Annotated in this window: 36 protein-coding genes and 1 riboswitch; of the genes, 17 read left to right on the forward strand and 19 right to left on the reverse strand. The window is 71.1% G+C overall.

Features of this window, described 5'->3' with window-relative positions:
• Positions 1-56 precede the first annotated feature (56 nt).
• Both ABZ319_RS24115 and ABZ319_RS24120 read left to right on the forward strand, forming a co-directional pair.
• On the forward strand, positions 57-1,196 hold the full coding sequence (locus ABZ319_RS24115) for a Dyp-type peroxidase (protein WP_354988764.1): 1,140 nt from the start codon (positions 57-59) through the stop codon (positions 1,194-1,196).
• A 295-nt stretch (positions 1,197-1,491) separates the two neighbouring features.
• Complete coding sequence (locus ABZ319_RS24120) at positions 1,492-1,827, forward strand: YnfA family protein (protein ID WP_354988732.1); 336 nt, start codon at positions 1,492-1,494, stop codon at positions 1,825-1,827.
• Positions 1,828-1,984: 157 nt separating this feature from the next.
• Here ABZ319_RS24120 and ABZ319_RS24125 read toward each other — a convergent pair whose 3' ends face one another.
• Positions 1,985-2,629, reverse strand: coding sequence for a TetR/AcrR family transcriptional regulator (locus ABZ319_RS24125; RefSeq protein WP_354988733.1), 645 nt, complete (start codon positions 2,627-2,629; stop codon positions 1,985-1,987).
• A gap of 212 nt (positions 2,630-2,841) precedes the next feature.
• Here ABZ319_RS24125 and ABZ319_RS24130 point away from each other — a divergent pair, with 212 nt between their 5' ends.
• Positions 2,842-3,597, forward strand: coding sequence for an SGNH/GDSL hydrolase family protein (locus ABZ319_RS24130; protein WP_354988734.1), 756 nt, complete (start codon positions 2,842-2,844; stop codon positions 3,595-3,597).
• A gap of 14 nt (positions 3,598-3,611) precedes the next feature.
• Here the strand turns inward: ABZ319_RS24130 and ABZ319_RS24135 are convergent, their stop codons facing one another.
• Positions 3,612-3,962, reverse strand: coding sequence for a hypothetical protein (locus ABZ319_RS24135; RefSeq protein WP_354988735.1), 351 nt, complete (start codon positions 3,960-3,962; stop codon positions 3,612-3,614).
• 242 nt (positions 3,963-4,204) lie between these two features.
• Here ABZ319_RS24135 and ABZ319_RS24140 point away from each other — a divergent pair, with 242 nt between their 5' ends.
• Positions 4,205-5,194, forward strand: coding sequence for a glycosyltransferase family 9 protein (locus tag ABZ319_RS24140; protein ID WP_354988736.1), 990 nt, complete (start codon positions 4,205-4,207; stop codon positions 5,192-5,194).
• A gap of 39 nt (positions 5,195-5,233) precedes the next feature.
• Here ABZ319_RS24140 and ABZ319_RS24145 read toward each other — a convergent pair whose 3' ends face one another.
• Entirely contained in the window at positions 5,234-5,536 is a 303-nt protein-coding gene (locus ABZ319_RS24145; RefSeq protein WP_354988737.1) for a metalloregulator ArsR/SmtB family transcription factor, read from the reverse strand.
• 207 nt (positions 5,537-5,743) lie between these two features.
• On the opposite strand from ABZ319_RS24145, the gene ABZ319_RS24150 reads away from it, so the two are divergent.
• Positions 5,744-6,490: a M23 family metallopeptidase gene (locus ABZ319_RS24150; protein ID WP_354988738.1), complete on the forward strand. Its 747-nt coding sequence runs from the start codon at positions 5,744-5,746 to the stop codon at positions 6,488-6,490.
• A gap of 193 nt (positions 6,491-6,683) precedes the next feature.
• Here ABZ319_RS24150 and ABZ319_RS24155 read toward each other — a convergent pair whose 3' ends face one another.
• Positions 6,684-7,529, reverse strand: coding sequence for a MerR family transcriptional regulator (locus ABZ319_RS24155; RefSeq protein WP_354988739.1), 846 nt, complete (start codon positions 7,527-7,529; stop codon positions 6,684-6,686).
• Positions 7,465-7,971, reverse strand: a complete 507-nt coding sequence (locus ABZ319_RS24160; protein WP_354988740.1) for a VOC family protein — start codon at positions 7,969-7,971, stop codon at positions 7,465-7,467. Before ABZ319_RS24160 ends, ABZ319_RS24155 begins: the two co-directional genes overlap by 65 nt.
• A 274-nt stretch (positions 7,972-8,245) precedes the next feature.
• Here ABZ319_RS24160 and ABZ319_RS24165 point away from each other — a divergent pair, with 274 nt between their 5' ends.
• Positions 8,246-9,277 carry a hypothetical protein gene (locus ABZ319_RS24165; RefSeq protein ID WP_354988741.1) on the forward strand — a complete coding sequence of 344 codons (1,032 nt, stop codon included), beginning with the start codon at positions 8,246-8,248 and terminating at the stop codon, positions 9,275-9,277.
• Here the strand turns inward: ABZ319_RS24165 and ABZ319_RS24170 are convergent.
• On the reverse strand, positions 9,228-9,551 hold the full coding sequence (locus ABZ319_RS24170; protein WP_354988742.1) for a hypothetical protein: 324 nt from the start codon (positions 9,549-9,551) through the stop codon (positions 9,228-9,230). The two genes, ABZ319_RS24165 and ABZ319_RS24170, sit on opposite strands and share 50 nt — an antisense overlap.
• Positions 9,552-9,733: 182 nt before the next feature.
• Here ABZ319_RS24170 and ABZ319_RS24175 point away from each other — a divergent pair, with 182 nt between their 5' ends.
• A complete protein-coding gene (locus ABZ319_RS24175) occupies positions 9,734-10,069 on the forward strand; it encodes an RNA polymerase-binding protein RbpA (protein ID WP_354988743.1) in 336 nt (111 codons plus the stop codon).
• A 171-nt stretch (positions 10,070-10,240) separates the two neighbouring features.
• Here ABZ319_RS24175 and ABZ319_RS24180 read toward each other — a convergent pair whose 3' ends face one another.
• The 6 genes from ABZ319_RS24180 to ABZ319_RS24205 form a co-directional block, all read right to left on the reverse strand.
• Positions 10,241-11,038: an ABC transporter permease gene (locus tag ABZ319_RS24180; RefSeq protein ID WP_354988765.1), complete on the reverse strand. Its 798-nt coding sequence runs from the start codon at positions 11,036-11,038 to the stop codon at positions 10,241-10,243.
• Between the two features lie 80 nt (positions 11,039-11,118).
• Positions 11,119-12,105, reverse strand: coding sequence for an ATP-binding cassette domain-containing protein (locus ABZ319_RS24185; RefSeq protein ID WP_354988744.1), 987 nt, complete (start codon positions 12,103-12,105; stop codon positions 11,119-11,121).
• On the reverse strand, positions 12,102-25,751 hold the full coding sequence (locus tag ABZ319_RS24190; RefSeq protein WP_354988745.1) for an amino acid adenylation domain-containing protein: 13,650 nt from the start codon (positions 25,749-25,751) through the stop codon (positions 12,102-12,104). Before ABZ319_RS24190 ends, ABZ319_RS24185 begins: the two co-directional genes overlap by 4 nt.
• 341 nt (positions 25,752-26,092) lie before the next feature.
• Positions 26,093-27,751 carry an apolipoprotein N-acyltransferase gene (gene lnt / locus ABZ319_RS24195; protein WP_354988766.1) on the reverse strand — a complete coding sequence of 553 codons (1,659 nt, stop codon included), beginning with the start codon at positions 27,749-27,751 and terminating at the stop codon, positions 26,093-26,095.
• A 370-nt stretch (positions 27,752-28,121) separates the two neighbouring features.
• On the reverse strand, positions 28,122-29,717 hold the full coding sequence (locus tag ABZ319_RS24200; protein WP_354988746.1) for an amidohydrolase family protein: 1,596 nt from the start codon (positions 29,715-29,717) through the stop codon (positions 28,122-28,124).
• A 318-nt stretch (positions 29,718-30,035) separates the two neighbouring features.
• Complete coding sequence (locus ABZ319_RS24205; RefSeq protein WP_354988747.1) at positions 30,036-30,557, reverse strand: FxsA family protein; 522 nt, start codon at positions 30,555-30,557, stop codon at positions 30,036-30,038.
• Between the two features lie 155 nt (positions 30,558-30,712).
• Between ABZ319_RS24205 and ABZ319_RS24210 the strand changes: the two genes are divergently transcribed.
• Positions 30,713-31,570: an ion channel gene (locus ABZ319_RS24210; protein WP_354988748.1), complete on the forward strand. Its 858-nt coding sequence runs from the start codon at positions 30,713-30,715 to the stop codon at positions 31,568-31,570.
• Here the strand turns inward: ABZ319_RS24210 and ABZ319_RS24215 are convergent.
• Together ABZ319_RS24215 and ABZ319_RS24220 are read right to left on the reverse strand one after the other, a co-directional pair.
• A complete protein-coding gene (locus ABZ319_RS24215; protein WP_354988749.1) occupies positions 31,534-32,196 on the reverse strand; it encodes a response regulator transcription factor in 663 nt (220 codons plus the stop codon). The two genes, ABZ319_RS24210 and ABZ319_RS24215, sit on opposite strands and share 37 nt — an antisense overlap.
• Before the next feature lie 9 nt (positions 32,197-32,205).
• A complete protein-coding gene (locus tag ABZ319_RS24220) occupies positions 32,206-33,396 on the reverse strand; it encodes a histidine kinase (RefSeq protein WP_354988750.1) in 1,191 nt (396 codons plus the stop codon).
• 330 nt (positions 33,397-33,726) lie between these two features.
• Between ABZ319_RS24220 and ABZ319_RS24225 the strand changes: the two genes are divergently transcribed.
• Positions 33,727-34,494 (forward strand): TSUP family transporter, encoded by a 768-nt coding sequence (locus ABZ319_RS24225; protein WP_354988751.1) that lies wholly within the window; start codon positions 33,727-33,729, stop codon positions 34,492-34,494.
• A gap of 119 nt (positions 34,495-34,613) precedes the next feature.
• Here ABZ319_RS24225 and ABZ319_RS24230 read toward each other — a convergent pair whose 3' ends face one another.
• Positions 34,614-37,340: a TetR family transcriptional regulator gene (locus tag ABZ319_RS24230; RefSeq protein WP_354988752.1), complete on the reverse strand. Its 2,727-nt coding sequence runs from the start codon at positions 37,338-37,340 to the stop codon at positions 34,614-34,616.
• Between the two features lie 178 nt (positions 37,341-37,518).
• Here ABZ319_RS24230 and ABZ319_RS24235 point away from each other — a divergent pair, with 178 nt between their 5' ends.
• The 4 genes from ABZ319_RS24235 (at position 37,519) to ABZ319_RS24250 (ending at position 42,247) form a co-directional block, all read left to right on the forward strand.
• The gene (locus tag ABZ319_RS24235) at positions 37,519-39,054 is read left to right on the forward strand and encodes a TldD/PmbA family protein (RefSeq protein WP_354988753.1); all 1,536 of its coding nucleotides are present in this window, start codon (positions 37,519-37,521) and stop codon (positions 39,052-39,054) included.
• A 34-nt stretch (positions 39,055-39,088) separates the two neighbouring features.
• Positions 39,089-40,483 carry a metallopeptidase TldD-related protein gene (locus ABZ319_RS24240; protein ID WP_354988767.1) on the forward strand — a complete coding sequence of 465 codons (1,395 nt, stop codon included), beginning with the start codon at positions 39,089-39,091 and terminating at the stop codon, positions 40,481-40,483.
• 53 nt (positions 40,484-40,536) lie between these two features.
• Positions 40,537-41,052 carry a hypothetical protein gene (locus ABZ319_RS24245; protein WP_354988754.1) on the forward strand — a complete coding sequence of 172 codons (516 nt, stop codon included), beginning with the start codon at positions 40,537-40,539 and terminating at the stop codon, positions 41,050-41,052.
• A 181-nt stretch (positions 41,053-41,233) separates the two neighbouring features.
• A complete protein-coding gene (locus tag ABZ319_RS24250; protein WP_354988755.1) occupies positions 41,234-42,247 on the forward strand; it encodes a trypsin-like peptidase domain-containing protein in 1,014 nt (337 codons plus the stop codon).
• A gap of 126 nt (positions 42,248-42,373) precedes the next feature.
• Here the strand turns inward: ABZ319_RS24250 and ABZ319_RS24255 are convergent, their stop codons facing one another.
• Entirely contained in the window at positions 42,374-42,643 is a 270-nt protein-coding gene (locus ABZ319_RS24255) for a helix-turn-helix transcriptional regulator (RefSeq protein WP_354988756.1), read from the reverse strand.
• Positions 42,644-42,767: 124 nt separating this feature from the next.
• On the opposite strand from ABZ319_RS24255, the gene map reads away from it, so the two are divergent.
• Together map and ABZ319_RS24265 are read left to right on the forward strand one after the other, a co-directional pair.
• A complete protein-coding gene (map, locus tag ABZ319_RS24260) occupies positions 42,768-43,535 on the forward strand; it encodes a type I methionyl aminopeptidase (RefSeq protein WP_354988757.1) in 768 nt (255 codons plus the stop codon).
• A gap of 121 nt (positions 43,536-43,656) precedes the next feature.
• Complete coding sequence (locus ABZ319_RS24265; RefSeq protein WP_354988758.1) at positions 43,657-44,436, forward strand: TetR/AcrR family transcriptional regulator; 780 nt, start codon at positions 43,657-43,659, stop codon at positions 44,434-44,436.
• 110 nt (positions 44,437-44,546) lie between these two features.
• Here ABZ319_RS24265 and ABZ319_RS24270 read toward each other — a convergent pair whose 3' ends face one another.
• Complete coding sequence (locus ABZ319_RS24270; RefSeq protein WP_354988759.1) at positions 44,547-45,263, reverse strand: glyoxalase; 717 nt, start codon at positions 45,261-45,263, stop codon at positions 44,547-44,549.
• 124 nt (positions 45,264-45,387) lie between these two features.
• Between ABZ319_RS24270 and ABZ319_RS24275 the strand changes: the two genes are divergently transcribed.
• Positions 45,388-45,771 carry a PPOX class F420-dependent oxidoreductase gene (locus ABZ319_RS24275; RefSeq protein ID WP_354988760.1) on the forward strand — a complete coding sequence of 128 codons (384 nt, stop codon included), beginning with the start codon at positions 45,388-45,390 and terminating at the stop codon, positions 45,769-45,771.
• A 126-nt stretch (positions 45,772-45,897) separates the two neighbouring features.
• On the opposite strand, the gene ABZ319_RS24280 is transcribed toward ABZ319_RS24275, so the two are convergent.
• Together ABZ319_RS24280 and cobN are read right to left on the reverse strand one after the other, a co-directional pair.
• On the reverse strand, positions 45,898-46,437 hold the full coding sequence (locus tag ABZ319_RS24280; RefSeq protein ID WP_354988761.1) for a hypothetical protein: 540 nt from the start codon (positions 46,435-46,437) through the stop codon (positions 45,898-45,900).
• Positions 46,438-46,758: 321 nt separating this feature from the next.
• Positions 46,759-50,394: a cobaltochelatase subunit CobN gene (cobN, locus tag ABZ319_RS24285; protein WP_354988762.1), complete on the reverse strand. Its 3,636-nt coding sequence runs from the start codon at positions 50,392-50,394 to the stop codon at positions 46,759-46,761.
• 32 nt (positions 50,395-50,426) lie between these two features.
• Positions 50,427-50,536, reverse strand: a riboswitch (cobalamin riboswitch).
• Between the two features lie 216 nt (positions 50,537-50,752).
• Here cobN and ABZ319_RS24290 point away from each other — a divergent pair.
• Positions 50,753-51,073, forward strand: a complete 321-nt coding sequence (locus ABZ319_RS24290; protein WP_354988763.1) for a hypothetical protein — start codon at positions 50,753-50,755, stop codon at positions 51,071-51,073.
• Positions 51,074-51,111 lie beyond the last annotated feature (38 nt).

Here is a 51,111-nt window from a genome sequence, read left to right on the forward strand (position 1 = left end):
CGGGCGCCGCCGGGGCCGCCGGCGCTGCCGTGGCGGGCGCCGCCGGGGCCGCCGGAATCGGCTGGGGCGCGGCCACTCTCACCCATCGCGACCACGATCGGGATCCGGCGCTGGACACGATCCCGTTCTACGGCCCGCATCAGGCCGGGATCGCCACCGATCCGCAGGATCACGTGGCGTTCCTCGGGTTCGACATGGCCGCGGGCACCGATCGCGAGGACGTGATCGGGGTCCTGAAGATCTGGACCGACGACGCGGCCCGCCTCACCCAGGGGCGGCCCGCGCTCGCGGACACCGAACCCGAGCTCGCCGCCCGGCCCGCCGCGCTCACGGTGACGGTCGGGTTCGGGCCGGGGTTGTTCGCGCTCACCGGGCAGCAGGGCGATCGCCCGGCGTGGCTCGAGCAGCTGCCCGCGTACTCGATCGACAGGCTCGATCCGGCGTACACCGGCGCGCAGCTGCTGGTGCAGGTGTGCTCGAACGAGGCCACGACGGTCTCGCACGCGGTGCGGGTGCTGTCCAAGCATGTGAAATCGCTGGTCACGGTGAAATGGGTGCAGCGCGGGTTCCGCAACGCGTCCAAGGGCCAGACCATGCGCAATCTGCTCGGGCAGGTCGACGGCACGGTCAACATCGCGCCGGGCACCCTCGATTTCGACACCCTGGTCTGGGACGACGGGGCGCGCACGCCGTGGCTGTCGGGCGGCACGTCGATGGTGTTGCGCCGCATCGCCATGAACCTGGACAGCTGGGACGAGATGGACGCCGAAGCGCGAGGCATCACCCTGGGCCGGCGCGACTCCGACGGTGCGCCCCTGGGCGGGACCAAGGAAAGCGACGAACCCGATTTCGCGGCCGTCGACGAATTCGGCATCACGCTGATTCCGCCGTCCTCGCATATCGCTCGCGCGCACCACACGACCGAGCGCGAGCGTTTCCTGCGGCGCGGGTTCAACTACGACGACACCCCCGCGCCCGGGCAGCTGTCGAATTCGGGGCTGCTGTTCACCGCGTTCCAGCGCGATATCGGCGCCCAGTATCTGCCGGTGCAGCAGCGCCTGGCCGATTTCGACGCCCTGAACCGGTGGACCACGCCGGTCGGGTCGGCGGTGTTCGCGATTCCCCCGGGCGTGCTCACGCCCGGCGGATATCTCGGTCAGCAATTGTTCGAGCCCAACCGCCTGGTCGGGCGCTGACACCCGCCCGGTCCCGGGGGACTCGCCGGGACCGGGCACGGCACGATTCCGGTCCGGGTCGCACGAGGGGCGGCCCGGACCGCGTCCGGCTACCCGCGCACCGGAGCTACCGCGACACCGAGCCCTCCCGCGGGCCCGCAGCTCCCGCGGGCTCACCTCCCAGCCGCCTGACGCCGGAGCCGGACCCGCCCCGCGCACCGCTCGGGCTCCAGGACAAGACAACCGCGACGGCCGCACAGGTCTGCGTGATCCGCCTGCCGGGCTTCGGAGAGCGCTCGGCACCTAAGGTTGCCCGATGACCGTTCTGCGTTCCGTGGTGTTGTTCGCGCTGGCCGCCGTCGCCGAAATCGGTGGCGCGTGGCTGATCTGGCAGGGTGTGCGCGAGCACCGGGGGTGGGCGTGGATGGGGGCCGGGGTGGTCGCGCTGGGGGTGTACGGGTTCGTCGCCACGCTGCAGCCCGATGCGAACTTCGGGCGGATCCTGGCGGCCTACGGCGGGGTGTTCGTGGCCGGATCACTGCTGTGGGCGATGGCCCTGGACGGGTTCCGGCCCGACCGGTGGGACGTGATGGGCGCGCTGGTGTGCCTGGTGGGGGTCGCGATCATCATGTACGCGCCGCGCGGGGCATGACAGTAGGCGGCCGCGCCCGGCGATCGGCCGCTGCCCGATCACGAGGCGGTCGATGAAAACAACTGCGGCGGAACACTTTTCACCGCAGTGACCTGGGCGCGCTGCAGTCACGACGCCGACGATGTCGCACTGAATCGACTCACCGGCGCGGGCCGGGCTACTCGGCGCGGCGGTCCAGCAGGGCGGTGACGATCTCGCGGGCGGTCGCGATGGCGTTCTCCTCGCCCATGCGCGCGGCGGTGTTGGCCGAGCTGATCAGCGCGTCGAGTTGGAAGGCGACCGCGTGCGGGGTGCCGGCCGCGGCGAAGCCCGCTTCCTGGGCGCGCCCGATCTCGCGTTCGAGGACGGTGAACCATTCGGCGCGGCTGGCGGCCAGGGCGTCGTGCACCGGGCCGGGGCGACTGTCGAACTCGGCCATGCCCGCGACCTGAAAGCAGCCGCCGGGCAGGACCGGGGTGTCGATGTAGTCGAACCAGTGCCGCATGTACGCGCGCAGGCGTTCGATGCCGCGCGGTGCGGTGCTCGCGGGGGCGACCACGTACTCGATGAAGATCTCGCGGGCGGCGTCGACCGCGGCCAGTTGCAGTTTCTCCTTGGTGCCGAACAGGGTCGCCACCCCGCTCTTGCTGATCCCGAGATCGCTCGCGAGCCGGCCCAGGCTCAATCCGGTGAGCCCTTCGACCGAGGCGACGTCCGCGGCGTGGCGCGCGATGCTCGCGCGGGCCCGGGCGCCCTTGACCAAACGCTGGTCCGAGATCGGGGCGGGGATGTGCTGTTCAGCGGTCTGCACGGGGTCGGCCATCCCTTCATGGTGTCACTTCCACTTGCCAAAGCACACGATCGGTCGTACTTTTCAACAATACGAACGATCGTACGTACAGTTTACGAGTCCGGAGAGGGTTCGCACCACCCCCGGGAGACCGCGGCCATAACGACACGCCCATCCCCCGGCACCCGCCGAGGAACGTCACAGTGACACTCCACCGATCCCCGCCACACAGGAGCACAGCGCGCATGACCACCAACGACATTCACATCCCGCGCGACATCCACGCCGACGCCATCGACCTCGCCGCACTGCACCCGCACCCGGCCACCGAGGCCGAGGACCCCCTGCTCATCACCGACGCCGAAGCCCGAAACCTGTTCGCGGACATACCGTGGCGACGCCTGGCGGTCGTGGGTGACTCCATCGCCGAGGGCATCGGCGATCCCCGCCCCGGCTACGCGAGCGTGCCCTGGGCCGATCGCCTCGCCCGCTGGCTGCTGGCCGCACACCCGGAATCGGACTACCTCAACACCGGCCGCATGGGCGCCACCCTGGCCGAGATCCGCGCGGAACAGCTTGCGCGCGTTGCCGATTTCCGCCCGGACCTGATCCAGGTCACCGGCGGCGGCAACGACCTGTTCCGGCGGGGAACGCGCATGGAGACCGTCGAACGCGAACTCGACGAACTGTGCACCGAACTCGCGGCCACCGGCGCGCGCCTGTCACTGTTCACCCTCGCCGACGCCTTCACCGGCAAACTCCGCCCGCTGCGCACCGTGTTCGCCGAATACGCGGACGTGGTGCGCCGCGTCGCGGACCGGCACGACGCCATCCTCACCGAATTCTGGGAGCACCCCGCGCGCCTGCGCTCGGACTGGCTCAGCGCCGACCACATCCACCTGACCATGGCGGGCCAGGCCGTCGTCGCCACCGAACTGGCGCGCGCCTTCGCGACCGCATCACGGGCGGCGCAGCGCCGTTCGACCGCGGCCGGGGCCTGACACCCCCGCGCCCGTCAGTGCCAGAGCGCGGCGACGAAGACGTTCACGATGGCCAGCGCACCGGCCGCGTGGGTCATCCACACCACCGCCTTGCCGCGCTTGGCATCGGCCCGGCCCATCTCGGCGAACGCCGTGACCAGAACGGCCACAACGAGTTTCACCCCGATCTTGGCCATATCGGGGTCCTTGCCGAGGGAATCGACCGACTCGGCCAGCCCGACCAGCGCGATGCCGGTGATCAACTGGGCGCGCGCACCCCAGACCATGAGCTCGGAGACTCGGGGCCGGCCGGCGGCGTAACCGCCGACCACGGCCGCCATTCCGAGCAAATGGGACACGACCACCAGGTTGTAGACGAGGTCCATGACCACACGGTAGTTGATCTCGCGCGCCTCCGACGGGCGGTAGTAATAAATAGTGGCGCGCGCGGTGCGCCATGGTGTTTCGCGCCGCGGCCCGCCGGGTAGTCCTCTCCTAATGGCCCTCGGTGTTCCCGCATTGGAGGGCTCTCCCCTTGTGGGGCCGCGCTGCCGCGACCGGCGGCGCGAGCGAGCGAAGACGTTGCAGGCAAGGACATTGCGGGCAGTGAACGGCTAGGAGAGATCAGGTGGCGGTTGTACTCGTGCTGCGGGCTCGCGGACTGGGTGATCTGCTCACCGCGGTCCCGGCGCTGCGCGCGCTGCGCCGGGCCAGGCCCCAGGACCACATCGCCCTCGCCGCCCCGCACCGCCTCAAACCGATCATCGATCTCATCGCCGCCGTCGACGAACTGCTGCCCGTCGCGGGACCCTCGGCGATGCGCTGGGACGGGGAAGCGCCCGCGCTCGCGGTGAACCTGCACGGCTGCGGCACCGAGGGCTTGGCCGAACTGCTGCGCACCAAACCCGACCGCGTCCTCACCTATCGCAATCCCTACTTCCCCGAACTCACCGGACCCGACTGGGACCCCGACATGCACGACGTCGACCGCTGGTGTCACCTGCTCGAATCCGAGGGCATCGCCGCGGACCGCCGCAATCTGGGCCTGGTCCCGCCCGTGGCCACCACCAGCCATCGCGACTGCGTCGTGGTGCACGTCGGCGCGGGCGCACCCGCGCGGCGCTGGCCACCGGACCGTTTCGCCGCGGTCGTGCGCCATCTGCTCGTACAGGGCCGGGACGTGGTGCTCACCGGCGACGAGACCGAACGCGACATCGCCCTCGGGGTCGCCGCGCGCGCCGGACTACCCGTGTCCAAGGTGCTGGCCGGAGAACAGAACCTCATCGAACTGGCCGCCACCGTCGCCGAATCCGCGCTGGTGGTCGCCGGGGACACCGGGATCGCGCATCTGGCGACCGCGTTCGGCACCCGCACGGTACTGCTGTTCGGGCCCACCCCGCCCAGCCGCAGCGGGCCACCCCCGCATCTGCTGGGCAGGCACGCGGTGCTGTGGGCCGGACAGGTCGGCGACCCGGCCGCCCAGACACCCGACCCGGGATTGCTGAAGATCGAGGTCCCCGAAGTGATCAACGCCGTGGACAAGCAGCTGCGCAAGCGTCCGTGGCCGGGCACCGGGCTGGATCGGCGCGGGCAGCAGGCGTACCGCCGGGTCGGCTGAGCCGGACCTATCCCGCTGTTACCCGTGGGAGCGGGGACTTCACATGTCGGCCAGATCGGCCCGCGCGGAGGACAGCGCGGCCGAGTAGGCGGCGATGGCACTGGGCCAGAACTGTTCGAGATAGTCACGGCAGTCCGCCAGCCCCCGCGGGTCCAGCGAGTACAGCCTGCGGTTGCCCGCGGGTTGCGACATCACCAGGCGAGCTTCCCGCAACACCTTCAAATGCTGCGAAACCGCGGAACTGCTGACGCCGACGGCCGCCGCGAGCTCCCCCACCGACCGAGCTCCGGACGGCAAAGCCTCGAAGATCGCACGGCGTGTGGGGTCCGCGAGAGCGGTCATGACTCGGACTCCGTTAGCAGGCACTTACACAGGTTGCCCGCAGGGCAGGGTCGAGGTCAATACACCCGAAATACCCTTTCACCAATGTCATAACGAAATTACCTCCATGTCGTTATGTAGTCGTGACATTCGAACTGGGATTTTGTACCGATGTGACGGTAGGCACAGCATTTCTGGGCCGGTCATAACCTCGGTTACGTTCGATGCATGCCCGTAACCGTTCCGTTATCCAAAGCCCTCAAGGCCGGCAAGTACCGGACGGCCGCAACTCGTGCAGTGGCCGTTACCGCAGTCGTCGGCTCCGCACTCGGAGTTGTCGCCGCCGCCGACCAGGACACCGCCGTCGCTTCCGCGGGCCAACTCTCCGCTAACGCTTCCACCGTACTGTCCGACTCCGCGCCCGGCCTCGTCTCGGCCGAAATCCCCGGCGTGCAGAAGGCCGACTTCACCGCGTTCACCCCGTGGGAAGCCCAGATGCCGCAGAACGTGCCGCCGGAGGTCACCGACTTCCTGCACAACCTCGGCATCCAGCAGCAGCAGGAGCAGAACCGCCCGCGCACCGTGCGCCCGGTCGCCGGTCCGCTCACCTCCGGCTTCGGCCAGCGCTGGGGCGCCGCGCACAACGGCATCGACTTCGGTGACGGCTTCGGCGCGCCGATCAAGGCCGTCACCGACGGCACCGTGATCGAAGCCGGCCCGGCCTCGGGCTTCGGCCTGTGGGTCCGCATCCAGCAGGACGACGGCACCATCGGCGTCTACGGCCACATGCAGGACATCCTGGTCGCCCCCGGCCAGCAGGTCCGCGCCGGTGACGACATCGCCACCGTCGGCAGCCGCGGCTACTCCACCGGCCCCCACCTGCACTACGAGGTGCACACCTCCCCGGGCGCCCCGATCGACCCCATGCCCTGGCTCGCCGCCCGCGGCATCGACGTCGGCGTGCCCGTCGACTGAGACCCGCACGGCCACACCTGAACAGCACGACCGCCGACACCGGCCCGGGAATCGATGAGGGGTTCCCGCGCCGGTGTCGTCGTATTTCCCAGGCGCCGAACACAATTCGGCCGGCATATCCGGACTCGATGACACCGCCCACCTTCGCGGGTATCGGTCCGGAACAGCACCGCCGAACTCGACCCCGGGCGAGTCAGTCCCAGGTCGCGGTGTCGGGATCGACGCCGTGCGCGCCGGCGTTGGCGTCGATGATCGCGCGCAACCAGCCCGCCAGCCCCGGGGCCAGGCCGTCGTAGAAGGCCCGGTAGCCGGGTTCCTCGGCGTACGTGCGGCCCAGACACACCTGCATCGCATGCGAGCAGTCGAAATAGACCGCCATCGAGGCGCGGTGGCGTTCGGCCAGCGCGTCGGCCTCGGGGCTACCCGGGGTCGCGCCCGCGCGGCAGGCCGCCGCCAGCGCGGCGTGCAGCTCGTCCAGGGCCGCCGCGACGGCCCGCCACTGGTCCGGTGTGCGATCGGCCGCGCGTTCGGCATACTGCGCCCACTGGGCCGTCTCACCCCAGCGCTGCCCGGCTCGGGCGACATGGTCCGGCTCCCACTCGGGGCCGAAGATCTCTCGTTGCTCGGCGGCCGAGAGCAGCGGGCCCGATTCCCGCGCCCGGATCAAGCGATCCAAGGCCGCACCCGTGGACTCGAGTTCGGCCACTCGTTCCCGGATCTGATCGCGCTGACGACGCAGCACGCCCAGAGCGTCGGAGCCCGGGGTATCCAGCATCGGCCCGATATCGGTGAGCGGCACGCCCAGCTCCCGGTAGATCAGCACCCGGTGCGCGCGGGCCACGTCGGCTGCCGTGTAGAGCCGGTAGCCCGCCTCCGAGCGCTCGGAAGGGCACACCAGGCCTATGGCGTCCCAGTGGTGCAGCGCCCGCACGGTGACGCCCAGACGGGCCGCCACCGCGCCGACGGTCAGCTCGTCATCGGGCAGCGGATGCATCGGGCCCGTCGATTCCCATCGCTCGCAGGTGTTCGGCTTCGGCACTGTCCGGATCGTACGGCCGCGCCCCGGTCACGATGACGCGAGCGCCCTCGGGTGTGCGGACCTCGAGCTCGACCGAATTCCACGGCATGGCCCGCGGTCCGGTCGTGCACCCGGGCGCCAGCCCTTCGCACGCGGCCGCGATCTCCTCGAGCTGGCTCAGCACGCACGAGAAGCTCACCGTCATCGCCGAAGGACCCGCCGCGCCGGGCACCAGCAGCACATCCTGGAACGCCCACCGCCGCAGATGCGTGAGCTGCCCGGGCACGGTGAACAGATCGAAGAACCCGAGCCCGCGCACCCAGAAATCGACCGAGACGGACAGGTCGGCGACCGGGATCGTGACGAACATGGGCATGCCGTACAGCCCGCGGAACAGCGCGGGCGGCGCCGCGTCCGGGCCGGGGACGGGACTGATATCGAAGGCGGGGAAGGTGTCGCTCATACGGCCAGCCTGCGGCCTCACGCCGCGTGAGGGTCAAGCCCGGCACCCGCCGATCCGGTCACCGATGGGCCACGCGGACTCGCGCGTCCAACCACACCCGGCGCGGCGTCATCACCGGTCGGCCCCGAGGGCCGGGGCTCGGGTCGCGCCGATCGCGGTGTCCCCGCGTGGTTTTCACGACCGTGCCTGGGCGCGGACCCCTACCGCGGTACTACGTGCCGACCCCACCGCCGGGTGAGGTGGCGGGCGGCCCCGCGCCCCTACCGTCGGCGACATGACCACCGCGCCCGCTTCCACCGCACGCCGGTTCCATCGGCCCCTGCTGTTCACCACCGCCGCCATGACCGTGCTGGCCCTGTTCTGCCTGTGCGCCATGGCAATCGACGACCGGCAGCTGCTCGGGGAATCGGTGTGGCTCAAACCGCTCAAGTTCGCGTTCGCGTTCGCGCTCTACACCGGCACCCTGACCTGGCTGCTGGCATTCCCGCATCGCGGACAGCGCCTGACCTGGTGGATGGGCGCGATCTTCGCCGCGACCGCCGTCGTCGACGTCGGTTTCATCGTCACCCAGGCCGCCCGCGGCACCTTCAGCCACTTCAGCAACGAGGACGACGCCTGGAACAACATCGGGCAAATGGTGTTCGCCTCCGGCGTGCCGGGCCTGTTCGCCGCGAATCTGGTCATCGCACTGGCGCTTTCGTGGCAGCGCGTCACCGACCGGCCCACCTCGCGGGCGATCCACCTGGGCCTGGCCCTGGCCGTGGCGGGTATGGCGCTGGGCTATCTCATGGGCTTCACCGGCGAGCAGCAGGCCACCGACGCCTACGGCAACCCGATCCCCCTGGCCGCCGGGCACACCGTGATCAGCGGCTCCGATCAGCCGGTCCTGCGCGACGGGGTCGACACCATGCCGATCACGCACTGGAGCACCAACGGCGGCGATCTGCGCATCCCGCACTTCCTCGGATTGCACGGCATCCAACTGCTGATCGTGCTCGCGGTCGTGCTGGCGAAACTGGCCCCGCGGATCCCGTGGCTGCGCCGCGAACGCGCGCGCGCCGATCTCGTGTGGGTCCTGGCCCTGGGCTACGCCGGGCTACTGGGTGTATCGGCCTGGCAGGCGCTGCGCGGTCAGCCCCTGCTCGATCCCGATGCCGCGACCGCCACCGGTCTGGGTGTGGTCGCGGCGGTCACCGCGGCGGGTATCGGACTGGTTTATCGCGTACACGGCCGCACGGCGGCCGATCCGGTCGTACTCAGCGCAGGCGCTCGGCGTCCCGCGTCAACCGCACCAATGTCTCGGTGAGATCGGCCAGTTCGCGATGGTCGGCCCCCTCCTGCACCGCGGTGGCCACATCCTCCGCGGCACAGCGCGCCGCGAACCACCGATCGGACAGGTCCGCGACCTCCTGGGCCGAGAGCACCACCGAGTCCTCGGGAATGCCCGTGCCCTTCACGCTGTTTCGATGCTCGTAGGCACGCTGGCGACAGGATTGCCGGCAATAGCGCCGACGGCGGCCGATCTCCGAATCGGCGATCTCCCTGCCACACCATTGGCAGGGCATGCGGTGGCGCAACATGGTCCGGAACATTAATGGTTCCGCACCCCGACCGGGTGGTGGGCACGCCGAACGAAAGCGGTACCGCCGAACCGGTAGAATGGTCGGGTTCTCTCCACGGGAACCGAAGGTCACGTCCGAGCGTTGAGCAGAGACGGGACACTAAGTAGAACGTTGCCGCTAGGCGAGAAGGGACCGCACTCATGGCAGATCGCGTACTCCGGGGCAGTCGACTCGGAGCGGTGAGCTACGAGACCGACCGCGACCACGACCTCGCGCCGCGTCGGATGGCGAAGTACCGGACCGAGAACGGCGAGGAATTCGACGTGCCGTTCGCGGACGACGCCGAGATCCCCCCGACCTGGCTGTGCCGCAACGGCCAGGAAGGCATTCTGCTCGAGGGCACCACGGTCGAGCCCAAGAAGGTCAAGCCGCCGCGCACCCACTGGGACATGCTGCTGGAGCGCCGCAGCAAGGAAGAGCTCGAGGAGCTGCTGCAGGAGCGGATGGATCTGATCAAGAGCCGCCGCCGCGCGTAGTCCAGCGTCGTCGGGCACCTCGGTGCTCGATACGACAGCGTGACCGACGACAGCGTGAACAACAGAGCCCCGCACCCGAATTCGGGTGCGGGGCTCTTCGCTGCGTCCGGGCCGGGTGGGCGGCCCGGAGGCAGTGGCCGGGAACCGTTCTCGTGCGAACGGGAACCGTTCTCAGTGCGAGGCGACCTTGCGGTACTGCAGCAGCGACATCGGCACCGCGACCGCCAGAATGGCCAGCGAGCACAAGATGGCGTACTCGACGCAGTGATCGGCGGGCCAGCCGTCGGCGGGCACGAAGGTGGGCGGGGCGCCGTTGTCGAACAGCTTGCGCCCGGCCGCGGCGACCGCGGTGATGGGATTCCACTCCGCGATCACCCGCAGCGGCCCGGGCAGGCTCTCCCCGGAGATGAAGGCCGAGGAGATGAAGGTCAGCGGGAACAGCCAGATCAGGCCCGCGCTCTGGGCGACCTCGACGCTCGGTGACATGAGCCCGGTCAGCGCGCCCACCCACGACATGGCGAACGCGAACAGCAGGATCACACCGAACGCCAGTACCGCGTCCAGGATGCCGCCGTTGATGCGCCAGCCCACCGCGTACCCGCAGCCGACCATCACCGAGAGCGCGAGGATGTTGACCACCAGGTCCGAGAGCGTGCGGCCCATGAGCACCGCCAGCCGGGACATGGGCAGCGTGCGCATGCGGTCGATGATGCCCTTGTGCAGGTCGTTGGCCAGGCCGACCGTGGTGAAGGCGGCATTGAAGGCCACCGTCTGGGTGAAGATTCCGGCCAGCAGGAACTCGCGGTACTGCCCGCCGCCCAGGGACGCGCCGAAGACGTAGGCGAACAGGAACACGAACATCAGCGGCTGGATGGTCGCGGTCACCAGCAGGGTCGGCACGCGCAGGATGGTCAGCAGGTTGCGGTAGGCGACGATGGCGCTGTCGCGAAAGACGCGGGGCAGGGCCATGAATGACTCGGATGCGGTACCGGGGGCGCGGTCCCGCGCGGGCGCGTCCGCGGGGGGCGCGGGGGCGTCGTTCAGGGCGGTCACGACAGGATCTCCTCTTGCACGGTGTCGACGGAGCGGACGGGTGCTTTGCGTTCGGCGGATTTGCCGGTGAGAGAAAGGAATACGTCGTCCAGGCTGGGACGGTGCACGGCGGCGTCGACGACGCAGATGCCGGCGTCGTCGAGCCGGCGCAGCGCCTCGACCATGGTGCGGGTGCCGTCGCCGACCACGATGGTGACCGCGTCGGCGTCGTACCCGGGTTCGCCGATCCCGACCCCCGAGAGCACCTGCATGGCCGGTTTGGGGTCCTGGCCGGGCGCCAGGGTGACCGTGAGCCGGTCGCCGCCGATCGAGGTCTTGAGCTCGTCCGCCGAACCGCGGGCGATCACGCGCCCGCGGTCGATGACGGTGATGCGGTCGGCGAGCAGGTCGGCTTCTTCCAGGTACTGGGTGGTGAGCAGCACGGTGGTGCCGTCGTCGACGAGGTCGCCGATGACGCGCCACATGTCGAGCCGTCCACGCGGGTCGAGCCCGGTGGTGGGCTCGTCCAGGACCACCACCGGGGGCCGGCGCACCAGCGCGCCGGCCAGATCGAGCCGGCGGGCCATGCCGCCGGAGTAGGTGCCCGCCAGCCGTCCGGCCGCGTGGTCGAGGCCGAGCGCGGTGAGCAGTTCGGTGGCGCGGACCCCGGCCTGTTTCTGGCTCATGCCGTACAGCCGGGCGACCATGCGCAGGTTCTCGAAACCGGTGAGGTTGGCGTCCACGGCCGCGTACTGCCCGGACAGGCCGAGCCGGGTGCGGGCGCGGGCCGGATCGTCGAGGACGTCGATCCCGGTGACGCGGACCGAGCCCTTGCTGGGGCGCAGCAGCGTCGTGACGATGCGGACCGTGGTGGTCTTGCCCGCCCCGTTGGGGCCGAGCAGGCCCATCACGGTGCCGGACGGGATCTCGAGGTCGATCCCGTCCAGCACCCGCACCTTGCCGTAGTACTTGACCAGTCCGCTGACTTCGACTGCCAGGCTCATCGGGCTTCCTCCCGCTCGGTGCGAGAGTGACTCGCCGCCAGGTGTTCTCGCAGCACCGGTCCGATGGCGGCGAGTGATTCGGGCGTGGTCATGCCCGCGTGCCGGCAGCGCACGAGATGATCGTGCACGGTGCCGGTGGCGTACGGTTCCCAGCTCGCGGCGCTGCGGGCGGGGTCCGCACGGTTGATCTCGTCGTCGGCGGCGGTGAAGAAGAGCACGTCGCCGTCGAAGACGCCGGGCCGGAAGCCGTGGGCCAGTACCGCGCCGTTGGCGTATCCGGTGTAGAGCCGTTCCAGGTGATCGACGGTGAGCGCCGCGAACGGGCCCGGCCGATTGCGCAGCAGCTCGGCCGCTTCGGGCAGGGTCAGGCGCGGATCGATGTCGGTGTCGCCGAGCAGGTCGCTGCCGAATTCGCCGATGATGTCCGCGACGCTGGGCACCGCGTCCTCGAGCCACCGGTCCGAGAGCTGGTAGCTGTCCATCATGCCCAGCAGCGCGACCCGGTCGCCCAGCTCCTGCAACTGCACGCCGACCTCGTGGGCGAGCAGTCCGCCCAGCGACCAGCCCAGCACGTGGTACGGCCCGTAGGGCTGCACCGATTTGATCTGTGCCACATAGTATTTCGCGGCTTCTTCGATGCTGGAGTGCTGCAGGTTCGCGTGTTCGGGATCGCGGGACACGTGCGGGGCCTGCAGGCCGTAGACCGCCCGCTCCCCCGGGATGTGCGCGAGCAGCCCGGCGAAGCACCAGGCGAGGCCGATCGCCGGGTGCAGGCAGAACAGCGGCGGCAGGGCCGAATCGGTGAGCGGGCGCAACGGCAGCACCGGCTGCAGGGCCGCGGCCAGCGCCGCCCCGGTGTCGCCGTCGGCGTCGGCGAGCCGGCGCGCGATGGCCGCAGGGGTGGAGTCCCCGAACATGGCCTGCACCGGCAGGTCGATGCCGGCGGCCCGCAGCTGCGCGACCACCTTGGTCGCGAGCAGCGAGTTTCCGCCGAGTTCGAAGAAGCCGTCGTCCGCGCCGACGCGTTCGATCCCGAGCACCTCGGCGAAGGCCGCGCACAGCGCCGCCTCGGTCGGGGTGCCCGGCGCCCGGTACCCCTCGCCGGCGGTGAACACCGGCTCGGGCAGCGCCGCGCGGTCGAGCTTGCCCACCGGGGACAGCGGGACCCGGTCCAGCAGCATGATCGACTGCGGGACCATGTAGTTGGGCACCCGCTCGGCCACGTGGGCGAGCAGTTCGGCCACCGCGGGCGCACTGCCCGCGCGCGGCTTCACGTACGACACCAGCGCGGTGGCGCCGGCGGCGGTGCGATGCCCGATGGTGGTGGTGAACTCGACCGCGGGGTGGGTGGCCATGGCCGCGTCGATCTCGCCGAGTTCGATGCGGAAGCCGCGGATCTTGACCTGGTGGTCGGTGCGGCCCACGTATTCCAGATTCGCCGCCCGCCCGGCCTTCTCGGCCCAGCGGACCAGATCGCCGGTGCGGTACATGCGTTCGCCGGGCTTGCCGAAGGGGTTGGCGACGAAGCGCTGCGCGGTGAGTCCGGGCCGGTTCAGGTAGCCGCGCGCCAGCGCCGTGCCCGCCAGCTGGAGTTCACCGGTCACGCCGCCGGGCACCGGGTGCAGGCGCCCGTCCAGGACGGTGGCCTGCACGCCGCGGATGGGCCCGCCGATGGTGATGGGCCCGCCCGGTGTCATGGGCTGGGACATCAGGGTGACGATGGTGGTCTCGGTGGGCCCGTACACGTTGTAGAGGTTGCGGCCCGGGGCCCAGCGGGTGACCAGGTCCGGGGGCAGCGCCTCGCCGCCGACCAGCACGTGCCGCAGCGCGGTGATACCGGTCGGGTCGACGGTGCCCAGCGCCGAGGTGGTGATGAAGGCGTGGGTGATGCCCTCCTCGGCGAACACCGCGCCCAGCTCGTCGCCGCCGACGACCCCGGGCGGGGCGATGACCAAGGTCGCGGCGCCGCCGAGCGCGAACAGCAGATCGAGCATGGCGGCGTCGAAACTCGGTGTGGCGAAGTGCAGTACGCGGCAGCCGGGGCCGACCTCGAAGCGCTGGGCGGTCTCGGCGGCGAAGTTGGACAGGCCGCCGTGGGTGACGACCACGCCCTTGGGGACGCCGGTGGAGCCCGAGGTGTAGATGACGTAGGCCGGGTTCTCCATGCGCAGCGGGCGCAGGCGCTCGTCGTCGCGGATCGTGGTGTCCGCGGCGGCCAGCACCCGGCGGCGGAAGGACGGTGCGTCCAGCACGGTCCAGTTCGCGCCGTCGGGCATGCGCTCGCGATGCTTGGCGAGCGTGATGCCGATGGCCGCACCGGAATCGGTGAGCATGTGGCTGATGCGCTGGGCCGGGTAGGTGGGATCGACCGGCACGAACGCCGCGCCGGCCTTGGCGATGGCCAGCGTGACCGCCACCGACTCGGCCGAGCGCGGAATGCCCATGGCGACCAGGGTTTCCGGGCCGACGCCGTAGCCGATGAGCACCCGGGCGAGCCGGTTGGTCCAGCGGTCCAGGGCGTCGTAGGAGATCTGTGTGCCGCCCGCCCGCACCGCCACGGCCTGGCGGTTGCGGTCGGCGGCGGCCGTGAAGACCTCCGGGAAGGTCACGGGCACACCGGCTTCGACACCGCGGACCGGGGCGAGCGCGGTCCATTCGGCGGCGTCCAGGAGTTCGAGGTCGCCGACCGCGGTGCCGGGGGCGGCCGCGGCCGCGCCCAGCAGGCGGACGAAGCGATCGGCCAGGCGCTGGGCGGTGGCGTGCTCGAACAGGTCGGCGGCGTAGTCGACCGAGACGGTGATGCCGTCGGGTTCGCGGCCCGGGGTCCAGGATTCGGTGAGGGTGAACTGCAGATCGAATTTGGCGATGCCGGGATCGGCGTCGTCGGCCTCGATGCGCAGCCCGGGCAGTTCCAGGACCCGGACGGGCTGGTTCTGCACCGAGAGCATGACCTGGAACATCGGGTGGTGTGCCTGCGAGCGCACCGGATTCAGGACCTCGACCAGCCGCTCGAACGGGACGTCGGCGTGGGCGAAGGCTTCCAGGTCGGTGTCGCGGACCGCGCGCAGCAGGTCGCCGAACGCGGCGCCGGAGTCCAGGCGGGTGCGCAGCACCAGGGTGCCGACGAACATGCCGATCATGCGGTCCAGGGCCGGGTGCCCGCGCCCGGCGATGGGCGTGCCGACGGTGATGTCGTCATCGGCGGTGACCCGGTGCAGCAGGGCCACCAGGGCGGCGTGCAGCACCATGAACATGGTCACGCCGTGTTCGGCGGCCAGGGCCTGCAATTCGCGATGCGTGAACGCGTCGAGGGTGCAGGTGACGGTGCCGCCGCGGTAGCTGGGCACCGGCGGGCGCGGGCGGTCGGCCGGGACCGAGAGCAGTTCCGGGATGCCGGCCAGGGCGCCGCGCCAGTAGTCGAGCTGGCGGCTGATGACCGAGTCCGCCTCGGTCTCCGCGCCGAGCACGTCCTGTTGCCAGAGCGTGTAATCGGCGTACTGGATGGGCAATTCGGGCCAGTCGGGTTCGCGGCCGCCGGCGTAGGACCGGTAGGCCGCGGCCACGTCGGCGGCGAGCGGTTGCAGGGACCAGCCGTCCATGGCGATGTGGTGCACGACCAGGACCAGGACGTGTTCGGCGGTGGCGCTGTCGACGCCGGTCAGGCGCAGCAGGGCCGCGCGCACCGGAACGGTGGCGCCCAGGTCGAATCCGGCGGCGGCCACCCGGCGCACCTCGGCGGTCACCTCGGGCGCGGGGATGGTGCGCAGCGGCAGCGAGATCGCCGCCTCCGCCGCGTCCAGCACGTGCTGGCGGGGTTCGCCGTCGAGTTCGGGGAAGACCGTGCGCAGGGTTTCGTGCCTGCGCTGGACCGCGTGCAGCGCCGCGTGCAGGGCCTGCACGTTCAGCTCACCGCTCAGGCGCAGGGCGACCGGAATGTTGTACGCGCCCAGTGCTTCCCCTGTGGCGTTGAACTTCTCCAGGAACCAGAGCCTGCGCTGGGCGGCGGACAGCGGAATCCGTTCGGGCCGTACCCGCCGGTGCGGTTCGGGCCGCAGTTCGGTGGTGGCGGGTCCGCTGTCCAGCGCCTGGGCGAGTCCGGCGACGGTGGGTGCGGCGAACAGCGCGCGCACCTCGAGCCGGACGCCGGTGGCCGCGGCCAGCCGGGCCACCAATTGGGTTGCCAGCAGCGAGTTTCCGCCGATCTCGAAGAAGCTGTCGTCGGCGCCGAGCTGTTCGGCCCCGACCAGGTCGCCCATGATGCCCGCGACCAGGAGTTCGGTCTCGGTCTCGGGTGCGCGGGACACGACGGCGACCACGGCCTGCGGTTCGGGCAGCGCGTCGCGATCGAGTTTGCCGACCGGGGTCAGCGGAATGCGCTCGAGCACGGTGAGCGAGCCCGGCACCATGTGCGCGGGCAGGCGATCGGCGCAGTGCGCACGCAGCGCGTCCGGGTCGACCGCGCCGCCCGGCTGGGCGGGCAGCACGAACGAGACGATGCGCGCCGTGCCCGCCATCTCGCGAACCTCGGTGTGCGCGAAGTGGATCGCGGGATGCGCGGTGAGCACGGCGTCGATCTCGCCGAGTTCGATGCGGAAGCCGCGGACCTTGACCTGGTGGTCGCTGCGGCCGAGGTAGAACAGTTCGCCCGCGGCGGTCCAGCGCACGACGTCGCCGGTGCGATACATGCGCCCGCCCGCGGGACCGTGCGGGTCCGCGACGAACCGCGCCGCGGTGAGCCCGAGCCGGTCCAGGTAGCCGCGGGCGACGCCCTGGCCACCGACGTACAGCTCGCCGGGGACACCGACCGGAACCGGCCGCAGGCGCTCGTCCAGCACCAGTGCCCGGGCGCCGCGCACCAGGGTGCCGATGGTGACCGGCTCCCCGGGCTGCATCGGCCCGGCGATGCTGATGACCACGGTGGCCTCGGTGGGCCCGTAGCCGTTGAACATCAACCGGCCGGGCGCCCAGCGGGAAACCAGTTCCGGGCCGCACGCCTCGCCGCCGACCGCGATGGACCGCAGGCCGGGCAGTTCCCACGCGTCGCGGTCGATGGTGGCCAGGGCCGCGGGGGTCAGGAAGGTGTGGCTGATCTCCTCGCGTTCCATGAGCGCGGCGAGTTCGTCGCCGCCGTAGATGTCGGTCGGGACGATGACCATGGTCGCGCCGGCGCCGATGGTCAGCAGCAGGTCGAAGATGGCGGCGTCGAAGCTCGGCGAGGAGAAGTGCATGGTGCGCGATTCGCGCTCCACCCGCATGCGGTCGCGGATCTCGTCGCCGAAGTTGGACAGGCCGCCGTGGGTGACGGCCACGCCCTTGGGTTTTCCGGTGGAGCCCGAGGTGTAGATGACGTAGGCCAGGTCGGCGGTCCACAGGGTGTCGACCCGGTCGGCGTCGGTGATCGGGCCGTCGTCCAGGACCTCGAGCTCGTCCAGGAGTTCGGGATCGTCGAGCAGCAGCCATTCCATGGCGTGCTCGCCGGCCGCGGCGTAGAGCCGGTCGGCGTGCTCGCCCATGCTGATGCCGACCGCGCAGCCGGAGTCGGTGAGCATGTGCCGCACCCGGTCGGCCGGGTAGTTGGGGTCGACCGGGACGAAGGCCGCGCCGGACTTGGCGACGGCCAGCACCGACAGCACCGATTCCACCGAGCGGGTGAGCCCGAGCGCGACCCGGTCCCCCGGGCCGAGCCCGCGCCGGATGAGGGCGCGCGCCAGGCGGTTCGAGTACACGTCGGATTCGAGGTAGCTCAGCGCGGTGTCGCCGAACTGCACGAAGTCGCGATCGGGGTTCAGGTGCGCGGTGGCGGCGAAGTAGGCCGCCAGGCTGCACTGCGGTTCGGGCGCCGGGCCCCAGGCGGGGGTGAACAGTTCGCGTTCGGCGTCGGTGCGGGCGTCGATGTCGCGGATCCGCACGCGCGGGTCTGCCGCGACGGCGGCGAAGATCCGGTTCAGGCGCTCGGCGAGGGTCTGCACCGTGGCCTGGTCGAAAAGTTCGGCGGCGTACAGGAATTCGAACACGCGCTGTTCGGGCGCGGTCCCGGGCAGCACCCGCAGTTCGAGATCGAACTTCGCGAGCGCGATATCGAGTTCGTCGGCTTCCAGCGCCAGTCCGGGCAGGTGCAGGGTGGGGACCGGGGTGTCCTGCACGGTGAGTGCCACCTGCAGGACGGGCCGGACGCCGCCGGTGCCCAGTTCCTCCACGACCCGTTCGAACGGCACCTCGGCGTTGGCCATGGCGGCGAGTTCGGTGTCGCGGTCGGCCTGCAGCAGTTCGGCGAACCCGCGATCGGGGTCCACGTCCGAGCGCAGGATCAGGGTGTTGACGAACATGCCGACGAGCTCGTCCAGGCGGGTGTCCCCGCGCCCGGCGACCGGGGTGCCGATCACGACGTCGCGCCCGCCGGTGACGGTGCGCAGCAGCACCGCCAGGCTGGTGCGCAGCACCATGAACACGCTGACCCCGTGTGCGCGAGCCACTTCGGCGATGCGGCGCTGCAGTTCCTCGGCGACCTCGAAGCGCACCGCGCCGGCGCGCTGGGTGGGCGCGGCCGGGCGGGGCCGGTCGTAGGGCAGCGGCATTTCCTCGGGCAGATCCGCGAGCGCGGTGCGCCAGTACGCGAGCTGGGTCGCGGCGGCGCTCTCGGGATCGGACTCCTGGCCCAGGCAGGCGCGCTGCCAGAGGCTGAAGTCCGCGTACTGCACCGGCAGCGGCGGCCAGGCCGGGGCGGCCCCGCCGTGCCGGGCGGTGTAGGCGATGGCCAGGTCCCGGGTGAGCGGGCCCAGCGACCAGCCGTCGGCGGCGATGTGGTGCAGCGTGATGCCGAGCAGGTGCCGGCGATTGCCGGTGCGCAGCAACGTCATTCGCAGCGGGATCTCGCGGGTCAGGTCGAAGCCGCGGCGGGCCAGCGCGCGCAGGGCGTGCTGGGCGCCGGTCTCGTCGGTTTCGATGGGGTCCAGTGCGGGCAGGCAGTGCGCGGTCTCGAGCAGGCGCTGGAAGGCGCCCTGTTCGTCCTCGGGGAAGACCGTGCGCAGCACTTCGTGCCGATCCACCAGGTCGGTGAGAGCGGCGCGCAGTGCCTCGACGTTCGGATCGCCGTCGATTCGCAGCACGAACGCGATGTTGTACGCGCTGGATTCGGGGGAATATCTATTGAGGAACCACAGTCGCTGCTGCGGCAGGGACAGTGGTATGCGCTCCGGGCGCGGGGTGTGCACCGCCAGCGCCGCTTTCCGCGTCCGGGGCGCCTCCTGCAGCCGGACCGCGACCCCGGCCACGGTGGGGGCCTCGAAGATCGCGCGGACCGGCAGTTCCACCCCGAACTCGTGGTGCAGGGCGGCGGTGAGCCGGGTGGCGAGCAGGGAGTTGCCGCCGATGTCGAAGAAGTTGTCCTCGGCACCGTGGATCGGCGCGCCCAGGACGGCGCCGAAGACCTGCGCGACCTGCTGCTCCATCTCGGTGCCGGGGGCGCGCGATGGCGCGATGGCGCCGAAATCCGGTGCGGGCAGGGCTTTTCGGTCGAGCTTGCCGGACTGGGTCACCGGGACGGTGTCCAGGATGGTCAGCGCCGAGGGCACCATGTAGCCGGGCAGGCGCCCGCGCGCGGTGGCCAGCACGGCCGCGGAATCGAGTGCGGTGTCGGCGGTGAGGTAGGAGACCAGGCGCGGGACGCCGCGCTCGTCGTTGTGCACGACGGTGAGCGCGAAGGTGATGCCCGGGTGGGCGCGCAGCACGTGGTCGATCTCGCGCAGCTCGATGCGGAAGCCGCGGATCTTGATCTGGTCGTCGGCGCGGCCCAGGAAGCGCAGCTGCCCGGCGGTGTCGGAGACCACGAGATCGCCGGTGCGGTACATGCGTTCGCCGCGCCGGCCGTGCGGGTTGGCCGGGAAGGACTGCGCGGTGAGGCCGTGCCTGCCCAGGTAGCCGCGGGCGAGACCGGGACCGGACAGGTACAGCTCGCCCGCCACGCCCGGCGGGACCGGGTGCAGGCGGCCGTCGAGCACGAACAGGCGCATACCGCGCACCGGCAGGCCGATGGGCACGGGCTGCCCGGCCACCATGGGTCCGGTGGCGGTGGCGGCGACCGTGGCCTCGGAGGGGCCGTACATGTTGTGCATGCGCCGCTGCGGCGCCTCGGGCGGCCGCGACCGCGGGTCGGTCCAGACGCGGACCAGGTCTTCGGGGCAGGCTTCGCCGCCGACGACGACCGCCTCGAGTTCGGGCAGCGCGTCCGCGGGGACGGTGCCCAGGGCGGCCGGGGTGACGAAGGCGTGCGTGATGCGTTCGGCGCGCAGCAGATTCGCCAGTTCGACACCGCCGTAGATGCCCGCGGGGGCGACCACGATGGTGGCGCCCGCCGCGAAGCCCAGCAGCAGTTCCAGGACCGAGGCGTCGAAGCTCGGGGAGGAGAAGTGCAGGGTGCGGGCGGTGTCGGTGACCTTGAACAGGTGCATCTGCTCGTGCGCGAGCGAGGCCAGACCGGCGTTGGTGACGACCACGGCCTTGGGTTTGCCGGTGGTGCCGGAGGTGTAGATCAGGTAGGCCGGGCCGGCGGTGCGCAGCGGGTGGTGCCGGTCGGCGTCGGTGACGGGGGTGACGGGGAACCGGGCGCATTCGGCGCTGAGTTCGTCCGAGCCCAGCAGCAGCCAGTCGACGTAGGTCTTGCGGTGCCGGCCGCGGTTGGCGGGCCAGGTGGGCATGTCGGCATGGTGGTGCGCGTCGGTGAGGCCGAGCATGGCGCCGGAGTCCGAGAGCATGTGCGCGATGCGGTCGGCCGGGTAGTCCGGGTCGATCGGCACGTACGCGGCGCCGGTCTTGGCGACCGACCACACCGCGAGGATGCTGTCCAGGCTGCGGGGCAGCGCGATGGCCACCACGACCTCGGGTCCGGCGCCGTGCTCGATGAGCACCCGGGCCAGGCGGTTGGAGCGTTCGTCGAGATCGCGGTAGGTGGTGTCGCGGTGCTGGAATCGGACCGCGACGCTGTCGGGCACGCGTTCGGCGGTGTCGGTGAGCAGCCGGGCCAGGGTGGTGCCGGGTTCGCCGGGCGCGCCCATGATGGGCACGAGCTTGGCGGTTTCGCGGGCGTCCAGCAGCGGCAGATCGCCCACGGGCACGCTCGGGTCGGCGACGGCCGCGTCCAGGACCGAACCGAAGCGCCGGGCGATCGCCTCGACCGTGGCGTGGTCGAAAACGTCGGCGGCGTAACCGAATTCGGCGGTGAGTCCGGCGTCCTCGGCGCTCACGCCCAGCGGCTCGTGCACGGTGAGCTGCAGGTCGAACTTGGCGACGTCGACCTGCATGGGCAGCACGGTGGCGCTGAGCCCGGGCAGCTCGAAGCTCAGTTCGGGGGTGCTGTCGTAGGAGAGCATGACCTGGAACAGCGGGTGCCGGGCCGCGGAGCGTTCGGGGTTGACCACGTCCACGAGCCGTTCGAAGGGCACGTCGGCGTTGGCGAAGGCGTTGAGGTCGGTGTCGCGGACCTCGGCGAGCATGCGGTCGAATCCGGCGGCCGGGTCGACCCGGGTGCGGAGCACGAGGGTGTTGACGAACATGCCGACGAGTTCGTCCAGCGCCGGATCGCTGCGGCCCGCGATGGGTGTGCCGATGGCGATGTCGGTGGTGTTGCACAGGCGCGAGAGCACCGTGGCCAGCGCCGCGTGCAGGACCATGAAGGTGCTGACCCCGCGTTCGGCGGCGACCGCGGCCAGGGCCTTGCGGGTGGCGGCGGAAATGGTGAATTCGACGCTGCCGCCGTCGGTGGAGCGCCGGCGCGGGCGCGGGCGGTCCAGCGGCAGATCCAGCTGATCCGGCAGATCGGCCAGGGCGGCCCGCCAGTAGGCCAGCTGCTTGGACAGCGCGCTGGCGGGATCGGCCTCGTCGCCGAGCAGTTCGCGCTGCCACAGCGCGAAATCGGCGTACTGCACCGGCAGCGGCGTCCAGTCCGGGGCCGCGCCGGCGGTGCGGGCGGCAACCGCGCTCATGATGTCGCGGGTCAGCGGGGCGATGGACCAGCCGTCGCCGCTGATGTGGTGCAGCACCATGAGGAAGACGTGCTTGTCCGGCCCGATGTTGTACAGCGCCACCCGGACCGGGGCCTGGCTGCGCAGATCGAAGCCGTAACCGGCGAATTCCCCGGCGAGGCGCTGCACGTCGTCGTCGGTGGCGTCGACGGGTTCGAGGGTGAGCGGGATCTCCGCCGCCGGGTGCACGACCTGGCCGGGCCCGTCGGGGGTGTCGGGGAAGGTGGTGCGCAGGCTCTCGTGCCGTTCGAGCACGTCGAGCAGACCGGCGCGCAGGGCCGAGATGTCCAGGGGCCCGGTCAGTTCCACCGCGAGCGGCATGTTGTAGGCGGCGGCGTGCTCGGCGAAGCGGTTGAGGATCCACAGTCGCTGCTGTGCCAGGGACAGCGGAATGTGTTCGGGCCGTGCGCCGGCCACGAGTTTGAGCGTGGCGCTCTCGGGCTGCGGGGCGTCGAGCCGCGCGGCCAGGGCGCTGATGGTGGAGTATTCGAACAGATCGCGGATGGTCAGGGCCGCGCCGAGCGCGGCGTTGACGCGGGCGATGGCGCGCGCGGCGCTGAGCGAGTTGCCGCCCAGATCGAAGAAGTTGTCCTCGACGCCGATGTCCTCGGTGCCCAGGACTTCGGCGAAGATGGCCACGAGCCGGCGCTCGGCCTCGGTGCCCGGTTCGGTGGCCACGCGCGCGGGGCGGCGCAGCGCGATCTCCGGGTCGGGCAGAGCCTTGCGGTCGACCTTGCCGTTGGCGCTCAGTGGTAGTTCGTCGAGCACCATGAGCGCGGCGGGCACCATGTAGCCGGGCAGCAGCTTGCGCAGACCGGCACTGAGTTCGGCGGGATCGAGCGGGCCGGCGCCGGGGGCGGCGACGGCGTAGGCGGCGAGTTCGTCGCCACCGCGGCCGCGCCGGGCCACGCACACCGCGCGGGCCACGCGCGGATCGCTCAGCAGCGCGGTCTCGATCTCCCCCAGTTCGATGCGCAGACCGCGGATCTTGACCTGGAAGTCGCTGCGGCCCAGGTATTCCAGCACGCCGGTGCGCCCGGCCCGCCAGCGCACGAGGTCGCCGGTGCGGTACATGCGGGTGCCGGGGGTGAAGGGGTTGGCGACGAATCGATCCGCGGACAGGCCCGGGCGGCCCAGGTAACCGCGCGCCAACTGCACGCCCGCGAGATAGAGCTCACCCACGACGCCGGGGGCGACGGGCTGCAGCCGGGTGTCCAGGACGTAGGTGCGGGTGTTCCACACCGGGGAACCGATGGGCACGTCGGTGGCGCCGGGGGTGCAGTGCCAGGCGGTGACGTCGACGGCGGCTTCGGTGGGGCCGTACAGGTTGTGCAGTTGCGGTGCGTCGGGGCCGGCGCCCAGGGCGGTGTGGAACTCGGCGACGGTGGCGGCGGGCAGGGCTTCGCCGGAGCAGAAGACCCGGGCCAGGCCCGTGCAGCCGGCCACGTCGGTGTCGGTGAGGAAGACCGAGAGCATGGACGGCACGAAGTGCGCGGTGGTGACCCGCTTGTCGGCGATGACCCGGGCCAGGTAGCCGGGGTCGCGGTGCCCGTCGGGGGCGGCGATGACCAGGCGGGCGCCGATCTGCAAGGGCCAGAAGAATTCCCACACCGAGACGTCGAAGGTGGCGGGGGTCTTCTGCAGCACGACGTCGGTGGCGTCGAGGGGATAGGCGTGCTGCATCCAGCGCAGGCGGTTCACGATGGCGGCATGGCTCACGCCCACGCCCTTGGGCTTGCCGGTGGAGCCGGAGGTGAACAGCACGTACGCCAGGTGGTCCGGGCGCAGCGGGGTGGTGCGTTCGGCGTCGGTGACCGGGCGGCCGGACCGGTCGTCCAGGTCGGCGCTGTCGATGTCGAATCGGGGTGCGCCCGCGGGCAGTTCGAGGGCGTCGCGGCTGGCGGTGAGCACGCACAGCGGGCGCGCCTGGTCGAGCACCTGGGCGACGCGGTCGGCGGGATGGTCGGGGTCCAGCGGCAGGTAGGCCGCGCCCGCCTTGACGATGGCGTACATGCCGATGAGCAGTTCGTGGCTGCGGCGGATGGCCAGCGCGACCACGGTGTCGGGGCCGGCGCCGCGTGAGATGAGTTCGCGCGCCAGGCGATTGGCGCGGTCGTCGAAGGCGGCGTAGGTCAGGGTATCGCCCTCGAAGTCCAGCGCCATCCGGTTCGGGGACAGTGCGGCGCGCTCGGCGAAGAGCCCGGCCAGGGTGCCTTCCTGGCGGGCGACCTGGGTCGAATTCCATTCGTGCAGAACGCGTTCGCGCTCGAGTTCGGTGAGCGCGGGCAGATCGCCGACGACCTGCTCGGGTGCGGCGTGCAGGAAGCGCTCCATGAAGTCCAGGAAGCGGCCGTGGTGCATGGTGAGTTCGGCGTCGCCGTACAGGCGCGGGTTGGCCTCGAAGTCGATGTGGATGCGATTGCCGACGCCGTTGTAGAGGTTGATGGACAGGTCTTCGACCGGGCCGGTGGAGAGCACGTTGAGCGAGCCGACCAGACTGCCGAACTTCAACTCGCTGTGGAACAGCATGAGATTGACCATGGGCCCGAAGAAGCCGCGGGCGTCCCGGGAGTAGCCGCAGTCACGGCGGATGTCGTCGCTGCGGTAGCGCTGGTGGCGCAGGGCGCCGGTGATCTGGAGTTCGACCGCGCGCACGGCGTCGGCCACGGTGGCCGCGGCGTCGAAGCGCACGCGCACCGGCACCACGTTCGAGACCACGCCCGCGGAGCGGCGCAGCGCCACGGTGGTGCGCGCGGAGACCGGCAGCGAGAGCACCACGTCCTGGTTGCCGGTGACGGCGCGGACGTAGCAGGCCAGGGCGGCGACGAAGAGCGCGGAGGTGTTGGAGCCGAAGGCGCTCGCGGCGGCCTGCACGGCGTCGGCCACGTGCTGGCCGAGTACCGCGGTGGCGCAGCGGCGGCCCGCGTCGGATCCGGCTCCGACGACACTGGTGGCGGCCAGCGTGATGGGTTCGTTCACGCCGTCGAGCTGTTCGCGCCAGTAGTCGCCGTCGCTGCGGAAGCGGCTGGTCTCGCGGTAGCGGTTCTCGTCGCCGTAGATGGTGGACAGCGGGGTGGCGCGGGAGACGACCGGCTCGGTGTGGTCCTCGAGCGAGGTGTAGATCTCCGCGGTGCGAGTGAGCGCGTTCATGGCGCCGTAGCCGTCGATGACGATGTGATGGCCGCGCGAGTACCAGATGTAGTCCGAATCACCGGTCCGCAGCACCACATTGATGGTGAGCGGATCGTGTTCGATGTCGATGGGCGAGCTGGCGTGATCGTTCATCCAGGCCAGGGCCGCGGCGCGCGGATCGGGTTCCTCGCGCATGTCGATCCGCGCCCAGCCGGGCCGCCAGGTGGGATCGACCGCCTGATACGGCACCCCGTCGATCTCCCACATCCGCACATGCCCGACCTCGGTCTCCGCGCCGAACCGCTCGACGGCGTACAGCAGACGGCCGACATCCAGATCGCCGTGGATCTCCACGTACTGGGCGATGGTGAGCGGAATGTCGGGCCGAATGCGTTGCGCGTACCAGAGGGCCGATTGCGCGGGAGAGAGCGCGAATGGTTGAGCCGAGAATTCACCCGAAGAACATTGGTCGACACGATCGGTGGCCAATGAACTCATCAATCACTCCTTCTGCCGCTGTTGACGCAACTCCCCGAACCCCCGTGCCCCGAACCGTTCGGCTTTCGCGCACGCGCGAGCCTTAGGACGTGATCCACGCCCTATGATTCGGAGCATCACGCCGACTGGATCGGTGGTGATCTCGAGTTGCCCGGCAACGAACGGCGTCGGCGGAGCGATATTGTGATCAGCTACTTCAAAGCAAACCTCGCGATTTTCACGTAACTCGCATAGGGAACCGGATTGAATTCGGACATATCAACCGAAGTAACTGGGCTTGGCTAAATTTCGGCGAATTGGACTCCGCCGAGCGGGACGGCCCTCGTCATACGTGCCCGCGACTAGCGCGCCGGGTGGGTACCGGCGTCCGGATCGGACGGACCCGCGTGGGTGTGCGCGCGCCGTCGCCATGCCGCCGCCAGGGCGGCAACCGCGGCCAGAATACACAGGATCCGTTCCGGCGCGGGCCCTATCCGCGTCGCGAGTGTCGTATCCGTGCGCAGCGGTACCGAGGCCACCAGCGCGGCCGGCACGAACTGCTCGGTGCGCTGCTGGATGACACCGTCCGCGGTGATGATCGCGCTGACCCCCGTCGTCACCGAAACCACCACGGCGCGACCGTGCTCCACCGCACGCACCCGCGACATGGCCAGTTGCTGATAGGTCATCTCGCTGTCGCCGAAGGTGGCGTTGTTGGAGGGCACGGTCAGCAGTTGCGCACCCGCGCGCATGGCGTCCTGGAAGGCGCGATCGAAGGCGACCTCGTAACAGGTCGCCACCCCGATGGCGACCGGGTCACCGCCGCCCGCCGGATCCACGTGCACCACGCCGTCGCCGTGGCCGGGCACGAAATATCCGGCGCGATCGGCATATTCGGAGAAGAGCCGGAAGAACGAGCGCATCGGGAGGTACTCACCGAAGGGCTGGATGATCTTCTTGTCGTGCCGCTCCGCGGGACCCGCCTCGGTCCACACCATGACCGAATTCGTGGTCGTGCGATCATCGTTCACGAGCACCGCGCCAACCAGGATGGGCGCCTTGATGTCTCGTGCGGCCTGCCGGATGAGCGCGGCGGCATCGGCATTGCGCAGCGGATCGATGTCCGAGGAATTCTCCGGCCACACAACCACATCCGGTTGCGGGGCCTGCCCGGCGGCAACCGCCCCGGCGAGTTCTTCGGTACGCTTGACGTGATTGTCGAGAACGGCGCGGCGCTGAGCGTTGAAGTCCAGGCCCAGCCGCGGCACGCTGCCCTGGATCGCGGCGACCGTGATCGGCCGGTTGCCGTCCTCCGGGCCGGGCAGCGCGGTCCGGAGGATCACTCCGGTGATCGGAACTATAGCCACAAGCATTGCCGCAGCAACAATCCGGTTCCACGATATGGGACGCGAACGCCCCGATCTGGGAGGATTCGGACCTACCGGATCACCGGATGTGTTACGCGCCTCCAGCAACCACACGGCGCACGCGGCCAGCCCGGTGCCGGTCAGCGCCACCGCGAAGCTCACGACCGGCGCGCCGCCGATCATGGCGTAGGGCAGGTACCACCCGTCGGCCTGACCGAAAGCGAGCCTGCCCCAAGGAAACCCGCCGAACGGGAAGCTCGAGCGCCCCCATTCGGTGAACGACCACATGAGCGCCGCCCACAGCGGCCACCCCGGCAGCCGCCCCACCAGGCGCACCAGCAGCCCGAACAGCCCGACGTACACCGACAACGCGGTCGATAATCCGATCCACGGCAGCGGCCCGACGTAAATTCCGGTCCACGGCAGCAAAGGCAGAAAGAACGCCAGACCCGCCAGCATTCCGTATCCGAATCCCCCACGCAGCCGCCCGTTTCCGCGCACGGTGAGTGTGAGAATCGCAATACCGACCGGTGCGAGAAACCACAAAGTCCGCGGCGGAAAACTCGCGAACAACAACAAACCCGCCAGCACGGAGCACAGCATTCGCGTGAGCACCGGATGCGCGGCAACCACCCCGGCCGTGCGGGCGATCATCCCGCTCCGCCCCGCCGCCGGCGCCGCACCGGCCGAGGCCGGCGTCGCAAGCACGCCGTTCGTCGCGGCACCGGCCGCGCCACGGTCATCGGCGTTCGCACCGTTCTCCCCTGCCACGCCGCTGCCCGGCGTCTCATCGGGGCCGGATGGATCCGCCCCCGGGTGTGGCGCGGCGGCCGAAACACGTTCGGTGTCCTCGGACGTGGCCCGCGGCGGGATCTTCTCGGCGGCGAGGTCCGCTGCCACGGGTCGTGACTCCGCCGGGCCGCTCGAACCCGCGGACGCGGACCCGGAGCTCGCACCGGAGGTGGATCGGTTCGAGGGCGTGGGGTCCGAAGAGGTTGGGGGCGGGGTGGTCTCGGGGGTGGAGTCAGTTGCCATGGATCGTGACCCCGCGGTGCACGGTGCGCAGGCAGCGGGGCAGTTCGGCGTCCGGGTCCAGCGGCGGCAGGCCCGGGACTCGGGAGCGCGGGTCGGTCGACCAGCGCTGGACCTTGTCCGAGGCGGCGGCGACCACCAGGTCCGCGGCGTCCCAGACCGCGTAGGAGGCGGGGGCGCCGGGGACCAGGGTGCCCGCCAGGCCGTCGCGGACCCCGCCCGCGCGCCAGGCGCCGCGGGTGGCTGCGGCAAAGGCCGCGCGCGGGGAGATCTGGTGGCCCGGGGTGCGGTGGTGGGCGGCGGCCCGGATCGCGGCCCACGGGTTCAGGGCGGTGACCGGGGAATCGGAGCCGATGGCCAGGGAGATGCCCGCGGCGGCCATGGCGGCGAAGGGGTTCAAGGTGGCGGCGCGCTCGGCGCCGAGGCGGGCCGCGTACATGCCGTCGGGTCCGCCCCAGGCGGCGTCGAAAGCCGGTTGCACGCTGGCGATCACGCCCCAGGCGGCGAGCTTCTCGATCTGCCCGGGGTCGATCATCTCCGCGTGTTCCACCCGATGCCCGCGGGTGGCGAACGCCGGACCGCCCACCTGCGCCACGACCTGGTCGAAGCCTTCGACGACCGCGTCCATGGCGGCGTCGCCGATCACGTGGAATCCGGCTTGGATGCCGGCTTCGGTGCAGGCCAGGACATGGGCGGCAATGGTTTCCGGGTCCAGGTAGGCGGTGCCGCGAGTGTCCAGACCGGCGTAGGGGGCGCGCAGCAGCGCGGTGTGCGAGCCGATCGAACCGTCCACGAACAGGTCGCCGCCCAGGGCGTGCACGCCGAGTTCCTTGCTCAGGGTGCGGGCCTCGTCGGCGGTGCGCACGGCCTGGCCCCAGTAGGCGCGGACCTCGACCCCGTGCGAGAAGTCCAGCAGCTCACGCACATCGGTCTCGCCGGAGATGTCGGGTCCCGCGCATTCGTGCACGGCGGCGATGCCCTGCGCGGCGGCGGCGTCGAGCGCGGCGCGGCGAGCGAGCTCGCGCCGGGCCGGATCGAGCGCGCCCAGGGCGGCGCGGCGGACGCGATGGTGGGCGTCGGCGCGCAGCGGCTCGCCGCGGGTGAAGCCGGTGGCCGCGGTGATTCCGGGGACCGTGTCCAGCAGCGGGGTGGAGACCACGGCCGAATGCGCGTCCACCCGAGCCAGATACACCAGGCGACCGGGTGCGGCGGCGTCGATCTCGGCCGGGGTGGGTGCGCGGCCGCCGGGCCAGGCGGTCTCGTCCCAGCCGTCGCCCAGGATCGGCCCGTCCGGATGCGCGGCGGCGTACGCGCGCAACAGGTCCAGGCAGTGATCGAGCGAACTCGCCTGTGCCAGATCGAGTCCGGTGAGTTTGAGCCCCAGGGCGGTGACATGCACGTGCGGGTCCACGAAGGCGGGCGCGACGAACGCGCCGTCCATCTCGACGATCTCCGCGTCCGGGTGCAGCGCGCGCCCGGCGCGGTCCGCGCCGACCCACACCACGGTGCCATCGGTGACCGCCATGGCCGTGGCATCCGGGTTACTCGAACTGTAGATTCGGCCGCCGACAAGCAACTGGGTACTCACGGGTTTCCAGTCTGCCGCACGCGGCTCGCCCGCCCGCAACCGCACTACCGCACAGCGGAACGAGCGGCCTGTCTGCACGGGTCCACCCGCGACCGGCCGTCGCTACATCCTGTCGTGCGCGCACCGGGGATCGAGTCGATCCACGCGCACCATTGAGCGAATCCCGACCGCTCGTCACAGCTGGTGCGCCTGACAGCTCTCCCCGCGAACGAACGCGGCGCAGGTACGCATCCTCCGGGTGGGCCCGCCCTATCTACAGCGCGAGGGCCGAGCGCGGTGTGCGCTCGGCCCTCGTGGAAGCGGGGGTCGTGCCCGCGATCAGTGTGTGGGCTTGGTGAAGTCGGTCGAGCCGTCGATGATCATGCGCCGGGCCGGGCCCTGGCCGTCGTCGTAGTACTCCCCGACGACGGTCGCGTCGATGACCTCGCCGTCGGGATCGATCACCACGTTGCGGTACCCGTACGGGCCGACCGCGGTCGCCACCCGCGAGAGCCTGCGGGCCGCGAACGCCGCGACCAGCGGGCGCAGCAGGAACCGGGTCACCGGGGTCAGGGCCAGCAGGCCCAGCAGCGAGGTGAGCAGGCCCGGCACGAACATCAGGACCGCGCCGACGGTGACCAGTGCGCCGTCGGCGACCGCGGTGCCTGGGTCCAGCTCACCGCGCGACGCGCGCCGGAAGCCCTCGAACACGCGCCGGCCCTGCGAGCGGACCAGGATCAGACCGGCCGCCGAACCCAGCACGAGCAGCAGGATCGTGGGGAAGACGCCGATGAGGTGACCGAAGAGCACCAGGGTGGCGATCTCGGCTGCGAAGTAGGCCAGGAACAGCAGTGCGGGCATGGGGGGCGCTCCTTTCGAGCGATCTACTCCGTCAACGACCGATGGCGCGATTTTTCTCCCGATGCGGTGGTTCTCACATCCGGCGCGAACTGTAGCGTCGCCTTTCCAGCTCGCGATGCATCAGGCAGCGCACCCGCATCGACACAGGTAGATCCATGGTCCAGCTCGATTCGGCGTCCCCGGACGCACCTCGCCCGCGCACGCGCAGGCAGGCGTGGGAGCGCGCCACCAATGTCCCGATGCTGACCCTGGCCGTGCTGTTCGTGGGCGTGTACGCCTGGCAGGTCCTGGACACCGGCGCTTCCCCGCGCCTGGACACCTGGCTCACGGTCACCGACATCGCCATCTGGGCGGTGTTCGCGGCCGATTTCGGTATCCGGGTGTGGCTCTCGACCGACCGGTGGCGGTTCGTGCGCCGCCGCCCGATCGAGGTGCTGATCGTGCTGCTGCCGCCGTTCCGCCCGCTGCGGCTGATGCGCGCGGCCCTGCTCATGCTGGACAGTCTCAATCGCAGCCGGGTCACCCGCGCCCGGCTGGCGATCTTCGTGGGCACGAGTTCGCTGCTCATCATGTTCCTGTGTTCGCTGGCGTTCTTCGACGCCGAATACGGCGCGCCCGAGAGCAAGATCCTGAATTTCGGTGACGCCCTGTGGTGGTCGATGGTGTCGGTGACCACGGTCGGTTACGGCGACGTGTATCCGGTGACCACCGAGGGCCGGTTCATCGCGCTGATCCTGATGACGCTGGGCATCGGCCTGATCAGCTTCGCGATCGGCACCGCGACCAGCTGGGTCCTGGATCAGCTCAAGGCGGTGGAGGAATCGAGCGGCCGCGCCGATCAGGAGATCGGTGCGCTGGTCACCGAGGTCCGGGCGCTGCGGGCCGAGGTCGCGGCGCTGCGCGGATCCGATGCATCGGGCGACGGCTCCGCGGCGCCGGGCGCGGAGGACAACGGCTCGGCTGCGCCCGCGGTCGATCAGGAGCTGCCCGGCCGGACCAGGCCGGTCTCGTAGGCGAGCACCACGGCCTGCACGCGGTCGCGCAGCCCGAGTTTGGTCAGCACCCGCCCGACGTGGGTCTTCACCGTCGCCTCGGACAGGAACAGCACCCCGGCGATCTCGGCGTTGGAGCGCCCGACCGCGATGTGCTCGAGCACCTCGCGTTCACGCGCGGTCAGCACCTCGAGCACGCCCGGGTCGCGCCCGGCGGCGGGATCGTCGGCGATGAGGCGGTCGAGCAGGCGTTTGGTGACCTTCGGGGAGACCACGGCGTCACCGGCGGCGACGCTGCGAATGGCGGAGATGAGGTCCTCGGGCGGGGTGTCCTTGAGCAGGAACCCGCTGGCCCCCGCCCGCAGCGCGCCGAGGGCGTGTTCGTCCAGGTCGAAGGTGGTCATGACCAATACGCGGCTGCCGCAACCGGATTCGATGATGCGCGCGGTGGCGGTGACGCCGTCGGTGACGGGCATGCGCACATCCATCAGGACCACGTCGGGGCGCAACTCGGCGGCGCGGGCGATGGCGGTGGCGCCGTTGTCGGCCTCCCCCACCACCTCGAGGTCGGGGTGGGCGCCGAGCACCATGCGCAATCCCGCGCGCATGAGCTCCTGATCGTCGACTACTAGAACGGTGATCGGCACCCGTTCAATCTATCGGTCGGGTTCGAGGTCGCCGAGCGCCGCTCGATCCAGCGGGATGGTGGCGCGAACCGTCCAGCCGCCGTTGCCGTTTCGGCCGGTGTCCAATGTGCCGCCCAGCACCGCGATGCGTTCGCGCATGCCCAGCAGGCCCAATCCGCTGCCGGGGATGCGGTTCGAGGCCGGTTCGCCACGACCCGAATCGCTGATTTCCACGAGCACGTCGCTGTCGCGGCGGGCCACGACGACTTCCGCGCGCGGGTCCGGGCCGGCGTGGCGCAGGGTGTTGGTGAGCGACTCCTGCACGATGCGGTGAATGCCCAGGCTGACCTCGGGGCTGACGGTGTCGAGTTCGCCCGCCATCTCCAGCCCCACGGCCAGGCCCGTCTCGCGCATCATGTGCACGACCTTGGCGATGCCCGCGGTGCCGTGCTGCGGGAGTCCTTCGGGCGCGTGTTCGCTGCGCAGCAGTTCGACCGTGCGGCGTAGTTCGCGCAGGGCGTCGCGGCCGGTCCCGGCGATGATGGTGACGGCTTTCTCGGCGGCGTCGGGGTCCTGGCGCAGGGTGTAGCGGGCGCCGTCGGCCTGCACGATCATGACGCTGACCGCGTGCGCGACCACGTCGTGCAGTTCCCGGGCGATGCGGGTGCGTTCGGCGGCGACGGCGTCGTGGGAGCGGCGTTCGCGGTCGTAGTCGGCCACGGCCAGGCGTGCGGCGACCTCGTTGTCGTAGGCGTGGCGGGCGCCGACGAATTCGGCCAGGGTCCAGCACAGGGCGTAGTACAGGGCGGTGAAGGCGGTGTCGGTGAAGCCTTCGGGGGTGTCCAGCAGCAGATAGGACAGGCCGCCGTCGACGAGCAGCGCGCCCAGGTACCACAGGCCCTCGCGCCGTCCGACGTACGCGACGAGCGTGTACAGCATGATGCCCAGGCCCAGCAGCGCCGGATGCAGCGAGTTGCCCTGTGCGAGACCCCAGTGCACGAGCGTCAGGCAGATCGAGAATGTCACCAGCGCAACGGCGCTCGCGCGCGGATAGGTGCGCCGGAACACCATCGGCAGCACGAGCAGCACGCCCAGCACGACGTAGACGACCCGATGCCTGCTCTCCCCGATGGCGAGCATGTCGATGATCAGCAGACCCAGCGCGAGCATGGAGTCCGAGATCAGCGGCCTGTCCCGCAGCCACAAACTGAACCGGCGCATGCCCACCACCCTAGGCCCGGCCCCGCCCCCGCCCACCGATCCCCGACCGCCGCGAGTTACCCGGACACCCCGCGCCGGGTCCGACCGGGACGATGCGCTCGCCCGCCACACGCTCGCCGAATCGGCCACCGATCAATACGTCAAGTGCGCGCGGACCCCCGCGACCGAATTCGACCGGACGGTGCCAGGCGTTCGCTCCACCATGCGCTCGCGGAACGCCCGCCGAAGAATGCATCGCGTGCGCGTGGGCTGCTCGTGGGCGGCAGGACCGGGAGCGCGGCGGGCGTGTGTGGTTTGCCCGGGGTTGGCGCGGTCTGCTTGGCTCGGCGGGTGACGGGTGTGGACTGGGCGGTCTTGCTGAGTGCGGCGCTGGCGGCGGGGTGGGTCGACGCCGTGGTGGGTGGGGGCGGGTTGATCGTGCTGCCCACGCTGTTCGTGGTGATGCCGGGGCTGGCGCCGCAGACGGCGCTGGGGACCAACAAGCTCGCCGCGTTCTCCGGCACTACCGCGGCGGTGATCACCTTCGCGCGCAAGGTGCCCATGCGGTGGAAGCAGCTGCTCCCGGCGGCCGCGCTGGCGGGTGTGGCGGCCGCGGCCGGTTCGGCGGCGGTGGCGCTGATCGACCGGGAGCTGTTCATTCCCATCGTCATGGTGGTGCTGATCGGCGTGGCCATCGTGGTGACCGCGCGCCCGTCCATCGGGGTCACCCTGGCCACGCATCCGCCGACCCGACGCAAGGCGATCCTGGTGACCGCCCTGGCGGCCGGCCTGATCGGCTTCTACGACGGCATCCTGGGCCCCGGCACCGGCACGTTCCTGATCATCACGTTCGCGACCCTGCTCGGCACCGAGTTCGTGCGCGCCGCCGCGATGGCCAAGGTCATCAACTGCGGCTCGAACCTCGGCTCCCTGCTGTTCCTGGCAACCACCGGCCACGTCCTGTGGGCCCTGGGCCTGTCGATGGCCGTCGCCAACGTCGCCGGTTCGGTCGTCGGCTCCCGCATGGCCCTGGCGCGCGGCGCGGGCTTCGTCCGCATAGTCCTGCTGGTCGTGGTGACCGCGATGGTCATCCGCCTCGGCTGGCAACAGTTCGCCTGACTTTCGTCACAAGACGCCCGGGTCGGCGGACGCCGGGCTTCCGACGCTTCGCCTCCCGAACGCACTCCGGCCGGGCCACCATTCAAGGGTGACCCGGCCGGAAGTTCGGTCAAAACTGTTCAGGCGAGGGTGTTTTCGGAACCGGCTCGATCCCGATCCGAGTCGAGCGCCGAAACCTCGGCGGCGGAGTGGGATTCGGACTCCCCCGCCGCGCTCTCGTCCGTCGTAGCGGACACCGGTGTCTCGGGTGTCTGCCGACGCAGCACCGCCGCGCCCAGATGCCGCATCGACACCGCGAGCCGCGGCTGCGGATTCGCTTCCCGCGAGGGCACGGGACCGGCCGTGGAACCGCCGTCGCTGCTCGTGGCCGCGCGCGGCGCTCCGACCTCCGCGCCGGTCACCGCGTCCCGGGGCGCGAACAGGGGCTCCCGCGGCACCGACCGGAGCTCACGAACCTCGAACGCGGGCTCCCTACCCTCGATGTCGGTGTCTCCTGCGGTGTCTGCGGTCACCCGGCTGTCGGTCGCCGCACCCTCCGTCCGAAACGCCCGTGCAGCACCATCTTCGGGCCGACCGCCGGCGACCTCGACCGCCGAGCCCTCCGGCTCCGGGGCCGAGACCGGGGCCGAGGTCGAGACCCGCACCGGGACATTTGCCGACCCGCTGTCCGGCCCCGGCACCAGGACTGAGACCGGGGCTGAGCCCGGGACATTCACTGAACCGCTGTCTAGCACCCCGACCGATAACGGGGCCGGCTCCAGGACTGAAGCCGAGGCGGGCACGGGCACGGGCACGGGCACGGGCACGGGCACGGGCACGGGCACGGAAGCATCCACCGGACCGCTGTCCGGCACCGGCACCGGCACCGGGATATTCGCCGAACCGCTGTTTGGCGCGGGAACTGAGACCGGGGCTGAGCCCGCGATACTCGCCGAACTGCGTTCCGGCACTGGGACTGAGAGCGGAGCTGAGGCCGGCACCGGAGATGAGACTGGTGCCGGGTCCGGGACTGAGACCGAGGTTGGGTCCGGCATCGCCACCGGCACCGGCACCGGCACCGGCACCGAAGCATCCACCGCACCGCTGTCCGACACCGGACGCAGCGTGCGCGGCGCGGAGCCGCGCCAGGCCGGCTGACCGACCGCACCGGCATCGGTGTCCGATTCGGCGTCCGGTTCCCGGCGCACGAAGGCGCCGGACTCCGCGTCGCGGGCGGTGTGCGAATCGGTCGCGTAATCCCAGGCCGTGGTTACCTGGGCCGGGCGATGCCGTCGTGCCGGCGCGATCGGCGCGGGCTCCGCGCCGAGATCGGACGCCGCGTCGATATCGCCGTCCGAGTTGGTCTCTCGGATGACACCGGGGGATTGCTGCACACGGCCGGCCGGTTCGTCCGCGTGCGCGGCGTCGACGACGTTGCGGGCGGGCGTTTCTCGCTCGTCCCCGGGGTTCGCCGCCGGTGCGGAGACCCGCGGCGGGACCGCACTCGGCTGCCGCACAGCGATTTCCGCGACCGCGTCGCCGACACGCTCCGCGGGCGTGACCGGCGCGTGCACGGACTCGACCGCCTGATCCGCCAGCGCGGTTCCCTCGGCCACGGGCGCGGTGTTCGCCGTCCGAAGCACGGCGGCCGGGGCGGGCTGATCCTCCAGCGTGGCTTGCTCTGTCGCGAAGGGTCCGGCGTGCGTCAAGCCGGAGACCGCGTCGGTGCGCACGGCGTACGACTCGTCGGCCGACGGCGTCCGAGTATCGGAAGCGGTGCCGCTCCAGGAATCGGACTGGCGAACCGTGTCCCCGAAGACCCGGACCGCCCGCGACACCTCCGCCGGTGTCGTGATCGCGCAGGCTTCGGCGGTGAAATTGCCGCGGACCTGGACCGTGACCGCCGCGCTGCGCGCCGGTCCGTCCTGCTGCACCGCCGAGGCCGGCCCGGAGCCGGTGTGCGCCCGGGGAACCGGGCCGACGAGCGTGTCGCGCAGCGGGGGTTCGGCGGGGGCGAAGATCCGGCTGGCCTGGGAGGCCTTGGCGGCGGGCGAGTTGCCGCGCGCCGGAGCCAGGGGCGGCGCCCCGCGCCGCGGTTCACCGGGATACGGTCCCGTGAAGTCGCGCCGAATCTCCGGTGCGCGCGGCACACTCGTGTCCCGCCGAACCTGGGGTGCGCGAGTGGTGATTCCGCCCGGGCCCGGAGCGGGCTGTCCCGCAACGACTTCGGTCCCGCTCCCGGGACGGGGCGCGGTGAGCCACGGCGCGAGCACGGTGGACGTGGTGTCCTGGATCCGGCGCTGCAACTCGTCCGGATCGCCGCCCGCCCCGCTCTGGAACAGGGCGGTGAGCGCACCGGACACGGCCCCGACCACCGCGCCGACCAGGGCGGCCGCCCCGACCTCGTCGAGTTCGTCCGGAAACGCCGCGCGCAGTTGCTGCGCGATTTCCTGCTGGGCCGACAGTTGTGCGTAGGCGGCCCGGCCACTGACCGCAGGGATGTGACGGGACACCTGCGCGCGGATCACCGCGATGCGTGCCGAGAGTTTGTCTCCCGCTTGCGCTCCCGGGTCGTCGCCGGCCGCCCGCAGCGCTCGCAGCAGCACTTCCACCGGTCGTTCCTCGGGCGTGCGGGCCGCGATGGCGCGTGCGGCCGAGCTCACCCGGTCGTCCGGTTCGGGGAACAGCAGTTCCTCTTTGCTGGCGAAATAATTGAAGAAGGTCCGGGTGCCCACTTCGGCGGCGGCGGCGATTTCGGCGACGGTGGTCGCCTCGTAGCCTCTGGCTTCGAACAGTTCGGCGGCGGCCTGATACAGGGCGCGGCGGGTGCGTTCTCGTTTGCGATCGCGTAGTGCGGATGGCGGCACGCGGCCAGACGCTACGGCATCCGGACAGCAAAACCTCGCATGTGCAGGGCTTGTCGCGCCCGTTTCCTTGTGTGCGCCTTCGCATCGCGTGCGTTGTTGCAGCGTGTGCACCTTTGCAGTCTGTGAAGCCCGATCGATGAGCGCGTGCTGTTGAACGACCGCCCGGGCACCCTCTAGCGTGGTGCGGGTGAGCATCGCAACCAAGGTCGTGGACGAGGAGTTCCGCGCACTCCCCCTGGCAGCGCTGGCCGAGGCCGCCCTGTCGGCGGCGACTGCGGCGGGCGCGCAGTACGCGGATCTGCGCGTGCATCGACTTCTACAGCAGTCCATCAGATTGCGCGACGGGCGCGTCGAATCGGTGCGCGACAGTACCGATCTCGGGTTCGCGGTCCGGGTCATCGTCGACGGCACATGGGGTTTCGCCTCGCACGCCGACCTCACCGCGGAGTCCGCGGCGGAGGTCGCGCGCCGCGCCGTGACGGTAGCTACAACGTTGCGGGGCTTGAATCGCGAGCGCGTGGAACTCGCCCCGGAACCCCGCTACGCCGACGCGGACTACGTCTCCGCCTACGAGATCGACCCGTTCGCCGTCCCGACCCCCGACAAAGTGGCACTGCTGCTGGACTATTCGGAACGCCTGGGCGCGGCGGACGGCGTCGATCACGTGACGGCCGCGGTGCTGCAGGTCAAAGAACAGACCTTCTACGCCGACACCTTCGGCTCGCGCATCACCCAGCAGCGCGTGCGCCTGCATCCCCAATTCGAGGCCATCACCGTCGATCCCGCGGCGGGCGTGTTCGAAACCATGCGCACCCTGGCCGCCCCGGCCGGGCGCGGCTGGGAGTACGTGACCGGCGCGGACGGAATCTGGGACTGGGACGGCGAACTCGGCGCGATCCCGTCCTGGCTGGCCGAGAAGGTCAAGGCGCCCACCGTCGTCGCGGGCCCGACCGATCTGGTCATCGATCCCACCAATCTGTGGCTGACCATTCACGAGTCCGTCGGCCACGCCACCGAGTACGACCGTGCCATCGGCTACGAATCCGCCTACGCCGGAACCTCCTTCGCCACCCCAGATCTGCTGGGCGCCCTGCGCTACGGCACCCCGATCATGCACGTGACCGGAGACCGCACCCAGGAACACGGCCTGGCCACGGTCGGCTGGGACGACGAGGGCGTGGCCGGGCAGCGCTGGGATCTGGTGCGCGAGGGCACGCTGGTCGGCTATCAGCTCGACCGGTCCTTCGCCCCACGCCTGGGCCTCGAGCGGTCGAACGGCTGCTCCTACGCCGATTCCGCGCATCACGTGCCGATCCAGCGCATGGCCAACGTGTCCCTGCAACCCGATCCCGAGCGCGACACCACGACCGCCGAACTCATCTCGCGGGTCGAGGACGGGCTGTACATCGTCGGGGACAAGTCCTGGTCCATCGACATGCAGCGCTACAACTTCCAGTTCACCGGCCAGCGTTTCTTCCGGATTCGCAACGGCGAACTGGCCGGGCAGGTGCGCGATGTCGCGTATCAGGCCACCACGACCGACTTCTGGGGCGCGATGGAGGCGGTCGGCGGGCCGTCGACATGGCAGCTGGGTGGTGCGTTCAATTGCGGTAAGGCGCAACCCGGTCAGGTCGCCGCGGTCAGCCACGGCTGCCCGTCGGTGCTGGTGCGCGGCATCAATGTTCTCAATACCCGCGCCGAGGCCGGGCAGTGATCCGGGCACTCTGGAAAGGATCGATACGGTGAGTGTGCTTCCCGCACCCGAGGTCGTCGAACGGGCGCTGCGTCTCTCGCGCGCCGACGAGGCGATGGTGATCGTCACCGACGCGCACGAGGCGTCCCTGCGCTGGGCCGGAAATTCCATGACCACCAACGGTTCCTCGGTCGCGCGGGACTGGGCGGTGGTCTCGATCGTGCGCGACGCCGCGGGCGCGCGCGTGGGCAGCGTCAGCTCCACCAGCGTGGACCCGGCCGATATCGAGGCGGTGGTCCGGGCCAGCGAGGCGGCCGCGCACGCCGCCGAACCCGCCAAGGACGCCATGCCGCTGCTGGATCCGGGCGCGGTCGACGCCGACACCCTGGACCGGGTGCTCGACTGGGAGGGCACGCCCGCCACCACCGACATCGGGGTGTTCGGCGAGCTGGCCCGCGATCTGTCCCCCGGCTTCGACGGCGCGGACAAGCTGTACGGATTCGCCCACCACCAGGTGCATTCCACCTGGCTGGGCACCTCGGCCGGGATGCGCCGGCGCTGGGTGCAGCCCACCGGCTCGGTGGAGATCAACGGCAAACGCGGCAGCGGCGCGGACCTGGCCAGCGCGTGGGTCGGCGCGGGCACCACCGACTTCGGGGACGTCGATGTGCCCGGATTGCTGGCCGAGCTGTCACGCCGCCTGGATTGGAGCAAGCGGCGGGTGGAGTTGCCCGCCGGGCGCTACGAGACGCTGCTGCCGCCCTCGGCGGTCGCCGATCTCATGATCTACATGGCCTGGACGATGGAGGGCCGCGGCGCGCACGAGGGGCACACCGCGTTCGCGCGGGCGGGCGGCACGCGAATCGGGGAGCGGCTCACCGATATTCCGCTGACCCTGTACTCGGACCCGTCCGCCGCGGGCCTGGAGTACCGCCCGTTCGTGGCGACCCCGGCGTCCTCGGAGTCGCTGTCGGTGTTCGACAACGGCCTCAGCGCCCAGCGCGCGGACTGGGTGCGCGAGGGCGTGGTGGAGTCGCTGGTGTACCCGCGCGCGACGGCCGCCGAGTTCGACGCCCCGGTTACCCTGCCCGGTGAGAACCTGCTCATGACGGGTGGTTCCGACGCCTCGCTGCCGGACATGATCGCCCGGACCGAACGCGGCCTGCTGCTGACCTGCCTCTGGTACATCCGCGAGGTGGATCCGGCGACGCTGCTGCTGACCGGCCTGACCCGCGACGGGGTGTACCTGGTGGAGGACGGCGAGGTGGTCGGGGCGGCGAACAACTTCCGCTTCAACGAGTCCCCGCTGGATCTGCTGCGCCGGGTCTCCGAGGCGGGCCGCACCGAGATCACCCTCCCGCGCGAGTGGAAGGACTGGTTCACCCGGACCGCCATGCCGCCCTTGCGGATTCCCGATTTCCACATGTCCTCGGTCAGCCAGGCGACCTAGTCCCGCGTCACCGGTCCGCCGGGACCGGCTCACCGGGAAAGGAGTCGGTCCCGATGCGTACTCGAATCGGCCTGGGCGGCCGGGCGGGCTGGGCCGGGCTCGTCGCGGGCCTGTGCCTGCTCGGCGTGCTCGAGGCCGCGGTCCTGCACTTCCTGGCCGCGGCTCTGCTGCCGGAAACCGTTGCCCTCGTGGTCGATATCGTCGCCGTGGCCGCCACCGCCGCACTCCTGCTGGCGGTGGCGTCACCGCTGTGGAGCCACACCCGCCTCACCCCCACGACGGTGCACGCCCGCTTCGGGCTGCTCGCCGCCATCGACATCCCGCGCACCGCGATCACCGGCATCACTTCGGTGCACACCACACCCGCGCAGCCCGCCGAACTCGGCCTGGCCTTCGACGAGGACTCGGGCGCCCTGTCCTTCATCCGGTCCCCCGCGTCCCCGGTGCTGCGCATCGACTTCGCGGCCCCGCTGCCCGCCCGCACCGCGGGTCTGCGCCGCGTCCACGCCACCGCGCTGCTCGTGAGCACGTCCGACTCCGGCGCGCTCCTGGCGGCGGAACCACGCTGACCCGGCGCCGGGGCGCGTTCCGCCGTGGCGTCCGTGCGACGCCTCCACCGCACGGGACGTGTGCGAACCCGCTCGTCCGGGAGGTCCGGCATTGCGCCGGCGGCGAACACGATGCGCTCCCCCGCACGCGCGGGCATCCTGGAACGGTCAACTCGTAATCGTGTACTCGGATGGTGAGCCCATGTCCGACGAAACCGACCCGGCCGCCCCCGCCGATTCCACAGTCCCCGCGAATGCCGCCTCCAGCACCGATGCCGCGTCCAGCACGACGGCCGGCGCCGATGCCGCTGCGCTGGACGCGTATTCGCGGGCGGTGATCGGGGTGGCGCGGGCGGTCACCCCGCACGTGGCCAGTGTGCAGACCCGGCGCGGGAGCGGGTCGGCGGTGGTGTTCACCGACGACGGGTATCTGCTGACCAACGCGCACGTGGTCGCGAGCGCGAGCAACGGGGTCGTGGTGTTCGCGGACGGGGCCGAATCGCGGTTCGACGTCGTGGGGGTGGATCCGCTCTCGGATCTGGCGGTGTTGCGGGCGCGCGGGGGCGCACCCGAGGCCGCCCGGCTCGGGGACGCCGATTCGCTCGTGGTCGGGCAGCTGGTGGTCGCGGTGGGCAGCCCGCTCGGGCTGGCCGGGTCGGTGACGGCCGGGGTGGTGAGCGCGCTCGGCCGGTCGGTGCCGGTCGGCAACCGGCGGACCGCGCGGGTCATCGAGGACGTCATCCAGACCGACGCCGCCCTGAACCCGGGGAATTCCGGTGGCGCGCTGGCCGATTCACTGGGCCGGGTGGTCGGGATCAACACCGCGGTGGCGGGCATCGGACTGGGCCTGGCGATTCCGATCAACCGGACCACCCGCCGCATCATCACCACGCTGCGCCACGACGGCCGGGTGCGGCGCGCCTACCTCGGGGTGGTCGGGGTGCCCGCTCCCCTGCCCGCGGACGTCGCCGAACGCACCGGCCGGAACGCCGGGCTGCGGATCATGGAGGTGGTGCGCGGTGGTCCCGCCGAACGCGCGGGCCTGCGCCGGGGCGACCTGGTGCTGAGCGTGGCCCGCCGGGAAGTGCGTGACGCCCAGGGCATTCAGAGTCAGCTCTTCGACGAGGCCATCGGCCGCGCGCTCCCGGTGACGGTGCTGCGCAACGGCGCGATGGTCGACGTGATCGCGGTGCCGACCGAACTTCCGGCCGACTGAGGCGGCAGCGGCGCCCGGGGACGTGCGATGGGCCCGCTCCGCACGAGCACCGCGCGCGAAAGGCATCCCGGCGCACGGTGAACGAGGACGGCCGCGATCAACCACCGGTGCGGGGACGCCCGCGCGTCAGGACGCCGAGCGCGCGGCCTCCGCGGTGGGATTCCAGTTCTCGGCGAGCTCTTCGAGCGGGATGTCCAGGGTGCGGCTCAGCGCGACCACCGTGCCGAACGCCGGGGTCGGCAACCGGCCGGATTCGATCTTGCGCAGGGTCTCGGGCGAGATGCCCGCAGTCTCGGCGACCTCGACGAGCTCGCGCTCACCGCGGGCGGTGCGCAGCGCGCGGCCCAGGCGGCGGCCGGCCTCGAGCTGCGCCGGGGTCAGTGGAAGCCGAACCATGAAACCTCACCTGTCTGCCGGTTGCCGCCCGGCGACCCGGGCGGGTGCGGCTGTTCGCCGCGATTGGGATAAAAATACCACGAGCCGCTAGGGTCGGTATTAAAATACCGATTCGGAGGTTGTCATGGTGGAACTCAAAACCGCGGCGGAGATCGCCCGCATGCGGGTCACGGGCCGATTCGTCGCCGAGGTACTGGCCGAACTGCGCGAGCGCGCCGCGGTGGGGGTGAATCTGCTCGAATTGGAAGCCCATGTGCGCGAACGCATTCGACAGCGCGGCGCGGTGTCCTGCTACTGGGACTACGCGCCGTCCTTCGGGCGCGGACCCTTCCGCAACACGGTGTGCCTGTCGGTGAACGACGCGGTCCTGCACGGACTGCCCTTCGACTACGACCTGCGCGACGGCGACGTGCTCACCATGGATCTGGCGGTGAGCATCGACGGCTGGGTCGCCGACGCCGCCACCACCGTCACCGTCGGCACCCCCGCCCCCGAGGACACCCGCCTCATCCGCGCCACCGAACTGGCCCTGGACGCCGCCATCGCCGCCGCCCAGCCCGGCAATCGCCTCGGCGACGTCTCGGCCGCCATCGCCGCGGTCGCCGCCGCGCACGGCTACCCGGTGAACACCGAGTTCGGCGGGCACGGCCTGGGCCGCACCATGCACGAGGACCCGCATGTGGCCAACGACGGCCGCCCCGGGCGCGGCTACCGGCTGCGCCCGGGTCTGACCATCGCCATCGAGCCGTGGTTCGCCCGCACCACCGATCGCGTCTACACCGACCCGGACGGGTGGACGATCCGCTCGGCCGACGGTTCGCGCACCGCGCATTCCGAACACACCGTGGCCATCACCGCCGACGGCCCGCAGGTGCTCACCCTCGTCGCCTGACCACCGCGATCGACCCGCACCGTGCGCGCGAACACCCACACCGGCTTGCCCGCGCACCCCGCCCGAGGGTGATCCACGCCCGGACGCGCGCACGAAAACCTCTCTGCACGATAATGATTCGATGAACATCGATGACGTACCGCAGGGCGCCGGAACCGACCGGCCGCAGGCCCCGGGCAACGGGCATCCGCCCGGGACCGAATCCGGCCTGGATCCGGGTCCCGCCGCCGGCGAGTTCACCACGAACACCGCGGACCCGGACACCGACCCCGGCAATGCCGCCCTGGCCACGGCCCTGGCCCAGCTCGAGGGCGGACGCCGCCGCTTCCCCGACGGGCAGCGCCGCATCTTCCTGGCGGCCATCGACGCCTTCTCCGAACGCGGCTTCCACGCCACCACCACCCGCGACATCGCGGCCCGCGCCGGCCTGAGCCCGGCCGGGCTCTACGTGCACTTCCGCTCCAAAGAGGAAGTTCTGCACCGCATTTCCCTGTCCGCGCTGCGGCTGACCCAGCAGGTCGCCGAGGCCGCCGCCACCGGCCCCGGCAGCACCGCCGAACGCCTGGCCGCCACCGTGCGCGCGCTGACCATCTGGCACGCCCGCTACAGCGGTTCGGTCCGCGTGGTGCTCTACCACCTGACCGATCTCACCCCCGATCACCGCGCCGAGGTGACCGAGGTGCAGCACAGCCTGCACCGCCTGATCCGCGATCTGGCCGCCGAAGGCGCGGACGCCGGCGACTTCGACATCACCGATCCGAGCGCGACCGCCCTGGCCCTGCTGGCCTTGAGCGTGGACGCCTCGCGCTGGTATCGCCCGGCCTATCGCAGCACCCCCGAGACGCTCGGCGACGAATACGCCACGCTCGCACTGCGTATGGTCGGCGCCCGCACTTCGTAACCGCACCGGACTTCCCGGCCGGCCGAACCCGCCGGACCTCCCCCGCACCCGGTCCCCGTCGCCGGGCGCCGCCGCGGGCCGGTGCGCCCGAGAGCACCGGCCCCAGCGGGTCAGGCCTCGGTCGTGAGCCAGTCCCGCAGCGCCGCCACCACTTTGAGCTCGTCGGCGACCACCGCGCGGTCGGCCTCCGACAGCGCGAGCGTGTCGACCTGTGCGAGCAGCTGCGTCACCCGGCTGGAATCGTCTGCCGCGGCGGCGATCTCGGCCAGCATGGCGAGGGCGCGTGCCCGCTCGACCGGCGTGGCCGCGGTGCCGTACCGGCGCAGGCCGGTCTCGATGATCCGGGCGGCGGCCGCGTCGTCGCTCTTGGAGTCCCGCAGGATCCGGGCGTGGTCCAGAACCCGGGCCAGCCCCTCGAGCACCGCGGCGCCCCCGTATTCGGGGTCGGGTTCATCGCGCTGGATGTAGATGACGGTGTTGCCGACCGGGTCCACCACGGTGAAACGCGTTTGCCCGGGCCGGAACCGGGTGATGCGCGGGACGCCGCGGGCCGGGATGCGCCCGTACTTGGCGCGCAGCGCCGCGGTGAACTCCACGTGCCAGGGTTCGACCTCGTCCACCACCACCAGGCATCCGATATGGGCGCGCTGGGCGTCGAGTTCCTTGGGCGTCGGGCCGAAGTGCAGTTCGAATCCGTTGCGGCGCACCGCACCGTAGCTGTACGGCCGATGCTGCTCGTACGTGACGACGTAGCCCAGCGTCTTGTAGAACTCGAGAGTCTCCGGCAGGTTGCCGCCCCAGAGCATGGGAACCGAAGTCGCCGCCATTACTGCCTCCTCGCACTGTTCGCCTCCGCGTGTCAGCCTACAAACACCGCTGGACACGCGCCTATGACTCGTTGCGGGAAGATGGCCGAGGTCGTCTCGGCCGATCACCGGCTAGGCTGCGGTCGTGGACAATCCCTTCGGCCCGGCCGGGACCGCCCAGTACGTCATGCTCACCACCTTCAAGAAGGACGGCACCCCCGTCGGCACCCCGCTGTGGGCCGCGCTCGACAACGGCCGTCTGTACATCTGGACCGTGACCGACAGCTGGAAGGTCAAGCGGATCCGCCGCAATCCCGAGGTCACCATCCAGCCCTGCGACGTGCGCGGCAAGACCCGCGGCGAAATCGTCAAGGCGACCGCGGTCATCCAGGACGACGCCGGCAGCGACCGCACCCGCTCGCTGATCAAGAAGCGCTACGGCATCCAGGGCTTCCTGGTCGTGTCCGCCAGTGTGCTGCGGCGCGGCAAGACCGGCACCATCGGCATCGAGGTCACCGCCGCCCCGTGATCCCCGGCCTGGGCGCCGCGCCGGCGGCCCCGGACATGACAGGACCGCCGGAGCGGTTGCGTGCCCGGCGGTCCGGTGTGTGCGGGCCCGACTCATCCGGAACCCGCACGCACATACTGTGTCACCTCACGGTTGTTGCCCGCCGATGATCGCACCGATCAATCCGCCGACGCCGCAGCCGATGATGGCGCCGATACCGAAGAACCAGATGCCGATGACGATGCCGACCAGGCAGCCGATCACCGCCCCGGCCACGATGGTCCCGGCGTTGGCCACGTTCTGCAGCGCGACGGACTCGGCGGTGGGCGCCACCACATCGGCGGCGTTCGCCGGGCGGACCGTCAAAGTGGTTCCGGCGGCATCGACTTCGGGCAGCACGCTGACCGTGCGGTCCGCGACCCGGTAGACCAGCGGTAGCGAGGCGATGGTCTCGCCCGACGGGGCGATCACGCTGACCGCGCCCGCCGCCACCTCGAAGCGGCCCCCGGACAGGGTCGTGCTGACCGTGGAGCGGTCCGGCGCCAGGCTGGTGATGTACTCGACCCCTCGATCGACACCACTGATGCCCGGATTCGCGACGGCGGGTTCACCGTGCGCGGTCGCGGTCGCGACGCAGAGCGTGGCGATCGAGAAAAGAGCTGTTGCGGCGAATTTGGCGATTCTCATCCTGCGTTCCTGCCATTGAAAGGCCGATTCGCCGCATGCACGCATCGGGCGTGCACGGAAAGCGACGCCGAAGTCCACGAACGGATTGCGCGTACCGATGCACGCGGCGAATCGGGGAATCCACATCCAATTATCGATCCCAATAACGTGATCGGAGTTCCCGCCGCCTCCCCGAGTGTGACGCCGGGACGATTCTTATGGTCCCCTCAGACTCCGCCCGCGGATAGAGCAGGTGCCGGGGTTGTCCGCTGATGTCCTCAACGTCGCAGCCCCGGCACCCGCCGTCAGCACCGTCGCCGCGGCACGCGCGGCGGAATTCGCCTACTCCAGTTCGCCTTCGGTTTCGAGATACACCTGGCGCAGTCGTTCCAGCGTCTGCGATTCGGGCGCCTCCCACAATTTCCGCTCGGCCGCCTCCAGCAAACGCTCCGCGATGCCGTGCAGCGCCCAGGGATTCGACTGCTCCATGAACTTGCGATTCACGTCGTCGAAAACGTAACTCTCCGCGAGCTTTTCGTACATCCAGTCCGCGACGACATTCGTGGTGGCGTCATAGCCGAAGAGATAGTCGACGGTGGCGGCCATTTCGAACGCACCCTTGTACCCGTGCCGGCGCATGGCCTCGAGCCAGCGCGGATTGATCACGCGCGCACGGAATACGCGCGTGGTCTCCTCGGACAGCGTGCGGGTGCGCACCGCGTCCGGGCGGGTGCTGTCGCCGATGTACGCCTCGGGATTCTTCCCGGTGAGCGCGCGCACGGTGGCCACCATGCCGCCGTGATACTGGAAATAGTCGTCGGAGTCGGCGATATCGTGTTCGCGGGTGTCGGTGTTCTTGGCCGCCACCGCGATTCGCCGGTAGGCGGTGCGCATGTCGTCCGCGGCGGGCACGCCGTCGAGCTCGCGCCCGTAGGCGAATCCGCCCCAGGCGGTGTAGACCTGCGCGAGATCGTCGTCGGTGCGCCAGCTCTTGGAATCGATGAGCTGGAGCAGGCCCGCGCCGTAGGTGCCGGGCTTGGATCCGAAGATGCGAGTGGTAGCGCGGCGTTCGTCGCCGTGCTCGGCCAGATCGGCCTGCGCATGCGCGCGAACGTAATTCGACTCCGCGGGCTCGTCGAGGTCCGCGACCAGGCGCACCGCGTCGTCGAGCAGGGCCAGCACGTGCGGGAAGGCGTCGCGGAAGAAGCCGCTGATGCGCACGGTCACGTCCACGCGCGGGCGGCCCAGCTCCTCGAGCCCGATCGCTTCGAGCGTGGTCACGCGCCGGCTCGCCTCGTCCCACACCGGGCGCACACCCAGCAGCGCGAAGACCTCGGCGATGTCGTCGCCGGAGGTGCGCATGGCCGAGGTGCCCCAGATCGAGAGCCCGACCGAGCGCGGGTACTCGCCGTGGTCGGCCAGGTACCGGGCCAGCAGCGAATCTGCCATGGCCTGACCGGTTTCCCACGCCAGGCGCGAGGGCACGGCCTTGGGATCCACGGAGTAGAAGTTGCGGCCGGTGGGCAGCACGTTGATGAGCCCGCGCAGCGGCGATCCGCTGGGTCCGGCCGGAATGAAGCCGCCGTTCAGCGCGTGCAGGATGCGCGCGACCTCGACCCCGGTCTGGCGCAGGCGCGGCACCACCTCGGTGGCCGCGAAGCCCAGCACCCGGCGCACGGCTGAGAGCCGGGATTCGGGCTCGGCCCCCGCGACGGCGATCGCGTCGCCGTCGGGCACGAGCTGCTCGGTGATCGCGTCGATCCCCTGGACATCCCAGTCGATCTCCCCCATGGCCGAAACCAGATCGCGCGCAACACCTTCGAACGTGTCGACGCGTTCGCGGGATTCGTCTCCGGCCTCGCTCAGGCCCAGCGCCTCGCGCAGACCCGGCACGTTGACCTCGCCGCCCCAGAGCTGGCGGGCGCGCAGCATGGCCAGCACCAGATCGACCTCGGCCTCCCCGGCCGGGGCCTGACCCAGGATGTGCAACCCGTCGCGGATCTGCACGTCCTTGATCTCGCACAGCCAGCCGTCGACGTGCAGCAGCATGTCGTCGAAGACGTCCTCGTCGGGCCGCTCGGCCAGGCCCAGATCGTGGTCCATCTTGGCCGCGCGCATCAGCGTCCAGATCTGCTGGCGGATGGCGGGCAGCTTGGCCGGATCGAGGGTGGAGATGTTGGAGTGCTCGTCGAGCAACTGCTCCAGACGCGAGATGTCGCCGTAGGTTTCGGCGCGCGCCATCGGCGGGATGAGGTGATCGACCAGCGTGGCGTGCGCGCGGCGCTTGGCCTGGGTGCCCTCGCCCGGGTCGTTCACCAGGAACGGGTAGATCAGCGGCAGATCGCCGAGCGCGGCGTCGGTGCCGCACGAGGCGGACATGCCCAGGGTCTTGCCCGGCAGCCATTCCAGGTTGCCGTGCTTGCCCAGGTGCACCATCGCGTCGGCGGCGAAGCCGTCGGGCGCGGCGAGCCAGCGGTAGGCGGCCAGGTAGTGGTGGCTCGGCGGCAGATCCGGGTCGTGATAGATCGCGACCGGGTTCTCACCGAAACCGCGCGGGGGCTGCACGATGATCACCACGTTGCCGAATCGCATGGCGGCGATGACGATTTCGCCCTTCGGATCCGCCGAGCGATCGACATACAGCTCACCGGGCGCGACGCCCCACGCTTCTTCCACGCCCGCGCGCAGATCCGCGGGCAGCTCGGCGAACCACCGGCCGTAGGTCTCGGCCCCGATCCGCAGCGGATTGCCCTCGAGCTGTTCGGCGGTCAGCCAGTCCGGGTCCTGGCCGCCCGCGGCGATGAGCGCGTGCACCAGCGCGTCGCCGTCCCCGGCCTCGAGGCCCGGGATCTCCCCCGGCTCGCCGAGATCGTAACCGGCCGAACGCAATTCCTGGAGCAGCTTGATGGCGCTGGCCGGGGTGTCCAGGCCGACGGCGTTGCCGATGCGGGCGTGCTTGGTCGGGTACGCCGAGAACACGATCGCGATGCGCTTGTCGGAGTTGGGAATATGGCGCAGGCGCGCGTAGCGCGTGGCGATGCCCGCGACCCGCGCCGCGCGCTCGGGATCGGGCACGTAGGTCGAGAGCCCGTCCTCGTCGAATTCCTTGAAGGAGAACGGAACCGTGATGATGCGACCGTCGAACTCGGGCACCGCGACCTGGGTGGCGACATCGAGCGGGGACAGGCCGTCGTCGTTGGCCTCCCACTGCGCCCGGCCGCTGGTCAGGCACAGCCCCTGCAGAATCGGCACGTCCAGGTCGGCCAGCGCGCCCACGTCCCAGGCTTCGTCGTCCCCGCCCGCGGAGGCGGTCGCGGGCTTGGTGCCGCCGGCGGCCAGCACGGTCACCACGAGCGCGTCGGCCGTGCGCAGCTCGGCCAGCAGCTCGGATTCGGCGGTGCGCAGCGACGCGCAGTAGATGGGCAGCGCCCGCGCGCCCTTGTCCTCGATGGCCGTGCACAGGGCGTCGATGTAGCCGGTGTTCCCGGCCAGATGCTGGGCGCGGTAGTAGACCACGGCGACCGTCGGCGCGCCCGCGGGCAGCTCGCGCCGTGTCCGCTCGAGCACGCCCCAGCGCGGCAGTTCCACCGGCGGTTCGAAGCCGTGGCCGGTGAGCAGGACGGTGTCGGACAGGAAGTTGCTCAGCTGCAACAGGTTCGCGGGCCCGCCGGCGGCCAGGTAGTTGTGCGCGTCCGCGGCCACGCCGCCGGGCACGGTGGAGCACTCCATGAGCTCTGCGTCGGGGGCGTGCTCACCGCCGAGGGCGACCACGGGAATCCCGCTGGCGCGCACGGTCTCGAGGCCCTCTTCCCAGGCGCGCTTGCCGCCGAGAATGCGAACGATCACCAGATCGGCGCCCGCGAGCAGACCGAGCAGGTCCTCGGGCAGCAGGCGCGCGGGGTTGGCGAGCCGGTAGTCGGCTCCGCTGGCTCGCGCGCTCAGCAGATCGGTATCGGACGTGGACAGCAGCAAAATCACGGGTTTCGGCCTTCCTCGGGTGGACGCGCCCAGCACGGTATGGCACTCGCGGCGAAGGTCTGACTGTCACAGTGGCGCGACCGCACCGGAATTGCACCGGTTTCTTCCATCCGACGAGCCCGCCGATGCTATCGCGCCGGTGTCGCGGCACGGTGATCGCGCCCTCGCCATCGCGCACCGCCGTACACCCCCGATCGAGTCACCGGGTGCGGCGCGGCTGGCTCGCGGTGCGGATCGAGCCCGCGCGGCCCGGGCCGATCGCGACGGTCCCAACAAGTGGATCGCGGCCGTGTCACAGTGCGGCAAACCCTCGCGTTCACACCTGGTCCGACCAGTTTGCCGGGCGTACGCTGCCGCTATGGCGAACACTCCCGGATGGGTCAGGCGGAACCGTTTCGCCGCCTGGTCAGGATATTTCTGCGTACTGGTTGCCTTCGCGACGCTGGCTATGGCGTTGACCGCGGCGGGCAGCGGACAGACCCGATGGGCGGTGGTGGCCGCGATGATCTGCGCGGGGAGCCTGCTCTTCGGTCTCACGGTCATGATGACGACCGTGCACCGGGACCGCCTGGACGAGCACATGATTCCGAGTCTGCTCAACGACTCCTGGGAGCGGACGCCCGCTTTCGCGCGCGAGCGGGGGCTGCCGGCGTCGATCGAACCGCATCACGCGGGCTGAGTGATCCCGGTACGGCGAGCGGCCCGCCCGGCCGCTCG

The organism is Nocardia sp. NPDC005978 (assembly GCF_040614455.1).
GTDB lineage: Bacteria > Actinomycetota > Actinomycetes > Mycobacteriales > Mycobacteriaceae > Nocardia.

What these genes read in the sequence shown, in the direction of transcription:
- ABZ319_RS24120 (WP_354988732.1), top strand. Translation starts at nt 1,492, where the DNA reads ATGACCGTTCTGCGTTCCGTGGTGTTGTTCGCGCTGGCCGCCGTCGCC.
- ABZ319_RS24125 (WP_354988733.1), bottom strand. Translation starts at nt 2,629, where the DNA reads ATGGCCGACCCCGTGCAGACCGCTGAACAGCACATCCCCGCCCCGATC.
- ABZ319_RS24130 (WP_354988734.1), top strand. Translation starts at nt 2,842, where the DNA reads ATGACCACCAACGACATTCACATCCCGCGCGACATCCACGCCGACGCC.
- ABZ319_RS24135 (WP_354988735.1), bottom strand. Translation starts at nt 3,962, where the DNA reads ATGGACCTCGTCTACAACCTGGTGGTCGTGTCCCATTTGCTCGGAATG.
- ABZ319_RS24145 (WP_354988737.1), bottom strand. Translation starts at nt 5,536, where the DNA reads ATGACCGCTCTCGCGGACCCCACACGCCGTGCGATCTTCGAGGCTTTG.
- ABZ319_RS24150 (WP_354988738.1), top strand. Translation starts at nt 5,744, where the DNA reads ATGCCCGTAACCGTTCCGTTATCCAAAGCCCTCAAGGCCGGCAAGTAC.
- ABZ319_RS24160 (WP_354988740.1), bottom strand. Translation starts at nt 7,971, where the DNA reads ATGAGCGACACCTTCCCCGCCTTCGATATCAGTCCCGTCCCCGGCCCG.
- ABZ319_RS24165 (WP_354988741.1), top strand. Translation starts at nt 8,246, where the DNA reads ATGACCACCGCGCCCGCTTCCACCGCACGCCGGTTCCATCGGCCCCTG.
- ABZ319_RS24170 (WP_354988742.1), bottom strand. Translation starts at nt 9,551, where the DNA reads ATGTTGCGCCACCGCATGCCCTGCCAATGGTGTGGCAGGGAGATCGCC.
- ABZ319_RS24175 (WP_354988743.1), top strand. Translation starts at nt 9,734, where the DNA reads ATGGCAGATCGCGTACTCCGGGGCAGTCGACTCGGAGCGGTGAGCTAC.
- ABZ319_RS24180 (WP_354988765.1), bottom strand. Translation starts at nt 11,038, where the DNA reads ATGGCCCTGCCCCGCGTCTTTCGCGACAGCGCCATCGTCGCCTACCGC.
- ABZ319_RS24185 (WP_354988744.1), bottom strand. Translation starts at nt 12,105, where the DNA reads ATGAGCCTGGCAGTCGAAGTCAGCGGACTGGTCAAGTACTACGGCAAG.
- ABZ319_RS24190 (WP_354988745.1), bottom strand. Translation starts at nt 25,751, where the DNA reads ATGAGTTCATTGGCCACCGATCGTGTCGACCAATGTTCTTCGGGTGAA.
- lnt (WP_354988766.1), bottom strand. Translation starts at nt 27,751, where the DNA reads ATGATCGCCCGCACGGCCGGGGTGGTTGCCGCGCATCCGGTGCTCACG.
- ABZ319_RS24205 (WP_354988747.1), bottom strand. Translation starts at nt 30,557, where the DNA reads ATGCCCGCACTGCTGTTCCTGGCCTACTTCGCAGCCGAGATCGCCACC.
- ABZ319_RS24210 (WP_354988748.1), top strand. Translation starts at nt 30,713, where the DNA reads ATGGTCCAGCTCGATTCGGCGTCCCCGGACGCACCTCGCCCGCGCACG.
- ABZ319_RS24220 (WP_354988750.1), bottom strand. Translation starts at nt 33,396, where the DNA reads ATGCGCCGGTTCAGTTTGTGGCTGCGGGACAGGCCGCTGATCTCGGAC.
- ABZ319_RS24245 (WP_354988754.1), top strand. Translation starts at nt 40,537, where the DNA reads ATGCGTACTCGAATCGGCCTGGGCGGCCGGGCGGGCTGGGCCGGGCTC.
- ABZ319_RS24250 (WP_354988755.1), top strand. Translation starts at nt 41,234, where the DNA reads ATGTCCGACGAAACCGACCCGGCCGCCCCCGCCGATTCCACAGTCCCC.
- ABZ319_RS24255 (WP_354988756.1), bottom strand. Translation starts at nt 42,643, where the DNA reads ATGGTTCGGCTTCCACTGACCCCGGCGCAGCTCGAGGCCGGCCGCCGC.
- map (WP_354988757.1), top strand. Translation starts at nt 42,768, where the DNA reads ATGGTGGAACTCAAAACCGCGGCGGAGATCGCCCGCATGCGGGTCACG.
- ABZ319_RS24265 (WP_354988758.1), top strand. Translation starts at nt 43,657, where the DNA reads ATGAACATCGATGACGTACCGCAGGGCGCCGGAACCGACCGGCCGCAG.
- ABZ319_RS24270 (WP_354988759.1), bottom strand. Translation starts at nt 45,263, where the DNA reads ATGGCGGCGACTTCGGTTCCCATGCTCTGGGGCGGCAACCTGCCGGAG.
- ABZ319_RS24280 (WP_354988761.1), bottom strand. Translation starts at nt 46,437, where the DNA reads ATGAGAATCGCCAAATTCGCCGCAACAGCTCTTTTCTCGATCGCCACG.
- ABZ319_RS24290 (WP_354988763.1), top strand. Translation starts at nt 50,753, where the DNA reads ATGGCGAACACTCCCGGATGGGTCAGGCGGAACCGTTTCGCCGCCTGG.